Annotated in this window: 53 protein-coding genes (2 of these 53 cut by a window edge); 30 read left to right on the forward strand and 23 right to left on the reverse strand. The window is 40.6% G+C overall.

Annotated elements, in window-relative coordinates; all coding sequences use genetic code 11:
* Positions 1-500: the beginning of a PTS transporter subunit IIBC gene (locus IHV10_RS18520; protein ID WP_231619620.1), read on the reverse strand. 1,162 nt of this gene lie to the left of the window's left edge; only the first 500 of its 1,662 coding nucleotides appear in the window; its start codon is at positions 498-500; its stop codon lies off the left edge, out of view.
* A 301-nt stretch (positions 501-801) separates the two neighbouring features.
* Here IHV10_RS18520 and IHV10_RS18525 point away from each other — a divergent pair, with 301 nt between their 5' ends.
* The 6 genes from IHV10_RS18525 (at position 802) to IHV10_RS18550 (ending at position 8,979) form a co-directional block, all read left to right on the forward strand.
* A complete protein-coding gene (locus IHV10_RS18525; RefSeq protein WP_197132931.1) occupies positions 802-1,173 on the forward strand; it encodes a VOC family protein in 372 nt (123 codons plus the stop codon).
* A gap of 368 nt (positions 1,174-1,541) precedes the next feature.
* Complete coding sequence (locus IHV10_RS18530; RefSeq protein WP_197132934.1) at positions 1,542-3,914, forward strand: M14 family zinc carboxypeptidase; 2,373 nt, start codon at positions 1,542-1,544, stop codon at positions 3,912-3,914.
* 416 nt (positions 3,915-4,330) lie between these two features.
* On the forward strand, positions 4,331-4,828 hold the full coding sequence (locus tag IHV10_RS18535) for a PTS sugar transporter subunit IIA (protein ID WP_197132936.1): 498 nt from the start codon (positions 4,331-4,333) through the stop codon (positions 4,826-4,828).
* Positions 4,829-4,886: 58 nt separating this feature from the next.
* Positions 4,887-5,843: an aminoimidazole riboside kinase gene (locus IHV10_RS18540; RefSeq protein WP_197132938.1), complete on the forward strand. Its 957-nt coding sequence runs from the start codon at positions 4,887-4,889 to the stop codon at positions 5,841-5,843.
* A 338-nt stretch (positions 5,844-6,181) separates the two neighbouring features.
* Positions 6,182-7,564 carry a glycine--tRNA ligase gene (locus IHV10_RS18545; protein WP_197132940.1) on the forward strand — a complete coding sequence of 461 codons (1,383 nt, stop codon included), beginning with the start codon at positions 6,182-6,184 and terminating at the stop codon, positions 7,562-7,564.
* A 311-nt stretch (positions 7,565-7,875) separates the two neighbouring features.
* Positions 7,876-8,979, forward strand: coding sequence for a M24 family metallopeptidase (locus IHV10_RS18550; RefSeq protein ID WP_197132942.1), 1,104 nt, complete (start codon positions 7,876-7,878; stop codon positions 8,977-8,979).
* 232 nt (positions 8,980-9,211) lie between these two features.
* Here IHV10_RS18550 and IHV10_RS18555 read toward each other — a convergent pair whose 3' ends face one another.
* On the reverse strand, positions 9,212-9,655 hold the full coding sequence (locus IHV10_RS18555; RefSeq protein ID WP_197133109.1) for an 8-oxo-dGTP diphosphatase: 444 nt from the start codon (positions 9,653-9,655) through the stop codon (positions 9,212-9,214).
* Between the two features lie 128 nt (positions 9,656-9,783).
* Between IHV10_RS18555 and IHV10_RS18560 the strand changes: the two genes are divergently transcribed.
* A complete protein-coding gene (locus IHV10_RS18560; protein WP_197132943.1) occupies positions 9,784-10,386 on the forward strand; it encodes a TetR/AcrR family transcriptional regulator in 603 nt (200 codons plus the stop codon).
* 66 nt (positions 10,387-10,452) lie between these two features.
* On the forward strand, positions 10,453-11,715 hold the full coding sequence (locus IHV10_RS18565; protein ID WP_197132945.1) for an MFS transporter: 1,263 nt from the start codon (positions 10,453-10,455) through the stop codon (positions 11,713-11,715).
* Positions 11,716-11,759: 44 nt separating this feature from the next.
* Here the strand turns inward: IHV10_RS18565 and trhA are convergent, their stop codons facing one another.
* Complete coding sequence (trhA, locus tag IHV10_RS18570) at positions 11,760-12,398, reverse strand: PAQR family membrane homeostasis protein TrhA (RefSeq protein WP_066399265.1); 639 nt, start codon at positions 12,396-12,398, stop codon at positions 11,760-11,762.
* A 721-nt stretch (positions 12,399-13,119) separates the two neighbouring features.
* Here trhA and IHV10_RS18575 point away from each other — a divergent pair.
* On the forward strand, positions 13,120-13,992 hold the full coding sequence (locus tag IHV10_RS18575; RefSeq protein ID WP_197132947.1) for a GNAT family N-acetyltransferase: 873 nt from the start codon (positions 13,120-13,122) through the stop codon (positions 13,990-13,992).
* On the opposite strand, the gene IHV10_RS18580 is transcribed toward IHV10_RS18575, so the two are convergent.
* A complete protein-coding gene (locus tag IHV10_RS18580; RefSeq protein WP_197132950.1) occupies positions 13,993-14,460 on the reverse strand; it encodes an NUDIX hydrolase in 468 nt (155 codons plus the stop codon).
* A gap of 96 nt (positions 14,461-14,556) precedes the next feature.
* Between IHV10_RS18580 and IHV10_RS18585 the strand changes: the two genes are divergently transcribed.
* Positions 14,557-15,522, forward strand: a complete 966-nt coding sequence (locus tag IHV10_RS18585) for a YbgA family protein (protein ID WP_197132953.1) — start codon at positions 14,557-14,559, stop codon at positions 15,520-15,522.
* Here the strand turns inward: IHV10_RS18585 and IHV10_RS18590 are convergent.
* Complete coding sequence (locus tag IHV10_RS18590) at positions 15,499-16,440, reverse strand: AEC family transporter (protein WP_197132957.1); 942 nt, start codon at positions 16,438-16,440, stop codon at positions 15,499-15,501. The two genes, IHV10_RS18585 and IHV10_RS18590, sit on opposite strands and share 24 nt — an antisense overlap.
* 77 nt (positions 16,441-16,517) lie before the next feature.
* Here IHV10_RS18590 and IHV10_RS18595 point away from each other — a divergent pair, with 77 nt between their 5' ends.
* Together IHV10_RS18595 and IHV10_RS18600 are read left to right on the forward strand one after the other, a co-directional pair.
* A complete protein-coding gene (locus IHV10_RS18595; protein WP_197132960.1) occupies positions 16,518-17,012 on the forward strand; it encodes a Crp/Fnr family transcriptional regulator in 495 nt (164 codons plus the stop codon).
* Between the two features lie 93 nt (positions 17,013-17,105).
* On the forward strand, positions 17,106-17,606 hold the full coding sequence (locus IHV10_RS18600; RefSeq protein WP_197132962.1) for a hypothetical protein: 501 nt from the start codon (positions 17,106-17,108) through the stop codon (positions 17,604-17,606).
* Positions 17,607-17,667: 61 nt separating this feature from the next.
* Here IHV10_RS18600 and IHV10_RS18605 read toward each other — a convergent pair whose 3' ends face one another.
* Complete coding sequence (locus IHV10_RS18605; protein WP_197132964.1) at positions 17,668-18,498, reverse strand: glycerophosphodiester phosphodiesterase; 831 nt, start codon at positions 18,496-18,498, stop codon at positions 17,668-17,670.
* A 240-nt stretch (positions 18,499-18,738) separates the two neighbouring features.
* Between IHV10_RS18605 and IHV10_RS18610 the strand changes: the two genes are divergently transcribed.
* Positions 18,739-19,701, forward strand: a complete 963-nt coding sequence (locus tag IHV10_RS18610; protein ID WP_197132966.1) for an HD domain-containing protein — start codon at positions 18,739-18,741, stop codon at positions 19,699-19,701.
* 143 nt (positions 19,702-19,844) lie between these two features.
* On the opposite strand, the gene IHV10_RS18615 is transcribed toward IHV10_RS18610, so the two are convergent.
* Positions 19,845-20,543, reverse strand: a complete 699-nt coding sequence (locus IHV10_RS18615; protein ID WP_197132968.1) for a queuosine precursor transporter — start codon at positions 20,541-20,543, stop codon at positions 19,845-19,847.
* Between the two features lie 237 nt (positions 20,544-20,780).
* On the opposite strand from IHV10_RS18615, the gene IHV10_RS18620 reads away from it, so the two are divergent.
* Both IHV10_RS18620 and opuFB read left to right on the forward strand, forming a co-directional pair.
* The gene (locus tag IHV10_RS18620; RefSeq protein ID WP_197132970.1) at positions 20,781-21,752 is read left to right on the forward strand and encodes an ABC transporter ATP-binding protein; all 972 of its coding nucleotides are present in this window, start codon (positions 20,781-20,783) and stop codon (positions 21,750-21,752) included.
* The gene (gene opuFB, locus IHV10_RS18625) at positions 21,745-23,259 is read left to right on the forward strand and encodes an osmoprotectant update ABC transporter permease/substrate-binding subunit OpuFB (RefSeq protein WP_197132972.1); all 1,515 of its coding nucleotides are present in this window, start codon (positions 21,745-21,747) and stop codon (positions 23,257-23,259) included. The genes IHV10_RS18620 and opuFB overlap by 8 nt, the downstream gene beginning before the upstream one ends.
* Positions 23,260-23,348: 89 nt before the next feature.
* Here opuFB and IHV10_RS18630 read toward each other — a convergent pair whose 3' ends face one another.
* The 4 genes from IHV10_RS18630 to IHV10_RS18645 all read right to left on the reverse strand — a co-directional run bounded on the left by IHV10_RS18630 (position 23,349) and on the right by IHV10_RS18645 (position 28,343).
* Positions 23,349-24,023, reverse strand: coding sequence for a DUF4352 domain-containing protein (locus IHV10_RS18630; RefSeq protein ID WP_197132974.1), 675 nt, complete (start codon positions 24,021-24,023; stop codon positions 23,349-23,351).
* A 79-nt stretch (positions 24,024-24,102) separates the two neighbouring features.
* On the reverse strand, positions 24,103-25,434 hold the full coding sequence (locus IHV10_RS18635) for an alkaline phosphatase (RefSeq protein ID WP_197132976.1): 1,332 nt from the start codon (positions 25,432-25,434) through the stop codon (positions 24,103-24,105).
* Positions 25,435-25,839: 405 nt separating this feature from the next.
* Complete coding sequence (ald, locus tag IHV10_RS18640) at positions 25,840-26,970, reverse strand: alanine dehydrogenase (RefSeq protein WP_197132978.1); 1,131 nt, start codon at positions 26,968-26,970, stop codon at positions 25,840-25,842.
* Between the two features lie 125 nt (positions 26,971-27,095).
* Positions 27,096-28,343: a PucR family transcriptional regulator gene (locus IHV10_RS18645; RefSeq protein WP_197132981.1), complete on the reverse strand. Its 1,248-nt coding sequence runs from the start codon at positions 28,341-28,343 to the stop codon at positions 27,096-27,098.
* A 135-nt stretch (positions 28,344-28,478) separates the two neighbouring features.
* Here IHV10_RS18645 and IHV10_RS18650 point away from each other — a divergent pair, with 135 nt between their 5' ends.
* From IHV10_RS18650 to IHV10_RS18660, 3 genes are all read left to right on the forward strand, one after another.
* Positions 28,479-30,182 carry a M3 family oligoendopeptidase gene (locus tag IHV10_RS18650; RefSeq protein ID WP_197132984.1) on the forward strand — a complete coding sequence of 568 codons (1,704 nt, stop codon included), beginning with the start codon at positions 28,479-28,481 and terminating at the stop codon, positions 30,180-30,182.
* Positions 30,183-30,591: 409 nt separating this feature from the next.
* Positions 30,592-31,125 (forward strand): DUF420 domain-containing protein, encoded by a 534-nt coding sequence (locus IHV10_RS18655; protein WP_066399222.1) that lies wholly within the window; start codon positions 30,592-30,594, stop codon positions 31,123-31,125.
* 70 nt (positions 31,126-31,195) lie between these two features.
* On the forward strand, positions 31,196-31,498 hold the full coding sequence (locus IHV10_RS18660; RefSeq protein ID WP_197132987.1) for a hypothetical protein: 303 nt from the start codon (positions 31,196-31,198) through the stop codon (positions 31,496-31,498).
* On the opposite strand, the gene IHV10_RS18665 is transcribed toward IHV10_RS18660, so the two are convergent.
* Both IHV10_RS18665 and IHV10_RS18670 read right to left on the reverse strand, forming a co-directional pair.
* Positions 31,495-32,118 (reverse strand): NAD(P)-dependent oxidoreductase, encoded by a 624-nt coding sequence (locus IHV10_RS18665; protein WP_197132990.1) that lies wholly within the window; start codon positions 32,116-32,118, stop codon positions 31,495-31,497. The two genes, IHV10_RS18660 and IHV10_RS18665, sit on opposite strands and share 4 nt — an antisense overlap.
* 90 nt (positions 32,119-32,208) lie before the next feature.
* Positions 32,209-34,611: a S8 family serine peptidase gene (locus IHV10_RS18670; RefSeq protein WP_197132993.1), complete on the reverse strand. Its 2,403-nt coding sequence runs from the start codon at positions 34,609-34,611 to the stop codon at positions 32,209-32,211.
* Positions 34,612-35,184: 573 nt separating this feature from the next.
* Here IHV10_RS18670 and IHV10_RS18675 point away from each other — a divergent pair.
* Positions 35,185-36,534: an MFS transporter gene (locus tag IHV10_RS18675; RefSeq protein ID WP_197132996.1), complete on the forward strand. Its 1,350-nt coding sequence runs from the start codon at positions 35,185-35,187 to the stop codon at positions 36,532-36,534.
* 19 nt (positions 36,535-36,553) lie between these two features.
* Here the strand turns inward: IHV10_RS18675 and IHV10_RS18680 are convergent, their stop codons facing one another.
* Both IHV10_RS18680 and IHV10_RS18685 read right to left on the reverse strand, forming a co-directional pair.
* A complete protein-coding gene (locus tag IHV10_RS18680) occupies positions 36,554-37,756 on the reverse strand; it encodes a hypothetical protein (RefSeq protein WP_197132999.1) in 1,203 nt (400 codons plus the stop codon).
* A gap of 68 nt (positions 37,757-37,824) precedes the next feature.
* On the reverse strand, positions 37,825-38,559 hold the full coding sequence (locus IHV10_RS18685) for a hypothetical protein (RefSeq protein ID WP_197133002.1): 735 nt from the start codon (positions 38,557-38,559) through the stop codon (positions 37,825-37,827).
* A 435-nt stretch (positions 38,560-38,994) separates the two neighbouring features.
* On the opposite strand from IHV10_RS18685, the gene IHV10_RS18690 reads away from it, so the two are divergent.
* The 4 genes from IHV10_RS18690 (at position 38,995) to IHV10_RS18705 (ending at position 42,377) form a co-directional block, all read left to right on the forward strand.
* Complete coding sequence (locus tag IHV10_RS18690) at positions 38,995-39,309, forward strand: hypothetical protein (protein WP_197133005.1); 315 nt, start codon at positions 38,995-38,997, stop codon at positions 39,307-39,309.
* A 62-nt stretch (positions 39,310-39,371) separates the two neighbouring features.
* Positions 39,372-40,241 carry an NAD(P)-dependent oxidoreductase gene (locus tag IHV10_RS18695; RefSeq protein WP_197133008.1) on the forward strand — a complete coding sequence of 290 codons (870 nt, stop codon included), beginning with the start codon at positions 39,372-39,374 and terminating at the stop codon, positions 40,239-40,241.
* Positions 40,242-40,400: 159 nt separating this feature from the next.
* The gene (locus IHV10_RS18700; protein ID WP_197133011.1) at positions 40,401-41,411 is read left to right on the forward strand and encodes a permease; all 1,011 of its coding nucleotides are present in this window, start codon (positions 40,401-40,403) and stop codon (positions 41,409-41,411) included.
* A gap of 18 nt (positions 41,412-41,429) precedes the next feature.
* A complete protein-coding gene (locus tag IHV10_RS18705) occupies positions 41,430-42,377 on the forward strand; it encodes a TIGR03943 family putative permease subunit (protein WP_197133013.1) in 948 nt (315 codons plus the stop codon).
* 44 nt (positions 42,378-42,421) lie between these two features.
* On the opposite strand, the gene IHV10_RS18710 is transcribed toward IHV10_RS18705, so the two are convergent.
* Both IHV10_RS18710 and IHV10_RS18715 read right to left on the reverse strand, forming a co-directional pair.
* Entirely contained in the window at positions 42,422-42,967 is a 546-nt protein-coding gene (locus tag IHV10_RS18710) for a histidine phosphatase family protein (protein ID WP_197133015.1), read from the reverse strand.
* A 163-nt stretch (positions 42,968-43,130) separates the two neighbouring features.
* Positions 43,131-44,714, reverse strand: a complete 1,584-nt coding sequence (locus IHV10_RS18715; RefSeq protein ID WP_197133017.1) for a hypothetical protein — start codon at positions 44,712-44,714, stop codon at positions 43,131-43,133.
* A gap of 269 nt (positions 44,715-44,983) precedes the next feature.
* On the opposite strand from IHV10_RS18715, the gene IHV10_RS18720 reads away from it, so the two are divergent.
* From IHV10_RS18720 to IHV10_RS18740, 5 genes are all read left to right on the forward strand, one after another.
* The gene (locus IHV10_RS18720; RefSeq protein WP_197133019.1) at positions 44,984-46,576 is read left to right on the forward strand and encodes a bifunctional metallophosphatase/5'-nucleotidase; all 1,593 of its coding nucleotides are present in this window, start codon (positions 44,984-44,986) and stop codon (positions 46,574-46,576) included.
* A 5-nt stretch (positions 46,577-46,581) separates the two neighbouring features.
* The gene (locus IHV10_RS18725) at positions 46,582-47,127 is read left to right on the forward strand and encodes a hypothetical protein (RefSeq protein ID WP_197133021.1); all 546 of its coding nucleotides are present in this window, start codon (positions 46,582-46,584) and stop codon (positions 47,125-47,127) included.
* Positions 47,128-47,234: 107 nt separating this feature from the next.
* Complete coding sequence (locus IHV10_RS18730) at positions 47,235-47,609, forward strand: SLAP domain-containing protein (RefSeq protein WP_197133023.1); 375 nt, start codon at positions 47,235-47,237, stop codon at positions 47,607-47,609.
* 14 nt (positions 47,610-47,623) lie between these two features.
* On the forward strand, positions 47,624-48,343 hold the full coding sequence (locus IHV10_RS18735) for a lysophospholipid acyltransferase family protein (protein WP_370629677.1): 720 nt from the start codon (positions 47,624-47,626) through the stop codon (positions 48,341-48,343).
* A 120-nt stretch (positions 48,344-48,463) separates the two neighbouring features.
* On the forward strand, positions 48,464-48,688 hold the full coding sequence (locus IHV10_RS18740; RefSeq protein WP_066399175.1) for a hypothetical protein: 225 nt from the start codon (positions 48,464-48,466) through the stop codon (positions 48,686-48,688).
* Between the two features lie 58 nt (positions 48,689-48,746).
* Here the strand turns inward: IHV10_RS18740 and IHV10_RS18745 are convergent, their stop codons facing one another.
* A complete protein-coding gene (locus tag IHV10_RS18745; protein WP_197133028.1) occupies positions 48,747-49,244 on the reverse strand; it encodes a YajQ family cyclic di-GMP-binding protein in 498 nt (165 codons plus the stop codon).
* Between the two features lie 178 nt (positions 49,245-49,422).
* Here IHV10_RS18745 and IHV10_RS18750 point away from each other — a divergent pair, with 178 nt between their 5' ends.
* Positions 49,423-50,220 (forward strand): alpha/beta fold hydrolase, encoded by a 798-nt coding sequence (locus tag IHV10_RS18750; protein WP_197133031.1) that lies wholly within the window; start codon positions 49,423-49,425, stop codon positions 50,218-50,220.
* Positions 50,221-50,504: 284 nt separating this feature from the next.
* Here the strand turns inward: IHV10_RS18750 and IHV10_RS18755 are convergent, their stop codons facing one another.
* From IHV10_RS18755 to IHV10_RS18770, 4 genes are all read right to left on the reverse strand, one after another.
* Positions 50,505-52,634 (reverse strand): alpha-amylase family glycosyl hydrolase, encoded by a 2,130-nt coding sequence (locus tag IHV10_RS18755; protein WP_197133033.1) that lies wholly within the window; start codon positions 52,632-52,634, stop codon positions 50,505-50,507.
* A gap of 266 nt (positions 52,635-52,900) precedes the next feature.
* Positions 52,901-53,689: a helix-turn-helix domain-containing protein gene (locus tag IHV10_RS18760; RefSeq protein WP_197133035.1), complete on the reverse strand. Its 789-nt coding sequence runs from the start codon at positions 53,687-53,689 to the stop codon at positions 52,901-52,903.
* A gap of 261 nt (positions 53,690-53,950) precedes the next feature.
* Positions 53,951-55,165 (reverse strand): NAD(P)/FAD-dependent oxidoreductase, encoded by a 1,215-nt coding sequence (locus tag IHV10_RS18765; RefSeq protein ID WP_197133037.1) that lies wholly within the window; start codon positions 55,163-55,165, stop codon positions 53,951-53,953.
* Positions 55,166-55,381: 216 nt separating this feature from the next.
* Positions 55,382-55,732, reverse strand: a complete 351-nt coding sequence (locus IHV10_RS18770; protein ID WP_137791188.1) for a general stress protein — start codon at positions 55,730-55,732, stop codon at positions 55,382-55,384.
* A gap of 261 nt (positions 55,733-55,993) precedes the next feature.
* Between IHV10_RS18770 and IHV10_RS18775 the strand changes: the two genes are divergently transcribed.
* On the forward strand, positions 55,994-57,583 hold the full coding sequence (locus tag IHV10_RS18775) for a bifunctional metallophosphatase/5'-nucleotidase (RefSeq protein ID WP_197133039.1): 1,590 nt from the start codon (positions 55,994-55,996) through the stop codon (positions 57,581-57,583).
* Between the two features lie 47 nt (positions 57,584-57,630).
* On the opposite strand, the gene IHV10_RS18780 is transcribed toward IHV10_RS18775, so the two are convergent.
* On the reverse strand, positions 57,631-57,671 hold the end of the coding sequence (locus IHV10_RS18780) for a beta-class carbonic anhydrase (RefSeq protein ID WP_197133041.1). Its footprint extends 514 nt past the window's final position; 41 of the gene's 555 nt are visible here — the last part of the coding sequence; its start codon lies off the right edge, out of view — the gene reads right to left on this strand; its stop codon occupies positions 57,631-57,633.

Raw genomic sequence — 57,671 nt, forward strand, 5'->3', positions numbered from 1 at the left:
TAGTTGTAGTACTTGTTAAACAGAACAGCACCTAGGAAACCGGAAATGATTCCGACGAATACTCCCATGTTTAGTGCTGGAGCGCCAAGGATTGAAGTGAAATAATCACCAACAACGAGCTCGCTGCCAAAAAGTGATTTTACTTTCGCACCTTCTTCAAGCATCATCGCGCTGTTCACGCCGAAGATTGCTCCTGTAATACGGTTGATCAAGATGAACGCGATTACGGCTGCGAATGCACCGCCAGCACGTTCCTTAGCCCAAGATCCCCCGATAGCTACCGCAAATAAGATATGCAGATTTGTAATAATCGCCCATCCGATGTCTTCCATAACACGAGCAATCGTTTGCACTAATGTCATGTCGCCACCGAACATAGCAATAACTTTACCTAGTGATATCATCAAACCGGCAGCCGGCATAACCGCTACTACTACAAGAAGCGCTTTACCTAGCTTTTGCCAGAAATCAAATGAAATGAGTTTTCCACGTTGTTTCAAAACGATTTCCTCCTTAAAGTATATATCTTTCGTTGTCTTTTTGAAATCGCATTCAATAGATTGCGAAAAAAAGTTGAATCGCTTACATATTTGTATATGCATGTTGGTGCAATCGTTTGCATTAGTGATTGTAAAATAAAACGGTTTCATTTACAAGTAATATTTCTTAAAAAGTAAGTAAAAAAGTTTTTCCAAGTGGTTTGTAAGTATTTATTCTTTATAAAATTAAGCAAAGTGGCAGGTTAATTCGAAAATTGGAAGAATGAGGTATATAGAAAAAACGAAGCAAGGAGAGAAGGATATGAGTAATTCGTTTATTGAACAAGTACATTATATAAGAATTCCTGTAAAAGATTTAGAACGATCAGCACAATGGTATAGAGATGTATTAGGGCTCCAGTTATTAAATAGTTCAGAGGAACTGGCCATTATAAAAGTAAATGAAGGACCTTTCTTACTTATCTTAGTTCCTACCGAAGATGAAACATTTGCTCATTTTACAATTAATAATGAACAAGAATTTAGCATTGGCTTTACGAGTCCCGAATTATCAAAATTTCATCAACACTTAATTGATAATCAAGTTAAGGTTGAGGATATTAAAGAAGATAATGGTCATGCATTTTTTCACTTTTATGATCCAAATGGCAATAAGTTTCAAGTACACTGGTAGGATTACAATATATAAACGCCCGTTTTGCAATGTATTAAAGGGGCTTAATCACAGTCATTCCATGTTAGAATGGCTGTTTTTTTTATCCCTTTTTTAAGAAGTTGGGGAAAAGTTATTAGCCTGTTACCTCTTCCTGTCATCCGAATTTAACATTTTTTTATTGTTAACATTTCATGAATGCCTCTTTATAAGAATAAAGAACTATGAATATTTACTCATTTATCATCCTGTGTGTTTTTTATAGAGGTATCAACTATGGTCTATTGAATATTAAGTCTGGTGAAATAGTTCAATAAAAGTTATTGAATAAAAATTCATTAGTTAGTATAATTATTTTGTTTTTGGGATTGAGGAAGGGGAGAAACAACATGTTTAAAAAACATTGGGTAGCTGGTGTCATGAGTTTAAGTTTGCTGACATCGATGCCATTTGCTGTAACAGCAGAATCACCGCAAAAAAAGTGGACGAATGTTAATAGTTTTGAAGAGGCTGATGGAAGTCCGTTTAACTCTGAGCATTATGATTTTGTGAAGTATTCAAAGATTGGTTCGATCTTAAAGAAGATTGATAGAGAAAGTAAACGAGTAACCCTTGAACAAACAGGGGTTTCATCTAAAGGATATCCGATGTATGTGGTCACAATCTCCAATACAGGTGATAAAGGAAAGTATGGACATTATAAGAAACTGCGAAAGGAAATGTTCAAAAATCCTCAAAAAGCTCAAGATTGGATCGCCGAAAATCCTGATTTTAAAGTACCAGTGATGATCAATGGATCTATCCATGGTACTGAATACATAGGCTCTGATGCTGTCCTTCAGCTGATCGATCGTTTTGCCAAAGATAATGATGAAGAAACAAAAGAGATTCTAGACAGCAACATACTCATATTTAATGTGGTTGCAAACCCTGATGGTCGTGTTGACGGAACTCGCTTTAATGGAAACGGTATAGATCTGAACCGTGACTTTATCACTCTTTCGCAAGAGGAAACGAAACAAACCGTTGATCTGATCACAGAGTGGAATCCGATGGTCTTCTTAGATCTTCACGGCTATGTGAACAGTGACGACGGAAAACCAGGGTTGATTGAGCCATGTACGCCGCCTCATAATCCGAACTATGAATATGATCTGTTTTCTAAATGGGCTTTAGATCAAGCGAAAGCGATGGAAGCAGAGATTGTTGGAAATAAAGCAAACTATGAAACAGATCTCTATAAAAATATGACGGGTACATACATTCCGCAGCGTGACGATAGTTTTGGTTGGGACGATTATCCGCCAATCTTCACACCAATGTATGCGATGTATCATGGGGCATACGGTTACACGTTGGAAGCACCGACAAACAATTGGGATGGTGTGAGATGGGCCAACGATGCTGTGATGGGAGCATTGAAATTTGCTGTTCAAAATAAACAAGGAATGCTTACAGATCAAATTGAGATCTTTGAACGTGGCATCAATTTTGATCACCCTTACCATGAAGAAGGATTTTTCCCGAATGCCTATGTTCTACCTGTAAATGAAAAGGATCCGACGGTTACAGAAAAAGCGGTGAACCATCTTCTTGAAAATGGTATTTCTGTAGAAAAAGCAGTCAAGCCTTTTTCGGCTAACGGACAAGCTTATCCAGCGGGCACGTACATCGTTGATATGAGCCAAGCCAAAGCAGGTCTTGCAAACACGATGTTATGGGATGGCGAGGATATCACGAACGATACGCCAGCGATGTATGACATATCAGCCTGGAGTCTACCAGAATTGTGGGGCTTTGAAGCAATTGAAGTAGATGAAAAAGTGAATGCGAAAACAAAGCCTGTTAGAGAGGCCGAATATGACGGATCTATTCAAGGGAAAGGGCCATACGTAATTCCCAACAGTTCTGTCCAAGCGGTGAAACTAGTGAACGACCTTATGAAAAAAGGTGAGCGTGTATATAAAGACGATGCAGGTAATTTTTATATCGAAAACCTTTCATCAAGAAACAAGAAACTTGTGAAAGAGTCAGGAATCAAACTTCAAACTGCAAAAATGCCAGCTCAAAAAGAAATGCTTTCAACACTTAAAGTAGCTGTATTAAAAGATGGTGGCATGAATAAAGCACAAAGTCATGCAGGTACAAAGCTCGCATTAGAACGACTCGGTTTCTCGGTAAAAGAAGTGACACCAAAAGAAGTTGCAGAGAAGGGGCTATCTCAATACGATGCGTTCCTATATGCCGGCACTGACGCATTGCTGCAATACGAGAATGTGAGAGAAGCGAATAAGCCGTTCGTGATCGGCAGCAAGCAGGCGTATGACAGTTTCAAAGCCAACGTACAAACATTTATCGATAATGGCGGGAAATATATCTCCGTTGGCGCTGGTGGTGCTAGAGCTTCAAGTCAGCTCGGATTAACAACGATAAAAGTAAACACGGGCGGCTCTAACAGCAATGGAATCGTAAAAGTAGACTATGAAAAAGATGAAGTAACAGCCGGTTATAAAAAGGATGATCTCGGATTTGTTTATCGACCAGTCTGGTTTACAGAGTTAGGAAACTCAAAATCGGTCGCAACGTTAGGAGAGGACGACTTCTTTGTTGCAGGCCACTGGAAGAACAATCAACTAGCGGCTGGGCAGTCCGTCATTGTAGAAGAGGCGCAAAAAGATATAACGTTGATCGGACTCGAAGCAGGATTCCGTGATCATACTGATTATCTGTTCCGTTTATTGTCCAACTCACTATATCAATAAAAGAGCCTTTCTCGTTGACAACCAGATAAGCACTGCATTACTTTTATAGGGAAAGTTTACCCTGTTTAATAGGACCTGAAGAGCATTGAACTTGTTTCTTGCTCTTTGGTCTTTCTTTGTATTTAGTCAGAATGAATTTTTTGTTTTTGGGGCTATTTTAGACATCTTAGACAAGTTGATTGTAGTGTAAGATGCGAGACTCCTGTGGGACAGGCGGGCAGGTGAGACACTTAAAAGTAAAACGTACGAATGTGGCTCACCGCCTGCCCCACGGAAAGCGAGCGTCTGAAACGGAAATCAACAACTTACAAGAAACTACTCCAAAAAAAATGCCCAAATAAAACTGAAATGTTTTAAAGCATTGAGACAGGTGTAAATTATAAAAGTAAAGCAAACTGAAAGGTGAGTGAAAAATTATGTTCAATAAACTATTTGGAAAAAAAGAAGTTAAAAAAGAAGAAACACTAATCGCTCCATTAACAGGAAAAATCGTAAACATTGAAGAAGTGCCAGATCCGACGTTCGCTCAGAAGATGATGGGCGATGGGATTGCGATAGAACCAACAGAAGGTGTTGTTGTCTCTCCAGTAGATGGAGAAATCGTTCAGTTCTTCCACACGAAGCATGCGATCGGCATCCAATCAGAAGCTGGAGCAGAAATCCTTATCCACGTTGGTCTTGAGACGGTTAGCATGAACGGTGAAGGTTTCGAGGGACATGTGAATGTAGGAGATAAAGTAAAAGCGGGAGACAAGCTTTTAAGCTTTGACCTGGATTTGATTAAGGAAAAAGCGGCTAGCACGGTAACGCCGATCGTGATCACAAATGGTGATGCGGTTGAATCTTTAGATAAGCGTGCAGCATCTGAAGCAACAAAAGGCGAAACTTCATTATTGCAGGTTAAAATGAAATAAATCAGGAAATCAGGCTAACCATGCCTGGTTTTTTTCCAATAAAAAGGGGGAGGCTACGATGAAAAAAGGCGTAATTTCTTTAGGAGAAGCACTTGTTGATTTTATTCCAACGGATGAAACGAACACGACTTACCAAAAAAGTCCTGGTGGAGCACCTGCCAATGTAGCTGTTGGGGTTGCGCGATTAGGATCAGCATCTACTTTTTTAGGAAAAGTGGGAGATGATGTGCTAGGATCGTTCATGATTGATACATTAAAGAGTTATGGCGTGAACGCGTTTCATGTGTACAAGACGGAAGAAGTGCGAACAGGAGCCGTTTTTGTGACGCTCGATCCAAACGGTGAAAGATCGTTCGACTTTTATATTAATCCGAGCGCAGACCGATTCTTAGAAGAAAAAGATGTACAGCCTAGTCTCTTTAAAGAACATAAAATTCTTCATTTTGGTTCGATCTCGTTGATTGGCGAGCCTTCTAAGAGTGCTACTGAAAAAGCGGTAAGACTCGCAAAAGAGAACGGCATGTGGGTGTCGTACGATCCAAACTTGCGGTTATCGCTCTGGAAGACGCCTGCACAAGCTCGTGAGACGATTCTTTCCATGCTGCAGCACGCTGACATCGTCAAGATCTCAGAAGAAGAGCTCGAATTCATCACAGGATTAAAAAAGGTCGAAGAAGGCATTAAAGTGTTGCAAGAATATGATATTCCCTTACTCTTCATCACTCTTGGCGATGATGGAAGTTACGTGGTGACGAAAGAGGGCGGCGAGTACATTCCGGCAAAACGTGTATCTTCGGTAGATACAACCGGAGCAGGTGACGCTTATGTTGCGGGTGTTCTTCATCAACTAAATGAATACGATGGCTCACTCCAAGACCTAACACTCGATGAAGCAAGTGACATGGCACTATTCGGAAGCGTATCTGGAGCACTTGCTGTTTCTGTTAAAGGAGCGATGACCGCACTGCCTACTTTAGAGCAAATTGAGAATGAACTTGCACAAAATAAACAATAACTGCATATAATAGGAAAATATTTTGACTAATGTTTTTGTTTTTTGGTAATATTATTTTATTATAAAAGATGATATGCAGCTGTGAAGGATGAATAGTAGCTAAATGTACACTCTTTTTAGCGAGCTGGGGATGGTGAGAGCCCGGTAAGAGACATTAGTGAAACGGCAATCCGGAGTTGCTTTTTGAAAAGAGGATTCGTTTTTACATACGGATCAACTAGGGTGGAACCGCGGGAGATACAACTCTCGTCCCTGGGCATAGCGCCTTGGGACGGGAGTTTTTTATTTTTTAAAAAACGGCCGACCCATAAGGCAAAACCTAAATGGGAGGAATAAAAATGACAAAAAACATGGAAACCATCACAAATCATACGAAACACCGCGGTTTTGTATTTCCAGGATCTGAAATCTACGGAGGTCTTGCGAACACGTGGGATTATGGCCCGCTAGGTGTTGAGCTTAAAAACAACGTGAAAAAAGCATGGTGGAAAAAATTCGTTCAAGAATCACCTTACAACGTAGGTCTTGATGCAGCCATCCTCATGAACCCTCGTACGTGGGAAGCATCTGGTCACATCGGTAACTTTAACGACCCGATGATGGACTGTAAGAACTGTAAAGCGCGCCACCGTGCAGATAAACTAATCGAAGATGCTGCTGAGCAAGCTGGAAAAGAAATTATCGTTGACGGACTTCCGTTCGAAAAGATGGAAGAGTTAGTAAAAGAGTACAATATCGCTTGTCCTGAGTGTGGAAGCCATGACTTCACAAGCATCCGCCAGTTCAACTTGATGTTCAAAACACACCAAGGTGTAACGGAATCAAGTTCAAACGAAATTTACATGCGTCCGGAAACAGCGCAAGGAATCTTCGTTAACTTTAAAAATGTTCAACGCACGATGCGTAAAAAATTGCCGTTCGGTATCGCACAGGTCGGTAAGAGTTTCCGTAACGAGATTACACCAGGTAACTTCACGTTCCGTACACGTGAGTTCGAACAGATGGAGCTTGAGTTCTTCTGTAAGCCTGGAAGCGAGATCGAGTGGTTCAACTATTGGAAAGATACAGCTGAAAAATGGTTGAAATCATTAGGTATGACTTCAGAAAACCTTCGTCTCCGCGACCATAACGAAGATGAGCTTTCTCACTACTCTAATGCGACGACTGACTTTGAGTATAAATTCCCGTTCGGTTGGGGTGAGCTTTGGGGTGTTGCGTCTCGTACAGACTTCGATTTGAAGCGTCACATGGAATTCTCAGGTGAAGACTTTAACTATATTGACCAAGAAACAAACGAGCGTTATGTTCCTTATTGCATCGAACCTTCTCTAGGTGCCGACCGCGTAACGTTAGCGTTCTTGATTGATGCTTATGAAGATGAGCAGCTTGAAGATGGCACATCAAGAACAGTTATGCATTTACACCCTGCTCTAGCTCCTTATAAAGCAGCGATTCTACCATTATCTAAGAAGCTATCTGAAGAAGCAACAGAAGTGTTCAGCACACTTGCGAAAGACTTCAATGTGGACTATGACGAAACAGGATCAATCGGTAAACGTTACCGTCGTCAAGATGAAGTAGGTACGCCTTTCTGTATCACGTATGACTTTGATTCCAAAGAAGACGGAATGGTAACCGTACGTGACCGTGACACGATGGAACAAACGCGTGTGAAGATTGCAGATCTTAAGAGCTTTATTGAGTCTAAGGTTCAGTTTTAATTCTTTAAAAGAAGCTAGGGATATCCTTCAAAAGGCATCAATGAAAAGTTGATTGGAGTGTAAGGTGCGAGACTCCTGGGGGATCAGCGGGACAGGTGAGACACCTAAGGGCACAAAGTGCCGGGGTGGCTCACCGCACGCCCCCCGGAAAGCGAGTACCTGAAACGGAAATCAACCTCTTTCAAAATTTTTATATTTAGCACACATTTGCGACTTGCGATGTGTGCTTCTGTTTTTTCTGTGGCGTTTATTCTACAATAGAGTATGAGAGATTAATTTATAGCCCTCGGGCTTTTATTGGAGGTATATACATGAACGAAGGACGTATTCAAAAGGTACAAAACTGGCTAAAGCAAGAAGGGCATACTTTCGCGTTCATTCACACGACAGCAAACGTGTTCTATCTATCAGGATTGTATTCTGATCCGCATGAACGTGTGTTAGGTGTGGCTGTACTTGCAGAAGGAGAGCCGTTCATGATCTGTCCAGGCATGGAGCGTTCGCAAGCGAAAGACGCAGGCTGGACGTATGAGATTGTTGGCTACAGTGATTCAGAGGACCCTTGGACGAAGGTACAGGAAGCGTTGGCTAGCCGTGGAGTGAATACAGCATCATCGATTGCAGTTGAAAAAGAAACACTTCCATACGCGCGTGGCGAAAAGCTACTTGGTATGTTTGATGGTGCGAGCTTGGTCGGAGCTGAAGAGTTGATGAACGAGCTTCGTCTTATTAAAGAAGAAAGCGAGTTAAAGACGTTGCGTGAAGCAGCTAGACTTGCAGATTATGGAGTTGAAGTAGGAGTTGCGGCACTTCGTGAGGGTGTAACAGAGATGGAAGTACTCGCGAAGATCGAATACGAACTGAAGCAAAAAGGCATCAGCGCGATGTCGTTTTCTACAATGGTGTTATTTGGTGAAAAAGCGGGACAGCCTCACGGTAAACCAGGATTAAGAAAGCTTCAACACGGCGATTTTGTTTTATTCGATCTAGGTGTAGTCCTTGATGGATATTGTTCTGACATCACGCGTACAGTAGCGTTTGGTGATCTAGATGAAAAGCGCCGCGAAATCTATGATACTGTGCTGCAGGCACAATTGAAGGCGTTAGAAGCTTCTAAGCCTGGAACGCGCATTGGTGACCTTGATGTTATCGCGCGCAACCACATCACGGAAGCAGGATACGGCGACAACTTCCCGCATCGTATCGGACACGGACTTGGAATCGATGTTCATGAATTCCCATCTGTGAGTGACAACAATGATGGCGTGCTTCGCGAAGGAATGACGTATACGATCGAACCAGGCATCTATATTGATGATGTTGGCGGAGTTCGTATTGAGGATGACGTCTATGTAACGGCAGATGGACATGAAACATTGACGAAATATCCAAAAGAGCTGCAGATTATTAAATAAAAGTAGTTAAATCATGAAGGATGGCCCTTGTGGGAGCCATCCTTTACTAATTATTGGATAAAGAAGCAGCCAGAGGAGGTGTTCAGAGGTGCAATCCTAAAGTTTTGTCTTTGAATCCACAAAATTGGACGTTCAATCCACAAGTTTTGTTCTGCAATCCACATATTTGAGACATTTATCCACGAGTCTACAAACTTAGACAATTATCGACAAACGGATATCCGTATCACCTCTAAGTTTTTATAATGGTAAGTTCAATCTGCTTCTTTTTATGTTCATCCCAAACGCGTTGAATCTCAAATGTACCTTCTTCAAAAAACAACGGAAACCTCTCTTTAAACCATTCTTGCATCGGAAGATCTAACGCTTCACTAATGGGTACCCACAAGAGTTCTCCTTCTGGAGGATTTTCTAATAAGTCACCTGTAAACGTCTCCGTCCAATAGTTGAACACCATATATCTCACATTTTTTTGTGGATTTACATATTCATCGATTCCTTTGAACACTAAATTTGAGACACGTAATCCAGTTTCTTCTTCAACTTCTCTACAAGCCCCGTCTACTAGGCTTTCAGGAAAATCTATTTTACCTCCAGGAGCTAAAAAACCTGGAAAGCCACGGCTGTCTGGCCGCTTAATTAATAAAACATGATTTCCGTTTTGAACCATGCACATCGTATATAGTCGGTGTTCAATCGATATAGTCACTCTTAGTCCTCCAAAAATAATATTTTACTTATTTTAACATATACTCTATAATAATGATTGATTAACCAATCATCCATAAAAAGGAGATTATTCAATTGCCTTTATCACATAAACAAATGATAGCGATGGAACAAAAGCGTGAAAAAATTCTAGAGCAGGCGATCCTGTTGTTTGCAGAGCAAGGGTATGAAAGCACGACGATTGCGAAGGTAGCAAAAGCTGCAGGTGTTAGTTTTGGAAGTGTCTTTACATACTTTGAAAATAAGGATCAGCTTTTTTATCATGCGGTTACTGAGCCTTTAGAAAAACAATACAGAGATGCGATGTTAGATTTTAATCCGGATGCTGAAGATCTTTTAGCTGAGATTAAGAGCATGATAGACAAACATATTACTATATTTATCGAGATGCGTACCTATCTCCAGCTGGTCGTGCAAGTAATCGGCCAGCACACGAAATTTCCTGAACCGTTTAAAGTTCTGGACGAATTTAGTATCCAGTTTATTTTAAAACTTCAAGAGATCATACGAAATGGTCAAAAAAGCGGAATCTTAGAAGAATCTGATGAAGACTTAACAGCAACAGCATATCTCGGCTTTCTATTAGGAATTCGATTAACGTTTACAGACTATGCGGTATCACGGGTTAGAGAAAAGTTTAAGATTCCAGCATTTCAACTGTTATATCCGAAACGCTAAAATGTGTTTCGGTTACTTTTTATCTTAATAATGATTGATTAATCAATCGTAAAAGGAGAGATAAACATGAATTTCTTTACCTTTCATCGCAACATTCAGCTAAGGCTTGTGCTCCAATTTATTACAACATTTGCTTCTTCAACCGTAATCCCATTTCTAGCAATCTTTTTTTCTGATCAGGTAGGGGCGTTTTCAACGGGTTTGATGTATATCGGGGTTATTCTATCTGGAATAACAGGAGCGTTGATTGGTGGGAGGCGTTCGGATCAATTCGGTAGAAAGAGAATTATTTTACTAAGTGAGAGCATGATCGGCCTCGGTTACTTGATTGCTGGAGCTCTCAATCTGTTCTTTCCTCTTTCTCCATATGTGAACTTCGTCCTGTTCATCGTTATTCTTTTTTTTACAGGTATGGCTGGCCCTGCGTATGGTGCAATCATTATTGATTCAAGTACGAAGGAAAACAGAAAAGCCATTTATACGATTTCCTATTGGCTTGGGAATTTAGCGGTTGCTACAGGGGGAATAACAGGGGCTATACTTTTTAAAACGTATCCCTATGAACTGTTCTTAGGCATCGCGTTGGTTACCTTTTTCACGTGGGTGGTGACATGGTTATGGCTTGAAGATGTAAGGCTGCCGAGCGCTATGACTCAGGATACTAACGTAACAAAAAGCTTGAAGGGAAACTATAAAGAGATTTTTTTGAACCAAAAATTCATTCTTTTTACGGTAGCAGGGTTGTTTCTTATCTCGTTGGAAGAGAGCTTGACCACATATATCGGTATAAAACTTGTAAGCGATATGAAAGACCCGGTTGTCTTACTGCCTTTCACATCATTATTTGAAGTAGATGGATTTCAGTTGATCGGTTTACTAAAAGCAGAGAACACCATCTTAGTTGTTGTCTTGAGTTTAGTTATAGCTACTATGGTAAAGCGTTTTAAAGACCGCCACTTAATGCTCGGAGGGGGATTTGCTTACGCTTTAGGTTTTGTTGTGATCAGCTATAGCACGAGTCCTATTGTTTTAATCACAGCGATGTTTATTGCGTCTGTCGGTGAACTGATTCATATTCCAGCTAAACAAGCTTATGTCGCTTCGATCATACCGGATGATGCTCGCGGCTCTTACATGGCGATCTACGGCTTATCGTTTCATCTGTCTGGAATGATTGCCGCACTATTCGTTATGCTGAGCGGATTCCTTTCAGCCAATACGATCACCTTGCTGTTTAGTTTGATGGGTCTTACAAGTTTATGGATCTATCATGTTTTGTTTCGATCCGAAGCGCAAGAAGAAACGAAAGGTGTTAAAAGTACAGCATAAAAAAAGAAGCAGAAAATTCCCTGCTTCTTTTAAAGAGATTATTCTTAGTTAGGCAACACATAAAACATCATGAGAAAATGCATCACACTGCCAGCTAGAACAAACAGGTGCCAGACCGCGTGGTGAAACGGAAAGCTGCGCCATACATAAAAGATACTGCCTAGCGTATAGATGATTCCGCCTGCAACTAAGAGCTGTATGCCTGCTGGTGGCATGTTTGCTGAAATATCTTGAAAGGCAAAGGTGATCAGCCATCCCATCGCTACATAACCTAATGTTGATAACACAACGAATTTTTTCGTAAAAAAGACTTTGAACACGACACCAAAGATTGCGAGTCCCCAAACCACTCCAAATAATGTCCAGCCTAGTGCTCCTCCTACGACGATCAGCACGATTGGGGTATACGTTCCTGCAATAAAGAGATAGATGGCAGCGTGATCCATGATCTCAAATAAATCCTTAACCCGTCCTTTAGGAAAAGCGTGTACGAGGGTCGAAGCTGAATAGAGCGTCAGCATCGTTCCTCCGAATACGGCGAAGCTAACAATATGAACCGCTGTTCCTTTCCATACGGCAAACACGAGCAGAATGGAAGTAACCGCTACACTAAGAAGGACACCGAGTCCGTGTGTGATGGCATTTGCTATCTCTTCGCGTTTTGAAAATACATGTGTACTCATTTCGTTCACCTTCCTTTACGTTATGGTCAGTATATCAGAAAATGGCTTCCTTTAACCAATTAAAGAACATTAAAAATTGTAAATTCATTTAGGGATATGAAGGTAGTTGATTTCCGCTCCAGGTTGCTCGCTTTCCATGGGGCGAACGGTGAGCCTCCTGCCACTACGTGCCATTAGGAGTCTCCACCAGTCCACTCGTCCCATAGGAGTCGGCAACCTTCCGCTACGATCAACTTGCATTGATGGAGAGGAATTGGAAAAAAAACCTTCAAGCGAAAGTGGACTTTTGTAAAAAGATTGTTGCTTGTCTCCTCTGCCAGTTGATTTGAGTGGAAGATGCGAGACTCCTGCGGGACAGGTAGGCATTCGGAAGAGTGGAAATGGCTCGTTCAGCTCCGACCAGCAAAAGTTGAATGAGCAATGAAGGCGCACTTTGCCTTCTTGAACGTTTAACTTTTGACCTCGAGGGGCTAGCCATTGCAACTAGACAAGTGAGACACTTATACGGAAACGTACGAATGTGGCTCACCGCCTGCCCCGCGGAAAGCGAGCATCTGCAACGGAAATCAACTACTTTCAAAAGCAACAATGAATACACATTGATTACACAATGAATACGAAAACTACTCTAAGAATAAATCTCTAAAAAGAAGGAATCCTTCTCAAAAGTGATGAAATAGTTAGGATTACAGACTTATTAGATAAAGAGAGGGTCACGATCATGGAGATAACTCGTTATTCATCTATATCGGAGTTTTATAGGGAAGTGGAAGAATTCCTGCTGTGTCAGGAAGATCGGGCAGGAATTATGCTTGGCAACTGCCTGCGTTTTCAAGACAAAGTATGGGAGGGGGAGCAGCCTTTCCTTGCTACCGTTAAACAGAATGGAAAGATCATGCTATCAGCCATGCTGATTCCGCCTTACGCTTTATTACTTTTAGAAAAAGAGGAATCAGATGGTGTTGCGGCTGTCCCGCATTTGGTTCGTTATTTGCTCCAAGAAGACTATTATGTGCAAAAAGTAATGTCGCCGAAAGCTATTGGAAAGGCGTTTGCTCAAGAGTGGACGACGGCTCATCATCTAGAAGAAAAATTGTTGATGGATCTGCGTCTTTACACACTTCCTTCTGTTATCCAGCCTGCAGGCCGACCTGGACGTTTGAGGATGGCCACAAAAGCCGACTTAGCTTTCTTGCCGCGTTGGATCGTAGAGATGACAGAAGAAACGAAGCAGATTATGACGATGGCAGAAGCGGAAGAGTATGCAAAAGTGCGGGTGGAGAGCAAGTTTCTTTTTATATGGGAAGAGGATGGGAAGCCGGTTTCAATGGCTGCTAAGACAAGGCCGAATGTAAAAGGTGTCTCCATCAATTTGGTCTATACGCCAAAGAATCTTAGAGGTAAGGGATATGCGAGCGCTTGTGTTGCTGCACTAAGCGATTACCTGTTGAAAGAAGGATTTACGTTCTGCACCCTTTATACAGATCTCTCAAATCCTACTTCTAATAAAATTTATCAAAATATCGGTTATGAGCCGGTATGTGATTATATTGAACTGAAATTTAACGAAAAAAGAACAGAGCGACCGGCTTGATTACCGGTAAGCATTGTTCTGATTCTTCATTTCTATATAGTTTGTTATGTATTTTCGTGCACCGCCTAACGTGTCTTTCGGAAGCTGATCATGTTTAAAATATTGAAAATCATGTGATTCATTGAGATCGATTGTTAGTTCGCCACTTACAGAATGAGCCGTATATACAGCGGTTACGGCATACAGTTCATCACCGTTTGCATTTTTAATATAATGATCTTGGCCAGAATAGACATGAAGTTGGGTCAAGCCTTCAACGTCGAGTCCTGTTTCTTCTTTCACTTCACGAATCGCCGTTTCTTCAAAGCTTTCACCAAGTTCCATCAGACCACCGGGCAGTCCCCAACCGCCATCGGTACGATGTTGTAATAATATTTCATCCTTTTCATTCACAATAATAACAACAGAGCCAGGTAGGATGAGTGGTGCGGTTCCTACATATTTCCGAAGATCTTCATAGTAAGCCATCAAATCGCTCCTTCCTAACCAACATTTTACAGAAAACATGTTAATAATTCATCTAAAAGTGGAACACTGAATAAAAAGATCGAGGGGAGTTTTGGAATGGAAGACTTCGCTAGACCCCGTGTGGTGGTAAGTAAGTGTCTTGAATTTGATGCATGCCGATACAATGGTGATGTGATATATAACGATGTGATCAAAAAACTGATGGATTATGTAGACTTTGTTCCTGTATGTCCAGAAGTAGAAATCGGACTTGGTACGCCACGAGAAACGATTCGTATTGTGAAAAAGGGTGAAGATCATTTTCTTCTTCAGCCATCAACCCAGCGTGATGTAACGACTGAGATGCGTACGTTTTCAGATGGTTATCTGGCTGGAATCATTGATACAGACGGGTTTATCCTGAAGACGCGTTCTCCTTCTTGTGGTTTAAAAGAAGTGAAGGTGTATGCCTCTACTGAAAAAGGACCTGCCATCGGGCACTCGAGCGGGTTATTTGGAGGAAGGGTCGCAGAGCTTTATTCACACTTAGCGATTGAAGAAGAAGGACGGTTAAATAATTTTACGATTCGTGATCGTTTTTATACGAAGCTTTTTACACTTGCTGCCTTTCGAAACATTCTGCCGCAGGGACTCCAAGCGATTAAAAGCTTTCATCAGAAAAATCAGTTTCTGTTTATGGCCTATAGCAATCCAACGCTAAAAGTGATGAACCGTATCTTGAAAAAAGAGCAGGAAAATGGCGAAGAACGAACGATACAACTGTATGCTAAAGCCATGAACAAGCTTTTTAATCGTACGGCAAGGAGTGACTCTAACCGTAAAGTGGCCAATGAGATCTTCAAACGATTTCAGCCGCATCTATCTCCAAAAGAAATCGCCTTTTTTGAAGAGCTTCTTCAGAAGTATGCGAACAAAAAAGAACCGTTTTCAAGCGTAGCTACGATTTTAAAGTCGCATGCGATACGCTTTGAAGACAGTGAGATTCTCGGTCAGACGTTCTTTGCACCATACCCTGAAATTCTGCTTGAGATCTCAGACTCAGGCAAGGGACGAGATTATTAATACCAGTGCATATAACAGTGGAAGGGTAAGACAGGAAAGAACCGTGCTTAACATGACACCTGCTGCCGCAAAAGAGGCATCCTCTCCATAACGCTCTGCATACATGGAGATGGTTGGAGCGGAGGGCATCCCGGCAGTTAGAACGGCAACTGCTATTAATGGAAGAGGCAACGATAAGAAAACAAAAGGAAGTAATAGAAACGGAAAAAGCAGCAGCTTGTAAAAACTCGCTAGCCATAAGTGTGAACTTTTAAAAAAGCTCATTAAATGCTGTAACGGTAAAGCTCCCAAAAGAACGCCGATCAACAACATCGAAAGTGGAACAGTAGGTTTTCCTAGCATTTCTAAAGTGTTGGATAAAGCACTAGGAAGGGTTCCTGGCAGGAGCATGAAGATTAAGCCAGCGATTGTAGATATCACACCAGGATTTAAAAAGACGCTTCGCCATGGCAAAGTCTTGGAATGACGAGCAAATAAATAGATGCCGTATGTCCAAATCCACAACAGATAAACAAAATTAAAGAATGTAGCAAAAAGTACTCCTGTTTTTCCGAATAACAAAAAACAGACCGCAATGCCTAGAAAACCTTGATTTCCAAAAATCATGATCCCTTCTAAGGCATTTTTCTGTGTGTCTATGATCTTCAATCTCCTAATCGCCCACCAAGAAAAGAGGGAGGAAATAAGTAATACGAATATAGACATTACGGACAGCCAACCGAACTGTTTTAAATTTTCGATGGAAAAGGAAACATCCATTCCGAAGATGATCAATGCAGGTAACGTTACATTCAATAAAAGTGCTGAAATCGTGCGTTCACTGCCAGATGGCAAGATCTCTTTCTTTCGAAGGATATAACCGAGTAGAGCAATGCTGTACAATAGGGTTAATTCTTGCATAAAAGGAGCAAGTTTCATTTCTTTCAGCCTCCTTACTACAAGCATATGGAGGATGTGTAGATAAAGTGATACAAACGCAGTTAGGAGGATGATTCATGCTGATGGCAAAAGGCGAGATTCTTTTCAGGCAAGGAGAAGAAGGGCCATTGTTTCGGTTAGATAACGGTTTATTAAAAATTGTTCGTGTTCATGAGGATGGAAGCCAAGTCTTACTTAATTTGATTGTTTCAGGCGAAGTGATTCCGCATCATTCATTAACGAGTCCAAATGAGTATAACGGAACAGCGATCGCCCTATTACCTAGTGAGATCACGCGGATCGAACCCCAGCAATGGTATCGATCACTTGAAGAGGATCCTTACAAGTACAAAGAAGTGGCACTAATGCTAGAAACGAAACTAAGGATGATGCAGCAGCGCATCAATCAGATGTCTACTTTGACACCAGAAGGAAAGATCAGAAAGCTTCAAAACTGGTTTGCGAATTATTTTCCTGATATTCAGATTGAAAAAGTTCTGACTCAAGAAGAAATCGGACAGTTTGTTGGCTTAAGACGAGAGACAGTCAACCGGGCACTTAAGAAGATTTAATGAAATGTAAAAGATTTTACATACATATGAACGTAAGATTTTCGCTTCTTTAACAAATGATACCTGTATAAAAGTTAAAGGAGTGATTGTGTGATGAAAAAATTTATCCCTCTTGCACTTGCGTTTTCCGTACTAACGAGTGGTGCAGTTACCGTGTCGGCTGCAAATCAAGAAAAGGTTCAAGTGGAGGCTCATAAAAGAGGTCAGCACTTTAAGCAGATGAAAAATTTTGAGAAGCAGGTTCATAAGGCAAACGCGCTTAAAATTGAACGGTTAGAGATTCAAAAAGATATCGTAAAAAAGAAAGACCAGCTTTTCGACCTGCATGTAAAAGCTGGGGAGCAGAAAGTAAAAGAAACACGAAGCGCGAACAAAGCCCGTTGGCAGGAGATGAAACAGATTCATCAAGAGTTAAGGACTCTGCACAGTCAAGCACATGAAACAAAAAAAGCGATGCACGAAGCTTTACGAGCAAATAATGAGAAGCTTGCGCTAGAGAAGATGAATCAGTGGTTGAGCCTTAATGAGAAAATTAATAATAAGCTAAGTGAAAAATCCGCTAAGTTGGATGAGGTTTTGGCTAAGCATAAGTAAACTGCAATAACAAAAAATGTTGAGGCAACAAATTAGCTGCCTCAACACTTTTTATAATCATTTATTTTGATTTATGCTTAGGCGTATAGTCTGGATAATCGGTAATGATGCCATCAACACCTGCATTTAATAATGGTTGTACTTCTTGCTTGTTTCGAACCGTCCAAGCCATGATTCCCATATGACGCTCATGCACTTCATCTACAATTGAAGAATTAACTAGCGTTCTGCTAGGGTTTACAAATTCAGCATATGTAGCAAACTCATCGAGCTTCGCTTCACTTAAATCAGCTGCATTGGAAGTAAGTACGCCAACAGGCACTCTAGGAAGCAGCTTGTCCATCTGTTGCATAGAACCAAACTCAAATGATTGAATGATAATCTTATCATGAGCTGGTAGATGCATATTTCGTTCCTTTATGGCTGCAGCTACTTTTTCTTCAATCTCGGGATAGTAATAGGTTGCTTTTAATTCAATCAGAATGCCAGTTTTTCCTCGAAACTCATCGAGTACTTCTTCAAAAGTAGGAACTTTCTCTCCTATAAATTCTTCCCCAAAGTAGCTCCCAGCATCAAGTTGACGAATCTCTTCTAATGTATGATCTTTTACATAGCCCGTTCCGTTTGTTGTTCGATCTAACGTAACGTCATGAATAACAACGAGCTCACCGTCTTTAGTTTCTTGTACATCAATTTCAATATAATCGGACTTCATATCTACGCCCTTATGGAACGCGGCCATCGTATTCTCTGGCGCATACCCTGATGCTCCGCGGTGTGCGACAGTTTGAACGCGATCAGACGGGTCGTAAGCGAGTGTGGAAGTACTGTAGATCGAACCAATAATCCCCATTGAAAGTAATGATGCAACTGCTGTCTTCTTCATGCTCATGTTATTCATCCCCTTATCATTGTATGGTCCTTGAACCTGCTCGCCTCTTGCACAAGCAAGATCACATTCATTATGCTAACAAAGGAAAATGGGGAAAGAATGGTCAGAACCTCCTTAGTATTTTAAAGAAAATAAGGTCTATATGAGGGGATATCTTAACAAATGGTTGTTCTGTAAATGTGGGATGAAGGAGATGTCATGTATGTTAAAATGACAAAAACAAAAAAAGGGGGAAGAGGCATGATTGTTGATGATATCTATGGTTCTTTCGAAGTTGAACCTGTATTGCAGGATTTAATATTGTCTAAACCGGTACAACGTTTAAAAGGCATTCATCAGGGCGGTGCATCTTATCTTGTAAACAAGGAATGGAACGTTACGCGATATGAGCATTCGGTTGGTGTAATGCTACTGATCAGACAGTTAGGCGGGACACATCAGGAGCAGATTGCTGGGCTACTTCACGATGTTTCCCACACTGCATTTTCTCATGTGGTCGATTTTGTACTGGATAATGAATCAGAAGACTTTCATGAAGAAATCTTTGAGGAAACCATTATGGACTCAGAGATTCCAAGTATATTGAAACAACATGGATATTCCATTGAGGAGATTATGCAAGGTAATCATTCGTTATTAGAGCAACCATTACCGTTGTTGTGTGCGGATCGCATCGACTACACACTAAGAGATCTCTATAGATATGGTTACCTATCAAAGCTTGAGATTAATCGTTTTATGGAGAAATTGTGTGTATCAAGAGGATTAATTTGTATTGAAGGAACAGAACAGGCTGAATGGTTCGTTGAAGCGTATTACAAAGAAGTTTTAGATTTTTTCATGAATCCCCTGAATGTATACGGATATGATCGACTAACAAAATTGCTCAAAGAAGCTCTAGAGCTGAATGTTATTGCACTATCAGATTTTAAGCTTACGGATGAAGAAGTCCTTCAAAAAGTACGATCATCAAATAAGTCTTCCTTAGTCGCTCGATATGAAGAACTTATAAAGCCAGTGAAACTAGAAGAAAACGAGATTGAGTTTAATATTCATTTAAAAGGAAAGCCTCGGTTGATCGACCCAACAGTCATCATAGAAGGAAGACCAATACTTGGTTCAAATATATCCAATAAAATCAAAGAAATGAACGCAAAGGCAAAGAAGCGTGCTGAAAAGGGAAGTTACATAAAAGTTCTATAAAAGTGGTCGTTCTACGATATAACAAAAAGGATAAGACCTTCTCCTTATACGAGTTGGTCTTACCCTTTTTATAATAGCGCTAAGAGGCACACCCCGCGGAAAGCGAGCATCCTGGAAAAGAAATCAACCACTCTCAAGAGCATTTAAACCCCTGGTTTCTGAAGGTCTTCCGGATGGTTGAAGCTTCTAGCAATATAGATAAACGGCGTAGAAGCCGCTGACACAACAAACTTGATCACATACGTCGTAAAGAAAATCTGAATCCAAACATCCCATGAGAACACACCAGCAAACGCAATCGTACAAAAGATAAGCGTGTCGATCAGCTGGCTAACCATCGTACTTCCGTTATTACGAATCCAAAGTTGATCAGGGCGTGAAAATCTTTCCTTCAACTTTGCAAAAAGTTTAACATCTAGATACTGACTGATTAAGTAAGCAGCCAGACTACCGATCACAAGTCGAGGCATAAATCCAAAGATGGCTTCAAGATGTGGCTGGAAGATGTCACTTTCGTGCGGTTGGAACACGAGCACCATCTGCATGATGATCGTCGTCATAATGAGTGTGAAGAAACCGAACCAAACCGCTTTTTTCGCTTCTTTTTCCCCGTACTTCTCGTTGATTAGATCTGTTGCTAAATAGATGGTTCCATAGATTACATTACCGAGAGTCATAACAAGACCGAACATCTCGATCGTTTTTACAACCTGAAGGTTTGCAAGAATCGTAGCGGCAGCGATCCAAGCATACAGTCCTGTTCGACCGAACCACTTATAGCATGTTAAAAACAATATAAAATTAACCAGTGCAAATGCTACACCAAAATAAAAATTAAACATAAAAAATCCTCCTAGTTTTGATAACGCGGGAGTTTTCGAACCGCGAAATACGTTTAACACAACAGTTCCCCATTATAAGACAGTTTTTGTAATTAATCAATAAACCATATAAATATGTAGCGCATGAGTAGTTTATAATCTCTTTCTTTGTGCAATACATAGTGTAGATTGATTATTGTTTACAGAAAAAACGGAAATACTGCTTGTAATAGATAAAGCACACTAAGGAGCAGGTGTATGATAACTTTTGATAATGTTTCTAAAGAATACGGGGATGGAACGTCCGCGGTTCGCGATCTGAATTTAACGATACAGCCAGGAGAATTTTTCGTTGTGATCGGTCCGAGCGGATGTGGAAAAACAACGATGCTTAAGATGATCAACAGACTGATCAGTCTTACAAAAGGCACGATTTCCATCGATAACAAGAGAATCAGTGATTACAATATTGATGAACTACGTTGGAATATCGGGTATGTACTGCAGCAGATCGCTTTATTTCCTCACATGACAATTTTAGAGAATATTAGCATCGTTCCCGAGCTAAAAGGATGGGACAAAGAAAGAATTCGTAAAAGAGTGGATGAGCTTCTTGATATGGTCGGCTTAGATCCTGAAACGTATCGAGACCGCAAGCCTAATGAACTCTCTGGTGGACAACAACAGCGAGTGGGTGTCGTGCGAGCGTTAGCTGCAGATCCTAACATTATTTTAATGGATGAGCCTTTTAGCGCTCTAGATCCGATCAGCAGAGAAAAGCTGCAAGAAGATCTTTTTAATCTTCAAAGAAATATTAAGAAGACCATTGTTTTCGTGACTCATGATATGAAGGAAGCTTTGAAACTGGGAGACAGGATTTGTGTGATGAATGAAGGTTCTATCGTACAAGTGGGAACGCCGGATGAGCTGCTCGAAAACCCTGCCGATGATTTTGTAAGAAATTTTGTAGGAACAGAGAGTATGAGTTCTGTTGAAAATATGGATCTTCGAAAGCTTATCATTCCATTGAAAGCAGATGAAATAGGATTAGATTATCAATTACCTTCTATTTCAGTAAAAACGAGTATTACAGAGTCGCTCGATATCTTAACCCGTGAAAATGAAGTGACGGTTGAAGATCATGGTGCGATCATAGGAACACTTAACAGACAAGCTGTTATTCAATATCTTGCAGATCGCTTGCAGGAAAGAGGTAGCAGAGATGAATAGTTTCTTGCAAGTATTTCAAGATCGAAAAGGTGAACTCGCAAGTGCATTGATCGAGCATATTCAGATTTCGTTTATAGCACTTCTCTTTGCCGTGGTTATTTCAATCCCTCTAGGTATCTATCTAACGAAAAAACCAAGAGTGGCTGAACCGATTATCGGAGTGACTGCTGTGTTGCAGACGATTCCGTCACTTGCTTTACTAGGTCTGTTGATTCCGCTGTTTGGAATCGGTAAGGTGCCGGCCATTATTGCACTTGTTGTTTACGCACTGCTCCCGATTTTAAGAAACACATATACAGGAATTAAAGAAGTTGATTCTTCATTAATTGAAGCAGCGAGAGCGATGGGGATGAACACGAGAAAGCGGTTGATGAAGGTTGAACTTCCTTTAGCGATGCCTGTTATTATGGCCGGAATCCGTACGTCCATGGTCTTAATCATAGGAACGGCAACACTTGCAGCTTTAATCGGAGCGGGTGGACTCGGTGATATCATCTTGCTCGGTATTGACCGCAATAACACGATGTTGATCGTGCTTGGTGCCGTACCAGCTGCATTGCTCGCGATTTTATTTGATTTTCTGCTCAGAAGATTAGAGCTTCTTTCTTTTAAACGAGCGCTAACAACGGTCAGCGCATTTTTGATAGCCGCTCTTTTAGTTATACTTGTTCCTTTTGCGATTAAAGGCGGTCAAGAAGATATCGTCATAGGTGGTAAGCTAGGTTCTGAGCCTGAGATTTTAATCAACATGTACAAACTTTTAATCGAAGAAGAAACCGATTTAAATGTGGAGCTGAAGCCGGGACTTGGTAAAACATCCTTTGTGTTTAATGCGTTGAAATCTGGGAGTATTGATATCTATCCAGAATTTACAGGTACGGCAATCGCTGAGTTTTTAAAGGAGAACGCATCAAGTACAGATAGCGAAAAAGTATATGAACAAGCTCGAAACGGGATGGAAAGTAAGTTTGATATGCAATTGTTAAGCCCGATGGCATATAACAATACGTATGCGCTTGCTGTTCCGGAACAATTGGCGAAAGAGTACAACTTAAAGACGATTTCGGATTTAAAGAGTGTAAGCCAAAGCCTGAACGCTGGATTCACGCTTGAATTTTCGGATCGCGAAGATGGCTATAAAGGCATCCAAAAGCTATACGATATTCAGTTCGCAAATGTGAGAACGATGGAGCCGAAGTTAAGGTATAACGCAGTGAAAAAAGGGGAGATCGATGTGGTGGATGCCTATTCTACAGACAGCGAACTGCGTCAATATAAGCTTACCGTGTTAGAAGATGATAAAAAGCTGTTCCCTCCTTATCAAGGTGCACCGATGCTTCGTAAAGAAACTGTAGAGAAGCACCCGGAGTTAAAGGATGCTTTGGAAAAGCTTGCAGGAAAAATTACAGACGATGAAATGCGTGAGATGAACTATAAAGTGAATGTTGGAGGAGAGTCACCTAAAAAAGTGGCGGAGGATTTCTTGAAGAAGGAAGGTCTTCTATAAAGCTCTGCCATCATTCATTAAGATTCGACAAAAATTTCCCGGAAAATAAAACATCCATGCAGTCTTGTCTGCATGGATGTTTTTATCGTTTATAAATCAACAGTGAGAGTTAGAGGATCTGAGATAGTTTTTTCCTGATCATCTACCACTTCACTAGATGTGATGGTAATTGTTTTTAGGTTTTCAACATTGGTTTTGTTTAGTATAAATCCTAAGCTACCCATCTTTTCTTCTCCGGGTTTAATCTCTCCGTTTAGTTCCTCCAGATAAAAGTCTTCTTTCCACGTTACGGTTTCCCCTTGATTGGTTTCAATTTGAGCGATTGGATTGAAATGAACACTTTCCTTCCCTTTATTTTCAATTTTTACGTTTACTCGTACATAAGGGAACTCATCTTGTTTAGTGTAGCCATGGAAGAAATCTATCAGATCTACAGATGGTGCATAGTGTAATACTTTCACTTCATCGATCGTAAGCGCAATAGAATCAGACTTCAGTTGTTTATTAACTTTTGCATATTTCTTTAACGTTATGGACCCATCTTGGTCTTCCACTTTTTTATTAATTTCCGTTAAGTTTGTATCATCTGAAGCTTGAGAGCTATCGGTATAGGTTTGTTTTTCTGTCTGATTTTTCGTTTCAGATTTATTTGATTCATTCTGTTGATGGTTTGTGTGGGTTTCCTTTTTCTTGTCCGCCTCTGACGCGCAGCCCGTTACAAGCGAAGCTGAAAGAAACAGCATGATCCAACCTTTGAAAGGCATGGAAGCACCTCCTAAAAGATAAGCACCCCGTTGAATAACGGGATGCTTTTTTGGTTAGATTGACCTAATTGTACAAAATTTATTTTACGAAAGAAGATTTACTTTTTTCTAAGATCGAAAAAATCTCTTTAGCTGTGTCAGTATTGTCAATCTTGCCAGAGAATTTCTCCATTCCTGGTCCGTATGCATAGACGTTTACATCTTCACCGGTATGTCCGTCTGTTGTCCAACCAGTTCCTGTGCGTAAATCAAAGATTTTTTCGATGGCGTTATCGATTTCTAATACATCACCGCTTTTTTGTTGAGCGGCTTTAACGGACTCAATTTCTTCTGAAGTCAATTCAAGGTCGATGTACTTCTTTAAAGTCTCTTCTACAGGTGCTCCATTTGCGATTTGTTTTGCGATGAAGTCAGGCGTTTTCTTCGCTGCTTTAATAGCAGATGGATCCCATTTGTAATCTCCATCACGGCCCATTGTCATTCCACCTGTTGAGTGGTCAGCTGTTGTGATGACAAGAGTGTGCTTGTCCTTTTTAGCAAATTCAATGGCTGATTGGAAAGCTTGTTCAAAGTCTTCCATTTCGCTCATTCCGGCAACTACATCATTGTCGTGACCAGCCCAGTCGATCTGGCTTCCTTCTACCATTAAGAAGAAGCCTTTGTCATTCTTATTCAAGCGGTCTAATGCAGAATTCGTCATTTCTTTTAAAGAAGGTTGTTCTTGTGGACGATCGATTTTTTTATCAAGCTCTTTTGGAGCAAACAATCCAAGAACCTGTTCATTTTCATCTTTCAGCATCTGATCCTTGTTCGTTACATAAGAGTAGCCGTCTTTCTTAAATTCATCTGTGATGTTGCGGTCTTTACGCTCAAAATAGCTAGTACCACCACCAAGGATAACGTCTACTTTATGCTTCCCATTCACCATATCATCATAATAATCATCAGCAATTTGGTTGTAATTTTCACGTGACTCATCATGTGCACCGAAAGCTGCTGGTGTTGCATGGTTGATTTGAGAAGTTGCGACTAATCCGGTGGACTTTCCATTTTGTTTCGCTTGCTCTAGAACGGTTTTAACATCTTGTTTTTCCATATCAACAGCAATAGCACCGTTATACGTTTTGATTCCTGCAGACATTGAAGTGGCAGCAGCGGCTGAATCTGTTACGCTTTCTTTCTTGTCATGTGAATATGTGGATTGCATGCCCACTAAATAGTTATCGAATTTTGTTTCTTCCATCATCGGTGTTTTTGGACTATCTTTAAAAGCACGATATGCGGTCGTGTAAGTTGGTCCCATACCATCACCGATTAAAAAGATCACGTTTCTTATCTCATTCTTCTTATGCTTTTCATCAGCAGATGCTTGATTTATAACGAAACCACTAATGGCAAGTGTTCCTGCCACTGCAACAGATAGTACTTTTTTTTGAAATAGTCATAATTGCCTCCTGTTGTTTCGAGTTGTCTTACAGTGAGGAATTATACTCCGATAATATTTTGAAAAGATTATGAGAATGTTAAGATTGTGTAAACGTATGGGAAAAAGGTGCTATGTAGTCTGCAGAATGTGCGGGGGAAAAGTAGTGGGTCTGATACGATTTGTCGAAAATCGGATAAAAAATTTTATGTGCGGATATATTTCTACTTAGTACGGAATTATTGCTGTTTACCTCGTATAAAAATAAAATTACCTCGTTAAAAAAATGGAGTGTCTGCCTTGAACGGGCAGATGCCGAATATGTCCACTAGGAATATACAAAAAAGAAACTAGACTCAACATTCTGAGCCTAGCTTCTTTTCATTCGATCCATTATACAGTTTGAACTGTTTTTTCTAATGCTACTTCTGCTGAAACGTAGTCATAACCAAGGTCAGTTGCCACTGCTTCGTATGTTACGAATCCACCAGCTGTGTTAAGACCCGCTTTTAAAGATGGGTTTTGAGCGATTGCTGCTTGTGCACCTTTGTTAGCGATCTGTAGTGCATATGGAACCGTTACGTTCGTAAGTGCGATTGTAGACGTACGAGGCACAGCACCAGGCATGTTTGCTACTGCATAGTGAACAACTCCGTGCTTGTCGTATGTTGGGTTGTCATGAGTCGTGATGCGGTCAACCGTTTCAAAGATACCGCCTTGATCGATCGCTACGTCAACAACTACAGATCCTGGAGTCATGGACTTGATCATTTCTTCTGTTACTAATTTAGGTGCTTTTGCTCCTGGGATAAGTACAGCTCCGATCACTAGATCAGATTCAGCTACGGCTTGTGCAATGTTTAATGGGTTAGACATTAATGTTTGGATGCTGTTTCCGAAGATGTCATCAAGTTGACGAAGACGATCTGGGCTAAGGTCGATGATTGTAACGTCAGCGCCAAGTCCGATTGCAACTTTTGCTGCGTTCGTACCTACAACACCGCCACCGATGATTGTTACTTTACCGCGACGTACTCCTGGAACACCTGCAAGAAGGATACCTTTTCCGCCTTTTGGCTTCTCAAGGAACTGAGCACCGATCTGTGCAGACATACGTCCTGCTACTTCACTCATTGGCGTTAATAGTGGAAGTGTACGGTTGAACTCTACAGTTTCGTAAGCGATCGCTGTAACGCCGCTATCTGTTAATGCTTTTGCCAATGCTGGCTCAGCAGCTAAGTGTAAGTAAGTGAAAAGAATAAGGTCTGAACGGAAATATTTGTACTCAGAAGCTAAAGGTTCTTTAACCTTCATTACCATTTCAGCTGCCCATGCGTCTTGCGCTTCTGCTACGATTTCAGCTCCTGCTGCTGCATAATCTTCGTTCGTAAATCCGCTGCCAACACCTGCGTTATTTTCTACAAGTACTTTGTGGCCTGCTGCTGTTAGTGTAATAACACCTGATGGCGTAATCGCTACGCGGTTTTCATTATTTTTAATTTCTGCTGGAACTCCAATAATCATTTGTGAATCCTCCTATATAAGTAAACTCTTTGAGTGCGTTTTCAATTGTGATTTCAGTATAGTTCGAGGGATTGAGCTTTTCATTGTGTTGAAACTAGAAAATGAAAAAAAGCATTTGTGATAATTCACAAACGCTCTTGTTTAAATAACCGATTCATCTTGAAATCAAGATAGATCATAATCTTTTGATGAGGGCTCTTCATATCAATATTCGTAAGCTCGCTGATCCGTTTTAAGCGATACAGTAATGTGTTCATATGGATATGAAGCACTTCTGATGCTTTATTCAGGTTCTCATCTAACGTTAGATACGTTTCTAATGTGTGATAAAGCTCAGTCTTGTGCTGCGCATCATATTCTTGTAGAGTCCTGATCATTTCATTGTGGTAGCTCTGTCTTTGTTGTTTTTCATAAATGGCATCTAAAAATTGGTAGATGCCTAATTCGTGATAACCGTTTAAGGTTAACGTTTCTCCGCCGAGCTTTTCCTGAACAGCTAATACACTTGAAGCTTCTTTATAGCTTTTTTCCACGTTTGAAAAAGAGGATACGAGACTGCCATAAGCTGCTTTTATATCAGATACTGAAAAACGTTCTTTCATATGTGTAAAAAAGGACTCTACAAAGGACTTGGCGAGCTCTAAAGGCGGTTCTTTGCCAACAGGTGAGGCGAGAAGGAGCATTTGATTCGCGTCAGCCGCAGATAGGAGAACATTAATTTTCTGGTTGACCGCCGCGAGATACAGGATATCTTTTTCGATCGCTGGTGTGATCTCATCTTCAAGCTGCAGAATAAAAACGGCTGCAGGGAGAACCGGCAATATGTTGAGTTCGTGCAGCTTTTCTAAAATATGCTCTTCATGCGGGAGGTTGCCCGTGAGCATCTTCCAAAATAGCTCTTGTCGGTTTTCTTCTTTCTTTTTTGTACCGATTTGCATCTGAAGAAGCTGACTTTTGGCTGAAGCTGCAGCAAGCTTTAACAATTGCATATCATCTGATGTTAATTGTTTTTCCACTTCAAGGACCCAAATATATCCGAGAACTTCGTTGTTCTTTCGAATTGATACTGCTACTCGATCACCAAGCCCGACGTTTTGTATCGTGCCGACACGAACAGGGTCATCGCTCTCTTGTAATCTAGGAATCACGCCGTCTTTCCATAGACTGTTCACTACTTTTTCAGGCACACGCCGTCCGATGATGGTCGCGATACGTGCAGGATCTGTCCCGTCTTCATGTGTACTGTAAGCAAGGAGTCGATGATTCTGATCTTCTATCGTTACAGGGCACGACAAAACGTCGCTGATCTTGTCTGCTAAATTTTCAAGACTGCCGAAAGTTCCTTTAAAAGGATCAGATTGATAGTTCTTCATTACTTTTGTCTCCCGCCGTTAGTTTCTCTCTGCTTACATTCTACCGAAAAAGGGAATTGGATTACAGGAGAAAAGAGATAGATTGTAGAATTGGTAATACAGGAATGGAATGTAAATGAATGGGAGGCCTTTCTAATGAAGTTTAGTGAATTTACATATGAACGTCCTGATGTTACAAGTCTGAAAACAGAATTTGAAGAAGCGGTAAAGGTTTTTAAAGAAGCGAGATCAGCGGATGAGCAGAATGAAGCGATGAAGAAAGTCGTTGCTCTTCGTAATCGTTTTGAATCAAAAGCTAGACTGGCCAAGATCCGCCACACGATTAATACGGAAGATGTTTTTTATAAAGAAGAGCAAGCGTTCATGGATGATAATCTGCCAGTCTATCAAGGGATGGTTACGGCGTTTCATGAAGCGCTCGTTCAATCCCCTTTTAAAGATGAGCTCGAGCGTAAATGGGGCAGTCAGCTGTTTCGCTTGGCTGAATTAAAAGTGAAGACGTACTCTGAAGATGTACTAGAGGACCTCAAGCAAGAAAATAAATTGAGCTCAGAGTATGTGAAAGTGATGGCATCTGCAAAGATTGAGTTTGACGGAAAAGAATTGAACCTTGCACAACTCTCTCCATACGTTCAATCTGCAGATCGCGAAACGAGAAAAGCGGCGAGCATTGCCGCGAACGCTTTCTTGAGTTCAAACCAAGAAAAGTTTGATTCGATCTATGATGAGCTCGTAAAGCTACGAACTGGAATCGCGAAAAAGTTAGGGTACTCGACCTTCACAGAGTTGGCGTATGATCGTATGGGAAGAACGGATTACAACGCGGCAGATGTAAAAGTGTTTCGTGAGCAAGTAAAAGATATCATCGTTCCGCTTTGTACAAAGTTAAAGAAACGTCAGCAAAAGCGCATCGGACTCCATGAGTTTAAGTTTTACGATGAGCCATTCTGCTTTACGACAGGCAATCCTAAGCCTCAAGGAGATGCAGAGTGGATCGTAAATCAATCGAAGCAGGTTTTTAGTGGTCTATCGCAAGAAACAGGAGCGTTCTTCAATTATATGGCTGAAGATGAGCTCATGGATCTTGAAAGTAAGAGCGGTAAAGCGCCAGGTGGGTATTGCACATATCTACAGGATTATACAGCGCCGTTCATTTTCACAAATTTTAACGGATCAGATAACGACGTTCGCGTGCTGCTGCATGAAATCGGTCATGCGTTTCAGATGTACACGAGCAGAGTGTTTGAAGTTCCTGAATATCAGTTCCCAACACTTGAAGCTTGTGAGATTCATTCGATGAGTATGGAGTTCTTAACGTACCCTTGGATGGATAAGCTGTTTGGTAAGGACACAGAAAAATATTTATACTCTCACTTAACAGGTGCAGTAGAGTTCATCCCGTACGGAGTTGCAGTTGATGAGTTTCAGCACTTTGTATACGACAATCCAGATGCATCAGCATCTGAACGCCGTTCGAAGTGGAGAGACCTTGAGAAAACCTATTTACCACACCGTGACTATGATGGGCTTGAGTACTTAGAAAACGGTGGTTTTTGGCATAGACAAGGCCACATTTTCCGCTCGCCTTTTTATTATATTGATTACACGCTCGCGCAAATCTGTGCTCTTCAGTTCTGGAAACGTGCTGGCGAGGATTCTGAGCGTGCATGGGAAGACTATTTCGCACTTTGTCAAAAGGGAGGAAGTCTGCCTTTTACAAAGTTAGTTGAAGAAGCTGGCTTGATCTCTCCTTTTGAAAAAGGATGTGTAGCGTCTGTGGTCGGTGAAGTGGAGAAGTTTATTGCTACAGTCGATGAGGAGCAGTTTGCGAGAGCTTAATTGAATTAAGGTGGTAGGATGAGGAGAACCGGCCGTGTGCCGGTTTTTTCTTTTGTGTAGGCGATGGGATGGGGCACGGCCAGGGGGTATAACTGCCGCAGAAAATGTCGACAAATGACATCTCGTGGATAAATCGGCAAAACTTTTGGATTCAAGTACGAAACTCGTGGATTCAACGCAAAAACTTCTGGATTGAAGCCGCAAACCTCTGGATTGAACTTCATCCATATCCAGAAATACCCCAGGGTGTATTCTCGCTAAGTTTCTCATTTTTTGAAGAATTATTGACACTTGTATGGGGAATGCTGTTTTCAGCTGCCTATATGTTTGTGAATAGGGTCTTGAGTGGTAAAATAATAAGGAATCTTAGAAATTTTAAAGACTTTTAGTGGAAAAGGAGTAATACAAAATGGCTGAAACGAAACAGCGTAACTATACACCGCTAATTATCGGGCTATCTATTGCGATTAACGTACTTGTGGCCGTGTTGTTCTTCCTGCCAGAGTATGAGGGAGAAATTGCTTTTGATGTAACGTTGCTGCCACGATTAAACGCGATTTTTAACAGCTTCACATTCGTATTTTTGCTCGCTGCTCTTTATTTTGTTAAACAAAAAAACATCACGCTGCATAAGCGATTTATCTTGGCGGCATTTACAAGTACAACATTCTTCTTGTTGTCGTATGTAACGTACCACTATCTTACAGAATCTACGTCTTATGGCGGAGAAGGTCCGCTTAAGTACGTTTATTTCTTTATTTTGATCACTCACATCTTGCTTGCGATCGTTATCGTACCTCTAGCGTTAATCACTGTTACGAGAGGCTTTAACATGCAAGTAGAGAAACACCGTAAAATCGCTCGTTGGACGATGCCACTATGGCTGTATGTTAGTTTGACAGGTGTTATTGTGTATTTGATGATCGCGCCTTATTATTCATAAAAAAAACAGAGGACTTTTGCTGAAGACGTGGAACAGCAAAAGTCTTTTCTGTAGCGAGAGGAAATGAGAGATGAGCTGGTTTTGGATCATACCTGTCGTTCTCTGCGGATTCGGAATCGCTGTTATTGTTTATGGAATCCGTTATCAAAAAGAAGAAATTGAGCATAAAAAGCAGTATGACGCGAATTACAAAGGTGGCCGAGTCTCGGAAACGTTTTTCGGTGCTATTGTAGAATTTATCTTTGTAACGGTTATTGATAAGCTGGTCGGCTTTTTTCCGAAATGGTTCATTAAAACCTTCATCTTTATTATCGGAGCAGGTTTCTTAAGTCTTGGCGTCTATTTTTTTCAAGACATGCCTCGAAGATTTTAATAAGCGATTCCTACACGAGTCTCTAAAAAGTTACTGTTCTTTAAAAGTGAGAACGCAAAATGAGCGGTGTCTCCAGTACTGATCCGAGAGCCGTCGATAGGTAGCACGTCTTTCTCCGTTCTGTACGTGCCGGTAGGTTCCCCGTCTGGCAAATAAGTAGGACAAACAATCGTCCAGTTCAATCCGCTTTCTTGCAGTTGAGTATACGCCTTATGATGATCTTCAGCTGCTCTTGTTAATTTGCGCTTAGATTCAGATGATTGGTAACGAAGCAGATGAGGTTCTGCCCTGCTTTGTAAGATGCCTGCTGTACCGATCGTAATGATACGCGAGATGCCTTCCTTTTTCATCGCTTCAATAATAATAGGCATACCCTCGGAGAGGACACTACCTCCGTCTGTTGAAAGAGCGCTAAAAACGACATCACAGTCTACCATCACTTCAGCTACGGATTCTTTACTAAGAACATCTCCTTTTGTAAAAGAGATCTGATTCAATATAGAGTGCGAAAACTTTTCAGGGTTACGCAAAAGTGCAGAAACGTTAATTTCATCCTGAAGCGCCATTTTAGTAAAATATTGTCCGACTCTTCCTGTCGAACCTAGTACGCATAGTCTCATAACATACCTCCTGATCGTTCTTTTCTTATCATATCATTTAATGTTAACCATAAAAAAATCCCTTACCGAACGCTCGGCAAGGGAATTTTTTTATTGAAGGGTGATAACATCCGTGTATCGACTGTCGAGCTTATCGCCTCTTTCAGCGAATGCGACAACACGATATTTACCAGGTGCTACAGCTTGTCCGGAGATTTTTCCGTCCCATTGAAAATCGTTATACTGTTTCGGAACATCTTCGTAGCTGCCGATCAGACCGATTTCTTTCGTCAGGTTGCTATCGTATAAGAAAAGATTAACTTTGTCGGCTTCAGCAGGAAAGTAAGCTGAAAACGTGAATGCATTATTTCCTAGTTCTGTAGCACTGATGCTAGTGATCGAAGGGAAGTCAGGCTCTTGTACAAAGAGAATCGTCGGCACTACAACTTCGTTTCTTCCGTCTTTGATGGTAATCGTTCCTTCGTGATAGCCAGGTGCCATCTTAGAAGCATCCACTTGTACTTTAAATTTAACATCCTTCGAGCTTTTACCATTAATTTTCACTTTTTTGTTTGTTGTTACTTTTACACCTTCAAGATCTACATCAAATTTGTATTCTTTTGATTTACGGCTTAAGTTCTTAATTGTAAAACGTTCTCCTCGTACTTCCTTGCCTTTCTTTTTGGAGAATACACCAAACGAATGGCTGCCAGGAGATACGAGTGTTTGTGTTTCAATTGCTTCAACTACACGGATGCTTCCTGCTCCTTGCGTATTATGCGGGTATAGCTTTCCTGTAGCATCGAAAAGATCTTCCGCTGTATTCATAAGAGCTGCTTTAATATCTTCAACATCCCAATTAGGGTGTGCTTCTAGTAAAAGAGCGGCAGCACCTGCAACATGTGGAGATGCCATACTTGTACCTTGCTTCGCACCGTAGCCATGCGGATTTGCAGGGTCATGAGTTGGTACAGTACTTACGATGTTGACGCCAGGTGCTGAAACATCTGGTTTGATCATCCACGTATCCATGACAGGACCACGAGAAGAGAAGTCAGCCATTAATTCACCGACTTGTTTATCAAACTTGGTGCCAAGTGTTACTGTTGTGTTTGGATTAGCGCTTAACAAGCTTTTAAGTTGAACACCCTCAGCGTTCGTAAGCTTGATTGTTGGAACTGCCATTCCAGGCACATCCACGATCTCACCCGCAACGTTGTTATAGATGACCATCCCGATGGCGCCAGCGTTCTTTGCATTCGTTGCTTTATCTACAAACGCATACGTGCCTCGTTCTGCTAATACGAGCTTTCCTGCTACGTCTTTCCCTGCAAAATCAGCTGTTCCTGCTAAGCCAACATCAACGATTGGCAACTTTTTTCCGTTAAGTGCTAGAACAGATTCCTCAGACGGAAAGCCCATTACTTTTGCGGAAGAAAAACTAGCATTTCCTGCTTTTAAAGTAGCAGCATACACATTGTACGGAAGCTGTGTAGCTCCGACAGAAATGGCTTCTCTTGAAGTACCGGGAGAGCCGACCGTCCAGTTGTTTGGTCCGCTGTTACCGTTAGACGTTACGGCCACAACACCGTCAGACATCGCTTGATCAAGCGCGATACTCGTTGCCCAGTCCGGGTTGTTTAACGAATTTCCAAGAGATAGATTCATAACATCAGCGCCGTCTTCTACTGCTTTTTCAATTCCGGCAATTACATTTTCAGTCGAACCGCTGCCTCCAGGGCCTAATACGCGGTACGCTAATAATGTTGCATCAGGTGCTACACCTTTAATGCCGCCATCTGCCGCAACTGTACCCGCCACGTGCGTGCCGTGCGTAGTTTCAGCTCCTCTTGGATCGCCTTTAGGCGTCTCTTGTGGATCGTTGTCATTATCAACAAAGTCATATCCTTTGTAGTTACCGAATGCTTGATCGAGATCAGGATGTGTATAATCAACGCCTGTATCAATAACAGCAACCGTCACACCATCTCCTGTGTAACCGGATTCCCATGCTTGGTTAGCACCAATAAAAGGCGCTGAATTCATCATCTGAGGCGTAACATCATCGAATGAATGGTCACCCATGTCATCCCCTGTTGTGTGGTATTCAACATCAGGATAAACCGCTTTTACACCAGGCGTTGATAAAAGGTTCGGAATTTCGTTTGCTGCAATCTCTAGTGAAAATCCAGAGAAAACATGATCGTACTCTTCTTTAACTTTATATGATTTGGAGCGTGTGGAGATTTCTTTTACCACAGCTTCACGTTTTGATTTTAGATTTGCTTTCGTTTGTTTTTTGCCTTTCTTTTTTGCCTCTAGTACAGAAGGTTCTTTTAATTCAACCATTACTTTTGTAACATGAGAAGAGTTTAAATTGTACTTCCCGTAAAGCGGCGCTAGGTCTGGCTGTGAATCATTTGTAGATGGAGCAGCAGATACACCAGAAAAAGCAGAAAAAACAAACGTACATGCTAATGTGAAACTAGATGTCTTGCGTAAAAAACTTTTCATTCAAGCGTACACCCCTTATTTTTAATATCACGGTAATATTCTACTGCTGTGTTTAAATCCCTTGAGCACATGGTAAAAACAGATAATAGGTCCTTATACTGGAAATTAAAGAGCTGGTCTTTTGGCCTGAAAAGTTCATGAGCAAAACGTAACGCTAATTCTATAGACCCATGATAAGATGGGAATATTGTTTTTTGAGAAAGCTATTTTAGCGTAAGTGGAGGTTCTTGAAAGTAGTTGATTTCCGTTGCAGATGCTCCCTTTCCACGGGGCGAACGGTGAGCCTCCTGCCGCTACGCGCCATTAGGAGTCTCCACCTGTCTAGTTGCAGTGGCTAGCCCCTCGAGGTCAAAAGTTGAACGGTCAATAAGGCAAAGTGCGCCTTCATAGCCCATTCATCTTTTGCTAGTCGGGGCTGAACGAGCCACTTCCACTTTTCAGACTGACCGCTCGTCCCGTAGGAGTCTCGCATCTTCCACTTCAATCAACCTTCAATGAAGTGAATAATAAAAAAGCTTAATAGCAACCTTTCTATTAGAAAAGAGAATTAGAGAAGAGAAAGAAGGTGAACGAATGGCTAAAGAGGAAGGCTATGGAACGATTCAGGAGAACCGGATCATTCCATTATGGAGTCTAACAGTATGGCTTGTTGTCATGAACACGACGATGTTTAATGTAGCGTTACCGAGTGTGATCTCGGAATTTGATCTGAGTCCAACTGCAGGATCATGGATTGTTTCAGGCTATTCGATCGTGTTTGCCTTATCGACGATCACATTCAGTAGATTGTCAGATTTTATACCGATTGGAAGATTATTATTTACAGGTGTCATCATCTTAGGAATCGCCTCCATCATCGGATATTTTTCAAATAGTTTTGAGTTTGTATTGATAAGCCGTATGGTTCAAGCAATGGGAGCCGGTGCGGTTCCAGGGCTAGGCATGGTGCTTGCCACAAGATACATTCCAATTTCAAGAAGAGGACGTGCCATGTCATTAATCTCTTCAGCCGCATCTCTTGGCTTCGGATTAGGACCCGTAATCGGAGGCGGTATTACACAATTGTTAGGGTGGAATTTCCTTTTTATCGTAACAGGCCTTGTATTGCTGTTGCTCCCTGTATTTAAAGTCTATCTGCCTGTTGAACAAAAAAGAGAAGGCTCGTTCGACTTTGTCGGTGCACTGTTAACGGGTGGTGGTGTAACCTCGTTATTACTCTATCTTTCTTCGTTTTCTTGGTACTTGTTGGGCCTGAGTGTACTATTCTTTGGCACACTCGTGTTTTATTCAAAGAAAAAGGAAGATCCGTTTATTCGTGTGAGTTTGTTTAAGAACACGCTGTATGTGTCGCTCTTAATCATCGGACTGATTGCGTTCATGACCCATTTTGCGTTGTTGTTCGTGATGCCAGTCATGTTGTCGAACTTATTCGGAAAAGAACCAGCTACGATTGGATTTGTTATCTTTCCAGGTGCCATGCTTTCCGCGTTCGCAGCAATTTACGTGGGACGCTGGATCGACCGGTTTGGGAATCTGCCTGTCATGCGAACGGGGCTTGTGGCACTGTTAGTGTCCGTCGTACTGTTTTCACTTTTTGCAACAAAAGCATTCTATCTGACAGCGATCTTTTACATGTTTACGAGCATCGGATTTTCTAGCTTAACGTCAAGCTTAGCCAATGAAAACTCTAGAATATTAAGCGAGGATGAAGTAGGTTCTGGAATGGGCATGCTTCAGCTTGTGCAATTTTTCGGTGGCGCACTCGGTGTAGCCGTTGCAGGACTCTTAATTGAGGGCCAGCAAGGAATGGCTTTAGATGCTATCTATCGAAATGTGTTTATTGTGTATACGATTCTTGTCATTATCGCGATTGTTATTTATCGAGTGAAAATAAAAAGAAATGTGAGCCTGGAACTTGAATAAGTTCTAGACTCACATTTTTTCATTTCAGCATCTTAAAGTCATAGGAATAGATAGACTTGCCTTTAATCGATTGTAGGATGTCGTTTAATCCATTAATTTTAATATTCTCTATCTTCTTTCCTTGAGTTAAGGAATAGTGTTCAATGTAGTATTTTTCTTTTAGTTTCTCGTCATGTCTTACGACGTAAAGATTGTCGTCTTTATAGAAAAGTTCTTCGTTATGTCTTACTCCGTCTTTTCGAACGTTTCTCATAGAGAATTTTTTGCTTACTTTCTCCGTTTTTGTGTCAAAAGCAAATACCTCACCTAGGCCATTTGCGTAGTAAAGAACGTTGTTATATAAGTGAGCGGAGTTTTTTATATTGAATGGGTAGTGTGCTGTGATATTCCTTTCATTTCTATAAGAAGAAATGATGAACTCATCTTGTGCTTTGGTTTTTTTATTGAACCGATACAGCACAATATCTGAATCCATTGTTTCTGTGACTTCTCCCAGCGTTTTCTGTCCCACAAAATAATAAAACAAATCGTCGCTTAGGATTGGAGACATGCTGCTAAAATCACTTTCTTTCGAATGATTAACTTTTAAAATATCTTGAGTATTCATCTCGTTCTTTGCCAACTTCACTTTTCTGATATGAAACTCTTCCTTTTGATTATCTTGAGTTAACACAACGATCTCACCTTGATCTAATCCTGAAGTGGCAATGTAATGGGGAATGTTTTCTTTATGAAAGCCCTCCTTATTACCATAAAGAATATTCGAATCATACCCGCCGTCAGCACCTACACCTGTATTGAAAACAGTAAAGTACAATTTTTCTTTCTCCAAGTATCCTGTTCTTTCACCCGTATACTGGGATTTATCCATACCAAACTCTTTATACGTGGCTCCGACTAGACGGATTTTATTTTTATCGACTAACAAAACTTCATTTTGACTCGCAGCTACACTGCCGAGTTCTAAGCCTTTCATCTTAAATGCATCCGCTTCACCTTTGTCATTAATAAATACGGCAAGGCTTACTCCTTTTCCATCCATGTCTTGGTCAGCTGTTGTTGAAAAATAGAGTACAGCTTTCTTATCAGTTAAAAATTTTCCTTGTTTGATTGCTTCATTCTCAATAGAAAGAGAAGCACTGAGATTCTGACTTCCGTACATTTTATATAAAAATCCACCGATTAAGAGAATCAATAATAAAAAGAAGATTATTTTTTTCACTGTAATCACCTTCTTATAAAAACAAGGCAATAAGTTCGTAGTTCTACGTCCTTATCGCCTTATTATTTTTATATATTCCGGACAAGCTGCGTGCCTGGTGCATCCCGGACATCCCGAGGATATACTCCTAACCCGCCATCTACGTCTAAATCTAAGTTTCCATTTAACTTAAAGGCCGACCATACCAGTTTGGAACAGTTCTTATCACCAACATGTGAAGTCGAACGGTTGGTCACGAAGTTATAAGAATATGCGTCAATGCCTACACGGCTAAATGCCCAGTTTGCAGCATTATTACGGTTCGTCGAGCTTGTTGTAACAGATTTTACTTGTGCATCACCTTGATCCACTTTTCGTAAAGTGGTTGAGATCGTCCTCACACCTGTTTCAGGGACAGATTCAACAATGACGTCGCTCGAATAATACATGCCCACGTGTCCATGGTTCATGTAGGCCGTTTGAGATGCGGTGTAATAGAAGTTTCCTTTTGAACTAGGTCCAACAGAAACGGTTCCACCGCTGCTGCCCATTGTGCCAACCTTACCGCTTTGTTGCTTTTCTTCCTTGCTCTTTGTTTGATCATGTTTCAATTCTCCGTAGATTTTTTTAAGAAGTGCATCCTCTGTATCTCCTGTGTTCTTTACGATAGCCTGAACACTAGAAAGCAACTCAGCTGATGTTAAATCTGGCTGCATACTTAGGATTTCATCTTTATACGAAGTCTGATTTTGAGCAAAAGCACTTGGTACCGAAAAAGCTGTGAGACAGAATGCTAAAACACTAGTAACTAGATGTTTTTTCATATTCCAAACCTCCTGCCGTAATACGGGACCCCTTTGTCGACATGTTCAATTTACCATTTATATACAGATGCGTAAATACGAAAACGAATAAACAGTAGGGTGGACTTATGAGGGAAATGAAAGATACACCTAAAGGACTGTGCGTGCTGCACATAAAAAGAAGAGAAACAGGTCAAAAGGTATTGAGAAAGACTAGTAAGATTGGATGCATAGGAGGTTTGTGTGGATAACGAGATTTTGAAAAGATAAGAATGAATGATCATAAATGGAGTATTCTCTTATGAGCTGTGGAGTAAATCCGTGTGGGAAATAAATTGTGTGGGGTCAGACCCCTCTAAACTTTCTATGAAACAGCCGATACTTACTATGAATTGCCTAAACAGGCGAAATTTTAACAAAGTAACACAATTTCGGAGAAAGATGAGGGACGAATTCGTGGAAAGAAACAAAGAACTGATTGATTCATTATTGAAGCTTCAGGAGCTATTAGACACACTACCAGACACTGTAGAATCCATACCTGCTTTCACACAATACATCCGCTCTTTTTTACGTATTAAACCAACCGGCAGAACGTTGCCTACTATTGAGATGATGACCATGTTCAAAAAACGAAAGCCAAACTTGTATCAACTGTTTAAGCGGCATTCAAACGATGACATGCTATCGATGTTAACAAATCTAGATATGGATTATGAGCTAGCTCAACTAAAGATCGAACGTATTCTTCAAGGAGAGGTCATCGCCTAATAAGCGGTGTCTTTTTTATTTTCGTTATTCTTCGTTATAATGAGTGAAAGGAGTGAGGACATTTGCAAAGTGTTGGATTTATCGGAACAGGTGTAATGGGAAAAAGCATGGCCGGCCACTTGATGAATGCAGGTTATCCAGTCCATGTTTATACGAGAACGAGAGCAAAAGCAGAAGATCTTCTTGAAAAAGGAGCTAAATGGGCAGACACACCAAAAGAAATCGCTCAAAACTGTGATGTGATCATCACGATGGTCGGCTATCCGAAAGATGTAGAAGAAGTTTACTTAGGTGCAGAGGGATTAGTCGCTCACGCCAAAGAAGGTTCTTATTTAATCGATATGACAACTTCTAGTCCGCAATTGGCGCAAAAAATTGAGCGTACGGCTGCTGAACAGAATATCGCAACGCTTGATGCGCCGGTTTCAGGCGGGGATATCGGTGCGAGAGATGCCAAGCTTTCCATTATGGTAGGTGGTTCTGATTCCGCATTCCACGATATGGAGCCCATCTTCTCAAAAATGGGTACGAACGTTGTTTATCAAGGAAAAGCTGGATCTGGTCAGCATACGAAAATGTGCAATCAGATTGCAATCGCCTCAGGTATGATGGGAGTTTGCGAAGCGATTCTTTACGCGGAAAAAGCGGGATTAGATCCAGAGAACGTACTGAAAAGTATTGAATCTGGTGCTGCAGGAAGCTGGAACCTTAGCAATCTTGGACCAAGAATTCTAAAAGGAGATTTTGCTCCTGGCTTTTACGTGAAACATTTTATTAAAGATATGAACATCGCATTAAAATCTGCTGAAGAGATGGGCTTATTGACACCAGGATTACAACTCGCGAAAAAGCTATACGATGAGCTTGCTGAGATGGGTGAAGAAGATAGCGGAACACATGCATTATATAAACGTTTAGCAAACCAAGGGTAATTCACCTTGGTTTCTTTTTTTTGCTCTTTACAAAACGTAATAATTACGATTAAATATAGGGTGCATTGCTATAAAATTTGAGCGAGAATACTAGATTTCATTCATAAAGAAACTAGTATATAAATAAATTAAACTGTTGGAGTAGAGGAGCGTTAGACGATGAAGGACCTCGCAACAAGAGATATTATAAGAAAAGAAATGATAGGGCTCTTATTGCTAGCTATCTTTATTATTTCTTTTCTATTTATGGAAGAAATTAAAAATGATTCTGTATTTGATAACTTGCCAAGTTCCATCATGCATGTGAACACGGTGTTTCTAAGTATTTTAATAGAAGCGGTTCCTTTTATCTTACTCGGCGTTTTTGTTTCTGCATTAATTCAAACTTTCGTAACAGAACAGCATATTCAACGGTTGATTCCAAAGAATCCATTTTTAGGAATCGGTGTTGTACTCTTTATGGGAGTGATTTTCCCAGTCTGCGAGTGTGCGATCATACCTGTCGTAAGACGCTTGATCAAAAAAGGACTTCCGCTACACCTTGGAACGGTTTTTCTATTAACTGTCCCTATCGTGAACCCAGTTGTTATCCTATCCACTTTTTATGCATTTCGTAACAATATGGCAGTCGTATATGGCAGAATTGGACTGGCACTTCTTGTGGCGATCATTATTGGATTGATCGTATATTGGGCTTTCCGTAATAAAGATCAACTCAGATTACACATTGAGCATGGAGCTCATGATCATTCACATGGTATTACGATGAGTCGCTGGAAACAAACGGTGTATCATGCATCTGATGAATTCTTTGATACTGGGAAGTTTCTTATTTTTGGCGCGTTTTTAGCGAGTATGTTCCAAGTATTCATCAATCGTAATGACCTTTTGGCGCTTGGTGGCAATGAGTGGTCATCAACAGGTCTGATGATGGGGCTTGCTTTCTTGCTATCCATTTGTTCAGAGGCGGATGCCTTTATCGCCGCTTCATTCGGAAGTACATTTACGGTGGGTTCGATCATCGCGTTCTTAGTATACGGTCCGATGCTTGATGTGAAGAACATGCTTATGATGTTCGCTTATTTTAAGACGCGCTTTGTATTTGTGTTAATGGGATTAATAACATTAACCGTATTTGCTGTAACCATGATTTATCAGTTTGTGGCTTAGAAAGGGAGGTAGGATACGATGAACAAAGAGAGTCGAGATTTTCATACGTACTTAAGAGGTATCATCTTAATCGGCTTTATGCTCCTGCTGATCGGTTTAATCACAACAGGAAAGCTGAATTATTATGTAGCACCGAAAATGCATATCTTTGTTTATTTTGCGATCGGTATATTAGGGATACTAGGTGTGATGCAGTTCTTTAGAAGATCCGATGAACAGCATGATGATGCATGCGGATGTGGTGTAGATCATACGCCTAAGGGCAGACCGCTTAAGCATTTCTTCATCTATATGATCTTTGTGATTCCTCTTCTTACAGGTTTCATGATTCCAGAAAAAGCGATGGATAGTTCCGTTGCTGAAAATCGCGGCATTCGTTATGGAACAGGATTGTACGCGAAACCAGCTCAAAAAACGGATGAAGGTAAGGTGACTACAACACAGAATATTGATGTTGAAGCTTATTTAGATGATCCTGAAGGATATATTCAGGAGATGGAAAAGAACGTAAAGGAAGAAAATCCGGTCGAAACTTACGATGTTACGGCGTATTATAAAAAGTTCGGAAAAGAACAGTTGGCGAAGGAAAAAGTGAAAGTAACATCTGATCACTATCTGGACACGATGACTGTTTTGGATATCTACCTTGATAAGTTTAAAGGAAAAGAAATAGAGACTACTGGATTCGTGTATCGTGAAGACGGAATGAGTGAGAATCAAGCCGTTATTGCACGCTTTTCGATGAACTGCTGCAGCGCGGATGCCGTGGTATATGGAACCATTATTGAAGGCGATGAAGTTTCAAAACTTAAAGAAGATGAATGGTACACCGTAACAGGAACCATTGACGAAACAGAATTGAACAAAGTCCGTCTGCCGTTAGTGCAGGTTGAGTCTTTAGAAAAAATCAAGCCACTCAAAGATCCTTATGTGTACCCGAGTCCAGAGAGTTTGGGAGCTTATTAACATACAAGGACAACGTTAAAAGGACCCTTCAACAGGGTCCTTTTTTACTGTGCATGATGTGTAGATTTCTTAAATGTATATGTCTTATACTGTCCATTATCAGATGAATATTTTAAAAGATTTCTATTTTGTGGAATCCCCTGAAAATAAGCTCCAATGCATCCTGTTGTACATCTGTGTCCAGAAAGGAGAATATTCATATCTGGTTGATAACTAACTTCTATTTCGCGTAAGAAGCTAAAAACGCGTTCTACATAACTATTGATATTTTCTACTCCTTTGTATCGATTAGAATCAGGAATAAATCCATCAAATATGACTTCGCTTTTCTTCAAGTGATCGGCTTCTCCTAGGTCAAAAACGTCAAGTCTGCTGTCGATACTAACCTTTATCCCAGTTGCTATCTCAGCTGTCTGAATGGCCCGTTCTTGTGGAGAAGAAAAGACATGATCAAATCTTATATCTTTAAGCTGTTCTCTCAAACGTTCTGCTTGTGTAATTCCAACTTGATTTAGAGGAAGTCCCATTCTACCTTGCAGCCTTTTTTCTTTATTTAAATCCGTTTCTCCGTGCCGAATAACATATATCATACATTCAGCTCCCTATTTCCTTAGTAAGCTTGGCGAACCACTGCAATATAAATTGGACAGATTATTTCGTAAATTGGACAGATTATTACATGAAATAGACAGATTTACATTTAGATTGGACAGATTCTCCTGTCAATCCGCTAAATTACTAAGGGGCAAGCCCTTAGTACACATACGTTCCAACAACAAAGAGTTCGAACAATACGGTAAGTCCGATAAAATAAGAGACTTGTGCAAATAATCCCCAATCCTTATCTCTAGCAACCTGCATCACCCACAGTGCTATAGCGGAAATGATCACAGGAATGATGAACGAGCTGCCGGTAAAGGTGAGGTACTTCGGCGCTAGCGTATAGAATGTGTTGTTAAACAAAGACTGGATGACATAAAGCTGTGTAATCACAAAAAGTGCGATCGCAGTCCACTTTGCCCAAGGTTTTTCGTCCTCAATGATATCAATTCGTACAAAATATAGAATACCTAAGAACAATACAGACGGTACTACCCAAATAAATGCGTTAGTCATGGCGATGAACGAAACTACAAAAGCCGTGAACGCGTCAAACGTAGCGTTGTAGACATCTTGCTTTCCTACTTTTGTACTGTCATTCTTTATCTCCGAATCTTGGCTTGCTAAATAAAGTCTATAATCACTGACAGATTCAGCTTTTAGCCAAGCGATTGTCTTTTCATCGACCTGTAACGGATATACTGAGAAATCAGTCGTTGTACTGATTCGTGCTGCTTCCCATTTGTCGCCATTTAATGTTGCTTTGTAAATGTTGCCCGCTTCCTTTTTAGTAGAAATCGGTCCTTTCGCTGCAAAGAGAATGATAGGCTTGTCATTTTCTACGTTCAATTGTTGATAGGAAGGATTCTCGATTTCATACCCAAGCTCTGAGCTATATAACTTTACATTGCTAAAATCGACTGTCGTAAGCTGATCCTTTGGTGCTGCACCGTAAAACGTTTTAAACGTCTTCGTTCCTTGTTTAGAAGAATAAAAGGTATACATAAAATGAACTTGATCAGCTGCTTCAGCAAAGCGGAAGTTATAGATTTTATCTGTCGGCGTTTTGTTGTATCGCGTAATAGATTGAGCGCTATATTTTCCGTCAGCTTCTTTTAAATAAAAAGCTTCCATTTCTACTTTTTCACCAACAGTCAGGATAAATGATTGAGATGCAGGGTGACCTGATAATTCTGATAGCTTTTCTTTAGCTGTAAAGATAGATTGACTTTTTCCATCTTCAGGATTGTATACAAAAACTTCATTACCTTTTGAATAAGCAAAGCGATCTTTAGCATCAGCCAGAAGATCTACATCTTTATCTACAACGGTTTGTTTTCCGTCTTCATACAGAATAAGCTCACCACGAGAAATAAAGGCGATCTGTTTTCCGTTTGTCCAATAGTTCGCTCTTTCATCAAGTGGGAGTTTCTCTGTCTTTTCAGAGACTAGATTTAGATTTGCATCTAAAGTCGTCACTTGTAACCCATCTTTTTGATGTGTGTAAGCATAGTATTGGTCATCTTTTTTTATAACAGTTGGTTCAGCACTAATGGATTGTGCAGATGTCTCCACTGAACGGCTCCAATCAGGGTTGGGAAGCTTTCTTTCTTGACTGACATTATTCCAGATCACTGCTCCGATCAGTATCAAAACGACTGCGAAAGGAAGCAGTAATGCTCTGTAATTGGATTGATTTCTTTTCTTGTTCTTTTTGGTTTTTACATTCGAATTCATGTTGATAGATCCCCCTATTTTGTATAAAACGACAAATTAATACTATTCGTTAAATTAGACGTATTTCCCTGTAAAATATTTTCAATTTTTTTATAAAAAGAATGTGTGGGATGAGTTGATCCCATGTTGTCTCTGTGTAAGTTTTTGTAGAATAACAATCATTCCCCCGGAAATATTGTCGAATATCATCAACGGATTTTTAAAGTGGTAGAACAGAACTGGTGGTATAATGTGGTTTATATACTATTTATAGAAAGTAGGGAGAAGGCGTGGAGCAATTCGTTCATATTTATGTGACTAGTGATATTCATGGCTATGTTCTCCCGTTAACGTACGGAAATAATGAAAAAGCGGAAATAGGATTGGCTAAAACCACAGGATTATTAAAGGAACATATGTTTAACCGCCCCAACACTTTCCTTATTGATAACGGAGACCTGATTCAGGGAACGCCACTTACTTATTATCACGCTAAAACAGATCAAGCTGATGTGAATCCGATGGTTCTTCTATTAAATGAACTGAATTACGATGCTGCGATAATAGGAAATCATGAGTTTAATTATGGTCTTCCTTATCTATATAAAACAATTGATGACTCAAAATTCCCTTGGCTTTCGGCTAATATTGTTCACCAAGGAACAGAGAAACCTGTATTTGGACAACCTTTCGTAATAAAAACTTTTGATTGTGGGTTAAAAGTAGCACTCTTAGGATTAACAACACAATATGTACCGAACTGGGAGAATCCAGAACATATTAAGGGTCTTGACTTTCTAGATGCGGTGGAGACGGCAAAGAAATGGATTCCTTATCTACGATCGAAGTCGGATGTCATGATTGTTTCCTATCATGGTGGGTTTGAGAGAGATCTCAGAACAGGGGAACCGACGGAATCGCTAACGAAAGAGAACCAAGCGTATCAGCTTTGTATGGAGGTTGAAGGGATCGATGTGCTTGTAACCGGTCATCAGCATCGCTTGCTTACAGGTGAGGTGAACGGAGTGACGATCATTCAACCGGGGACACAAGGAACTGAGCTAGGGTATGTAGAAGTTAAGGTCAATGGTGAAGGTGATTCATGGGAAGTGAAGGATAAACGAGCGAGACTACTTTCTGTGAACGACCACGAACCTGATCAGCAGGTGTTGAATCTGATTCAGCCGTACGAAATGAAAACTCAGAAATGGCTAGATCAGCCTTTAGGACAAGTAGACGGGGATATGACGATTACTGATCCTATGTTAACGAGGCTAGTTGATCATCCGTTTATTGAATTTATTAATAAGGTTCAGATGGATGCTGCAGGTGTTGATATTTCGAGTACAGCTCTTTTTGATGACCATTCCAAAGGGTTCTCGAAACATGTTACGATGCGCGATATCGTTTCAAACTATGTGTACCCAAACACGTTAAAAGTCATTGAGCTTACAGGGCGAGATATGAAGGATGCATTAGAACGGTCAGCTTCTTATTTTTCTGTGAATGAAGAGGGTGATCCGATAATCAACCCAGCGTTTTCAATTCCAAAGCCTCAGCATTACAACTACGACATGTGGGAAGGTATTGATTACACGATTGACCTGTCAAAGCCGCTCGGACACCGAATTGTAAACTTAATGCATAAGGGAAAACCAATTGAAAGCAACTCCTTATACGAAGTAGTTATGAACAATTATCGTGCAGGTGGAGGCGGTGATTATCCCATGCTGAAGGGGAAGCGTGTTGTGAAGGATATTCCGATCGATATGTCTGAACTAATGGCAAACTATATCTTGAATAGAGGTACGATACAAGCGACATGTGATCACAACTGGCGTGTAATGGTTTCATCTTCCTTAAAAAATAAGAGAAGCAGGTGAAGCGGGTGAAAAAGTGGGGTTGGTTTGTATTTGTAGTCATAGTAGTTTTGCTTGCTGGATGTTCGAGTGAGGAAAAAAGGACGTTAAACGATAAAAACTTAACACTGCAAGATCATCCAAAAGGTGCTTATCCACGCTATTACGATCAAGTTTCTAAGAAAGAAACACTAAAAGCGGTTCCGTTCTCACTGGAGCTGCCTGATCAATTGCCGTTTAAAGTCGCTCTTTCAACTTATCAGATTTCCGATTGGGGTGAAAAACGAAATATTTTGGTAGACTCCGTTTTTTATCCGGAACAACAAGGGCAGAATGTTTATTTAGCTTATCGAGTATCTAACTTTCTCCCGAAAACCGAGAAATTAGAAACGAAAGACGAAGTTGAGCTTAGTGATGGCACGGATGCTTATTTTTCAGGAAGTAATGATCTTCCTATCCTTGCTTGGAAAAAGGATGGTTTATTTTATAAAATGGAGTACTTAATAAAGGAAGATACAGACAGAAAAACGGAGAAAAAGAAGCTGATTGAAGCGGCAAGTTCTGTTTTTGAATAATTTTATAAAATTTATGGCCGTGGGGGATTGTTCTCTTGCGGCTTATTGTTTGAAATTCAGTAGTTTACAGTAAAATATGATAATATGGTTCAAAGGAGGGGATATTCTTGCAAAAATTGGAGTTTGAATTTGCATGGGACAAGACTATAGCCCGCCAAGACAGAGAAGAGATAGAACGAGTCTTTTCTGAATTGCATTCAGAAGAACATGTGAGACAGCAGGCTGTGATTTTGAAAACAGCTTATAACCATAAAAAAGAATTTTTAGTGACTGTGCTTGTAAATAATTATTCGACAGGGCCTTTCTCTTTAATTGGGAAAAAAGTGCTGTATGAAGAAGAGGAGCATACGATTGGTGAAATGGATTCCCGTTATACGTTGGAAGTTCCACCTGAAACAAGTATGCCATGGACGTTTATTTTTCCAGAAGCAGCACTAGGAAGAAAGCCATCTCGAGAGTATGGAAAATTAATCATCATGTAAAGCGAGGGAAACGTGTGAGAACGATTATTTGGTTTATTTATTTTTGGGGAATTTTATTAAAGTTGATCCCCTCATTAAACCGTGTAAAAAAGTTTTATCAAGCTGGAAAGATAGAAGAGCGGGACTGGTTGGTTGATCAGAAAGTAAAAGAGTGGTCAACTTCGCTCGTTAAGCTTAGTGGGACACGTGTCACAGTAAGCGGTGAGGAAAACATCCCGAACGATACAGCTGTGCTTTTTGTCAGCAATCATCAAGGTAACTTCGATATTCCGATTCTTTTAGGCTATATCCAGAAACCGAAGGCATTCATTTCGAAGATCGAGGTTAAGAAGATGCCTTTTATCGGGACATGGATGGAGCAGTTGAACTGTTTGTTCATGGATCGTAAGAATGTAAGACAGTCTGTTCAAGCGATCAATGAGGGAGCCAAACTGCTGAAAAACGGAACATCTCTTGTTATTTTTCCTGAAGGAACGAGAAGTAAAGGTGACGCTATGTCAGAGTTTAAAGCGGGAAGCTTCAAACTAGCGACTAAATCTGGTGTTCCGATCATTCCTGTTACGATTAACGGCTCGTATAAAATAATGGAACAACAAGGATTTTGGATCAAGCCAGCGGAAGTTCACCTTACCGTTCATCCGCCGATCTATCCAGAACAACATCAAGATGCTAAAGAATTGGCAAGGGTGTCAGAGGAAATTATTAAAAACGGTGTAAAAAAAGCCGTTTCTTAAGTGGATCTGATCTAAGAAAGTGCGAATGTTGGCGAAAACAGCTTAACGAATAACCTGTACGAACAGCATGGATATTTGTTATTATTGGGATAGAAGGTAATAATTTCTAGGAGGAATACCATGACAGGAACAATTACAGTCATTATGATATTCTCAATTCCCATTATTGCAATCGTACTAGGTCATTTTCAACAACAGACGAAACTTAAACATAAGATGCTACAAGATGAGATAGAACTGGAACGTTTAAAGCATGACAACTATGTGATCGAAACCCAAAAGATGAGGATTGAACTCGAACAGATGAAACTGCTCGATTCGCCGGATCAGAAGAAATCGGTATAAAAAGAGGATGCCTCAAAAGCTAATTGCTTTTGAGGCATCCTTTTTGTTAGAACCTTTTTTATCTGTAATTGATAAACTGTACGTCGATTGGCAGGTTTGCTTCTTTAACAAGCGCAATAATCTGCTGAAGATCGTCACGGCTCTTTGCCGTTACACGAACTTGATCATCTTGAACTTGGCTTTTCACTTTAAGTCCAGAATTCTTGATCAGCATATTGATTTTCTTTGCGTTGTCTTTATCGATTCCAGTTACAAGCTTTGCACGTTGGCGAACAGTTCCACCTGAAGCTTGCTCAATCTTGCTGTAATCTAAGTTTTTTGTTGGCACGCCACGTTTGATCAGCTTTGTGATCAAAACATCTTTTAGCTGCTCTAGCTTGTACTCGTCGTCAGAAACTAAAACGAGCTCTTCACTGGATTTGTCGAGTGTGATCTCACTTTTACTACCCTTAAAATCATAACGAGTTGTGATTTCTTTTGTCGCGATATTGATCGCATTGTCTACTTCTGATAGATCTACCTGTGAAACGATATCAAATGAACTTTCTTTAGCCATTTTGTGAAACCTCCTGACGATTACTTCGTTTATATAGTTACAGTATAAATACATTGTGGTTATGTTTCCAGTTTGTACACATTCTTTTCCGTGGAAACGGGTACAAAGTATAAGTTTTTATGTTAAAATGAAGGCTGGAAAATTTACAGAATGTTTGAACCACTAGGAGGAGTACTTGTTGCTTCATTACAAAACGTACACACACGAAAAAAATCATCAATGGGTGATTTTTGTCCATGGAGCTGGGGGCAGTTCATCCATATGGTATAAACAGCTAAGAGAATTCAAACAACATTTTAATATTTTGCTTGTCGATCTAAGAGGTCACGGCAAATCACAATCCGATACATTTTTATTAAAAAAATATTCGTTCAAAGAGGTCAGCCTCGATGTGCTTGAGGTAATGGATCATCTAAAGATTCAAAAAGCTCATTTCGTAGGAATTTCTTTGGGGACAATTTTAATTCAAACAATTGCTGAACTCTATCCAGACCGAGTGGCTTCTATGACGCTTGGCGGCGCGGTTACAAAAATGAATTTCCGCTCGCGGTTCTTGATTGCGATGGGGAACCTATGTAAATCGTTCATCCCGTACATGTGGCTTTACAGCTTGTTTGCTTGGGTGATCATGCCGAAAAAGAGACATGAAGCTTCGCGTTCTTTGTTTATTGGAGAAGCAAAAAAGCTTTGTCAAAAAGAGTTCAAGAGATGGTTTAAGCTCACCCTGAAGATTAATCCATTTCTGCAAAGTTTGCGTAAAAAAGAGATTCCAATCCCTACGCTTTACATCATGGGTGAGGAAGATTATATGTTCTTACCGCCGATTCAGGCGTTCATTGATAAGAAGAAGCATTCGAAGCTTTTAACTATTAAAGATTGCGGACATGTATGTAATGTAGACCAGCCGGAGCTTTTTAACAAGAGTTCGATTGAGTTTATTCGCAAGCAGATTGCTGCTGCACCGAATGCTTCATAAAAACAGGTGTTTGCGTAAACTTTGTTGTTCTTGAAAGTGGTTGATTTTCGTTTCAGGTGTTCGCTTTCCGGGGGGCGTGCGGTGAGCCACCTCGGCGCTATGCGCCCATAGGTGTCTCACCTGTCCCGCTGATCCCCCAGGAGTCTCACACCTTACACTACAATCAACTTGTCACGGATGCCTTTTAAAGATGACGGTAGTAGCTACTAACTTTAACAGCTAAGATTAAAGACAAGATAAACAAAAGAAACGACCCTTCCAGCAGGGTCGTTTCTTTTGTTTATTTAGTTTTGCCAATTATTAATCGTAGTCCCGGGTCCGGAAGATGGGGTGGTGAACGTATGATTTGTTCCACTTTCCCAGATTACATTTCCTGCGGAATCTTTTTTGATGAACTTGAATTCTAGTGCTCTACCCGCTGGTACACTGATGTCGTAGTACCATGTTGGATACGCTGCGATGATTTGATTGTAAAATGGTCCTACAGCTTTTGCGGCATTCCAATTTCCTAGTTCTTCGGTGTTTCCTACAACATAAACGTTCTGTCCGGTGCTTGTGTAGGCATTGTTGATCAAGAATCGCACGGAGCTTTGGGATCCAGATAATATATCAATCGGTCCGTAGCCAGTACTTACCGTTCCAGAAGAATTTGTTACGGTTACTTGGTAGCTTCCCGCTGATACTGCAGGAACCGTAACTTTGATCTCGTCGTTGCTCCATGATTGAACGTTTGCATTCACGGTGCCTATCTTTACGGTACCCGTCGAGGTTCCGAAAGCATCACCACTGATCGTGAGTGAATTGCTTGGTTTCGCCATAGCTGGACCAACTCCACCGATAACCGGAGTAGAACTGCTGCTATTATGTGCATATATGGCTGTTTCGCCTGGCGATAGATCAAACGCAGAAATCGTTCCACCTGATACTGTAATATTACTCCCTGTTAAGAGACCCGTTAATTGATCAGTATAAGTTCCAGCTGGTAACGCTGTAGCAGCTCCACTCACGTTATAACTCGTTGAAGTACTTTTGTTTACTGCGACTAAGACAACATCGTTTCCAAACTGTCTTTCGTATACGTAAACATCATTGTTGATCCAGCGCTGTTTTGTTTTTCCGAAGCCAAGGGCTTGATTCGTTTTTCGAAGGGTAGAGAGCTTTTTAATGATCTGATATGCCTTGGTTGTTTGACTAAAAGAAGTCATCTTTCCTCGGTTGTTTGGGTCTCCGTTACCAGACATATATTGTTCTGTTCCATAATAGATGTTAGGAACACCGCGTGATGTGAGCATAACGGCAAGTGCTAGATCTGTCTTTTTCGTATCCGCTCCGTTCGTATGAAAACGATCCATATCATGATTATCAAGGAATGTTACTTGATCGATCGGCTGTTCATATTTGGTTTGGGTTTCTGTGATCATACTGTCAAAACCATACCAGCTATCCGAATTGTTGCGAAGCACTTGGCGGAGTTCTTGACCATAACGGAAATCCAGCAGTGACATTCCGTATTTGTTCGCAAAATCATAATAGTTTTGGTCGACTTCATTTTCTCCTAAGAACCATTCTCCAAATGTAAACACAGGCTGATGAGAATTTATCGTTTCCATAAATGTTTTTTGCCAGCCGAACGGCATATGTTTGACCGCATCTACACGAATACCATCGATTCCCATGTTTAGCCATTGTTTGATCGCATTCTTGAAGTACGTATCTACGGTTGGATTTTGGTGGTTAAAATCAGCGAGGTCATATAGATTACGATAGATTCCATCTTCTATCGAGGAGAAATTCGTTCCTTTGTTGTGATGAAACAGACCTTTCGTATCGTTTGTATACCCACCGACAAGTGTTCCGTTGTCATAAAGTTTACCGTTCTCCATATAGCTTGGCGTGTCCTCAGATGCTGGAGATGTGTGGTTCGGTGCAAAATCAATTATGACTTTGATGCCTTTGGCGTGAGCGGTATTGATTAAGTTTTGAAAGTCAGTCATGCTTCCGAAATAAGGGTTGGCTTTCTTAAAATCCCTGCCCCAATAGCCATGATAAGCCGTGGTGCCAGCCGCATCATTCAATACGCTGTACACATTCTCAACTGGCTGTGAGATCCAAAGTGCTGTAACACCCATATTCGTTAAATATCCATCATTGATCTTGTTGATGATTCCTTGCCAGTCGCCGCCGCAATATTTTCGAAGATTGGAACAGTCACTGCTGAACAGGCTTCCTGTAGGATTATTTGATGCGTTTCCGTCTGAGAAACGATCGGTCATAATCTGATAGATTACATCTTGACCATAGTTAACCTTGTTGAAACTAGAAGCTTCTACGGTTGGTTGGCTGTCTTGAAAGGGAAGGTTTGAGAACGTTAAAGACAAACTAAGTGCAGCTGAAACGAATAAGCTTTTTTTCATGCGGTTATTCACTCCTTTTTTAGAAAATAAAAAACCCCGTTATTCGCAAGGAATAACGGGGTTGTCTTGAAATAAACATTGCCCTCAAGTTTTTACATGTAATAGCGCGCTCTATTACTCTCATTATTCAAATTAATGTAAACGCTGTCAATTAAGTTATTCATGGCCTGAAGGACAAACATTGATACTTAAAGGAAAGACAGAATGAAAATGATTCAAAAGTAATTTTTGCTTGTGAGAAGAAGGTATTTAGACTTAGGTTTTCTTTAGAGATCATTGATTTTCTTCTTCACTTTTTTCATCAAACTATTATTTAGAGTGTTCACATGCTCCTCATTTTTGACCAAAATTCGATAAGCATCAATGATGGATAGAGTACGAGCCAAAATGTAGACCCCGATGCCTATCAATGCAATAAAAATCGGGTTGTACGGAGTTAATAAGTCTACGTCCACCCATTCTTTTTTTATGATTAAAAAGAAGATAGCTCCTCCAACAATAGAGCAGATTCCAATCATCATTACCGCAGTATATTTACTTTTTATCTCTTCGTATCTAATTTTTAAATCTTTTAAAGTGTTTTGGTCAAAAATCAGCATCTCTTTCTTAAGTAGGCTGTATCGATCCTCTTTTATGTGTCCTGCTGTAATCGTTCCAATTCCAAGAACGGCTATTAAAATCGTTAGTAGAGTAAAGGTGATTGGATCTTCCTTAAATAAGAAGTAAGGAATCGTTGAAAAGATTAACAGACTAAATCCAAGGGCAAGGTATTTCGAGATTTTATTTTGAGATAAAAGGTATCCTTCCGCCAACTCTTTGCTAACATAATAACCATTTTCATTCTCACGACTTTCTTCAACCGTATCTTTCAGTAAGTAATCAATAGATACTTCAAAAATGTTACCGAGCATCAATAGTTTTTCCGTTTCAGGAAAGCCCTGACCATTTTCCCATTTGCTGATCGCTTGTCTGGTTGTATTTAATTGCTCGGCGAGCGCTTCTTGTGAGAGGCCTTTTTGTTTTCTAAGCTTAAAAAGTTTTTCACTGAATGTCATAGGTGAGCTCCTTTCATTTACTCCTTTAATTGTAGTTAAACAATGTATGGTTTTCTATATTTTAGCAGATGCACTATGTCAACTTGAGGTTGCACCTATGTAATATCTACTAAAATAGGTTTGAAGGCATTAGAAAAACGACCAAGTAAATTGGTCGTATAAAGGGTGTTGGTTGCTTCTTATTCAGGTTGGTTGAAACAAGTATCCTTAAATGGAAATAAAACATTTTCAAGAACAACGAAGCTTATAAAAATAGTGTTTTTATAAACTTACAGCGCGTGCGATCGTGAACAAACGTGAAGCGGGGTGGAACCCTTTTGTGATCAAGTCTTTGATGATCGTTGCACCTAACATGCTGTAGACGGTTCCGTTACCGCCAAACCCTAAACAATAGTACTCGCCAAGACGGTTAGGGTGTTCACCGATATATGGCAGTCCGTCATGCGATTCTCCAAACGTCGCACACCAAGAATGAGAGATTTTTGGGGATAGATCTGGAAAATGTTCTTTGATCTTTTGAAGAATTCGCTCACCACGTTCTTCGATAAGTCCTTCATTTAACGGTGCTTCAGCTTTGTCTTCATCTAGACCGCCGGCAACGATTCTTCCATCTTTAGTCGTCCTCATATAAAGGTATGGACGCTTCGTTTCCCAGATCATCCATTCGTCGTACCATGTTTTCAGTGAAGGTAGAGGTTCTGTTACGATCGCATATGAACGATTCAGGTCCGCTCCTAATTGCTGAGCTAAAAAGTCGTTCTCATAACCAGTCGCAAAGATAACATATCTCGCTGAAATGGTTCCTTTTTCGGATTCGCAGGTAAAGCCGTGAACCGTTTTGGTTTTACGAATAAGAGGTGTTTGTTCAAAGATCCTAACTCCGGAAGCGGCCGCATCCTTTAACAAGATTTGTACACACTTATACGGGTTCACATCTGCATCACCACTCGTAACGAGAGCAGCTGGTTTGGAAAAAGGAAAACGTGAAGAAATCTCTTGTGGTTCTAGGTATTCTACTGGAAAATCGTACTTCTTTAATGCCTCATATTCACGTTCGAGTTTTAACGTATCTTCTGGAGTGCTGGCATAGTACAAGCTTTTTTGTTCACGGAATTCAGGGTCTTCGGATAGTCCAGACGTCATCTTCTTCAAATCTTCTAACGCCTGTAAACAAAGCTGATAGAAATAAACAGCATCCTGTTCACCTTGCTGTTCAATGAGTTCGTGCAGCATCTTATCGCTTGAGAATTGCAGAAGTCCTGTGTTTGCTGAGGAGCTTCCTGCACCGGGGTGTCTTCGATCGATCAATACTACATCTAATTCTTTTTCTTGACCGAGCACATGGGCACATAGGGCGCCTGCCATGCCTCCACCAACAATTAGTACATCACACGATATATCTTCTTCAAGAACCGGGTACTGACCCGTGTTTGTATAGGTTTCAGGCCAATAGAGCTGACCATTGTGTAAATTCATAGTGACTCCTCCTCGTCTTCTCTTCATTCCCCCTATCTTGTGTAAAGAAACGCATGAGAAGAAACTTTTTCAAGAATATGGATTTTGTGTGAATGCTCCTGCTACAAGGTTCAATTTTTAAGGAGAAACTTTAAATTATGATGAGTGAGGAAGAATTTAAATTACACAAAAAAAAGAGCTGCATGCCCGATTGGACAAGCACCTCTCTTCTTCAACTTATGGCAATGTATTAACTTTATCTTCTTCTTTTACAAACAATAAAATTTTGCCCATATCGAGCTTCTTCTCATACTGATCTGCTTCTACATCAGATAACCCTAATTCTGTCATCTTGTTGCGAAGCTCATCGCCTCTGGACTCAAATACATTGCTAATCGCCGTGCCGAGTCCTTCTTCTTTTAAACCGATTGTATTTACATCTGCGTCATGTGCGAGATCTTTTGTGTCATCCTTTTCGTGGGATAATACATATAAGTTGTCTTCGTGAATACCTCGAGCTTTCAAATCACTTGCAGCTGCAATCAATTCTTGTTGAGAGTTAAATTCATGTACGATAGGTTTCACCATTTACAATCCTCTCCTTTAAACGAAGTTATAGTGTGTATTCACGAATTTTTAAAGGACTAAACATACTTTTTTGAATGCGTACCGGGATAAAAGTACTAAAAGAGCCGCTTGAACTCAGGTGTGTAGGCATAAACTCCTTTTTTATTGGAATATAACGTTTTTACATCATTTTTACGAAAATCCTCTATCATTTTACATTTCAAAATATATACTTTTAATTGTTGAGTTTTTTACAAAATGAGTGATAGGGGAGTTTGTTTAATGAAAAAGACATTATCAGCTTTAGCACTTGCTTTAGGATTAACACCAATCGGCGCAGGCGTACATGCAGAGGATCACGCCACCCAAAAACACAAGGGCCGTTACTTAGATGTTCAACTGCTCGGAGTAAATGATTTTCACGGACAGATCGATATTACACGTAATGTGGCAGGAGAACCTGTTGGACGTGCAGACTATCTAGCAAGCTATTTAAAGATGAGAGAACGAGAGAACCCTAACACTCTTTTGGTGCATGCAGGCGATATGGTAGGAGCGAGCTCTCCGACATCTGCATTGCTGCAAGACGAGCCAACAGTAGAAATCATGAATAAGATGGGCTTTGATGTAGGAACATTAGGAAACCATGAGTTTGATGAAGGCGTAGATGAGATGATGCGTTTGATAAAAGGTGGAACTCATGAAAAAACAGGCTATTTTAGAGGTGCAGACTTTCCATATGTGGTTGCTAATGTCATAGATAAGAAGACGAAGAAAAATATTCTTCCACCTTATGTAATTAAAAAGGTCAAAGGTGTAAACATCGGATTCATCGGAGTAGTTTTCTCAGACACGCCGGATATCGTCATTCCGAGTGGAACAGCTGGCGTTGAATTTATAGATGAAGCAGAAGCGATCAATAAGGCAACGAAATCTCTTAAGAAAAAAGGCGTAAAGTCTATCGTTGTTTTAGCACATAACCCTGTTGAGCAATCGGCGATCGGAGAAGTATCTGGTGAACTCGTTGATATGGCAAACAGAGTGGATGATGAAGTTGACGTAATGTTTGGCGCACACAATCATAGAAACGTGAACGCTGTAGTAGATAACAAGCTGCTTGTACAAGCATTCTCATACGGAACAGCTTTTGCTGATGTGGATCTTAAAATTGATCGCCGTACAAAGGATATCGTAAAAAGTAAAGCAGAAGTAGTTTCGGTTTTGCAAAAAGGTGTAAAACCTGATTCGAGAGTTACAAATATTATTAAGCAAGCCGAAGACCAAGTAGCACCGATCATCAATGAAGTAGTAGGGAACACGAATCAATTGCTATCAGGGGCAGAAGCCTATAATGGTGAGTCTGAATTAGGAAATGTGATCGCAGATTCCATGACAGAACAGACGGGCACTGATTTTGCGTTTATGAACCCAGGAGGAATACGTGATGTGATCAATCCGGGTGAAGTGACATGGGGAGAACTTTTTAACGTTCAGCCGTTTGGCAACGACCTTGTTACGATGACACTTACAGGAGCGCAGATCAAAGAACTTTTTGAATCTCAATGGGCAACGGAAAAAGAGAAGATGCTTCAGATTTCTGGTCTGAAAGCTACGTTCGACCTTTCCAAACCTGTGGGTGACCGAACTGTTTCTATGGTTAAGAGTGATGGAACACCGATTGCAGCAGAACAAGAATATACAGTTACCGTAAATAATTTTATGGCCGGTGGCGGTGATGGTTATACCGTTTTACTAGAAGGGAAGAATCCGACGGTAAGCGTTACGGATCTCAAAGCACTAGTGAACTATTTTAAAAATCGCGATACCGTATCTGCGCAGATTGAAGGAAGAATAACGAAGATCAACCCATAATTAAAAAAGGCAAAGCGTGTAAAATGCGCTTTGCCTTTTTCTATTTATTATCCACGTTCCACAAGGTCAAGTCTTCCTGTAGCAGGGT

The organism is Fictibacillus sp. 5RED26, from assembly GCF_015903895.1.
In the GTDB taxonomy this organism is placed as follows: Bacteria; Bacillota; Bacilli; order Bacillales; family Fictibacillaceae; genus Fictibacillus; species Fictibacillus phosphorivorans.

Excerpts from the sequence above, each read along its gene's own strand:
- IHV10_RS18655 (WP_066399222.1), top strand. The coding sequence starts at position 30,592 with ATGGCTGAAACGAAACAGCGTAACTATACACCGCTAATTATCGGGCTA.
- IHV10_RS18760 (WP_197133035.1), bottom strand. The coding sequence starts at position 53,689 with ATGACATTCAGTGAAAAACTTTTTAAGCTTAGAAAACAAAAAGGCCTC.
- opuFB (WP_197132972.1), top strand. The coding sequence starts at position 21,745 with ATGAATAGTTTCTTGCAAGTATTTCAAGATCGAAAAGGTGAACTCGCA.
- IHV10_RS18555 (WP_197133109.1), bottom strand. The coding sequence starts at position 9,655 with ATGTGCATGGTTCAAAACGGAAATCATGTTTTATTAATTAAGCGGCCA.
- IHV10_RS18705 (WP_197133013.1), top strand. The coding sequence starts at position 41,430 with ATGAACAAAGAGAGTCGAGATTTTCATACGTACTTAAGAGGTATCATC.
- IHV10_RS18740 (WP_066399175.1), top strand. The coding sequence starts at position 48,464 with ATGACAGGAACAATTACAGTCATTATGATATTCTCAATTCCCATTATT.
- IHV10_RS18545 (WP_197132940.1), top strand. The coding sequence starts at position 6,182 with ATGACAAAAAACATGGAAACCATCACAAATCATACGAAACACCGCGGT.
- IHV10_RS18525 (WP_197132931.1), top strand. The coding sequence starts at position 802 with ATGAGTAATTCGTTTATTGAACAAGTACATTATATAAGAATTCCTGTA.
- IHV10_RS18590 (WP_197132957.1), bottom strand. The coding sequence starts at position 16,440 with ATGAAACTTGCTCCTTTTATGCAAGAATTAACCCTATTGTACAGCATT.
- IHV10_RS18685 (WP_197133002.1), bottom strand. The coding sequence starts at position 38,559 with ATGAAAAAACATCTAGTTACTAGTGTTTTAGCATTCTGTCTCACAGCT.
- IHV10_RS18630 (WP_197132974.1), bottom strand. The coding sequence starts at position 24,023 with ATGCCTTTCAAAGGTTGGATCATGCTGTTTCTTTCAGCTTCGCTTGTA.
- IHV10_RS18565 (WP_197132945.1), top strand. The coding sequence starts at position 10,453 with ATGAATTTCTTTACCTTTCATCGCAACATTCAGCTAAGGCTTGTGCTC.
- IHV10_RS18770 (WP_137791188.1), bottom strand. The coding sequence starts at position 55,732 with ATGGTGAAACCTATCGTACATGAATTTAACTCTCAACAAGAATTGATT.
- IHV10_RS18675 (WP_197132996.1), top strand. The coding sequence starts at position 35,185 with ATGGCTAAAGAGGAAGGCTATGGAACGATTCAGGAGAACCGGATCATT.
- trhA (WP_066399265.1), bottom strand. The coding sequence starts at position 12,398 with ATGAGTACACATGTATTTTCAAAACGCGAAGAGATAGCAAATGCCATC.
- IHV10_RS18765 (WP_197133037.1), bottom strand. The coding sequence starts at position 55,165 with ATGAATTTACACAATGGTCAGCTCTATTGGCCTGAAACCTATACAAAC.
- IHV10_RS18535 (WP_197132936.1), top strand. The coding sequence starts at position 4,331 with ATGTTCAATAAACTATTTGGAAAAAAAGAAGTTAAAAAAGAAGAAACA.
- IHV10_RS18755 (WP_197133033.1), bottom strand. The coding sequence starts at position 52,634 with ATGAAAAAAAGCTTATTCGTTTCAGCTGCACTTAGTTTGTCTTTAACG.
- IHV10_RS18660 (WP_197132987.1), top strand. The coding sequence starts at position 31,196 with ATGAGCTGGTTTTGGATCATACCTGTCGTTCTCTGCGGATTCGGAATC.
- ald (WP_197132978.1), bottom strand. The coding sequence starts at position 26,970 with ATGATTATTGGAGTTCCAGCAGAAATTAAAAATAATGAAAACCGCGTA.
- IHV10_RS18530 (WP_197132934.1), top strand. The coding sequence starts at position 1,542 with ATGTTTAAAAAACATTGGGTAGCTGGTGTCATGAGTTTAAGTTTGCTG.
- IHV10_RS18600 (WP_197132962.1), top strand. The coding sequence starts at position 17,106 with ATGAAAAAATTTATCCCTCTTGCACTTGCGTTTTCCGTACTAACGAGT.
- IHV10_RS18540 (WP_197132938.1), top strand. The coding sequence starts at position 4,887 with ATGAAAAAAGGCGTAATTTCTTTAGGAGAAGCACTTGTTGATTTTATT.
- IHV10_RS18620 (WP_197132970.1), top strand. The coding sequence starts at position 20,781 with ATGATAACTTTTGATAATGTTTCTAAAGAATACGGGGATGGAACGTCC.
- IHV10_RS18745 (WP_197133028.1), bottom strand. The coding sequence starts at position 49,244 with ATGGCTAAAGAAAGTTCATTTGATATCGTTTCACAGGTAGATCTATCA.
- IHV10_RS18580 (WP_197132950.1), bottom strand. The coding sequence starts at position 14,460 with ATGGCTTACTATGAAGATCTTCGGAAATATGTAGGAACCGCACCACTC.
- IHV10_RS18645 (WP_197132981.1), bottom strand. The coding sequence starts at position 28,343 with ATGAAGAACTATCAATCTGATCCTTTTAAAGGAACTTTCGGCAGTCTT.
- IHV10_RS18605 (WP_197132964.1), bottom strand. The coding sequence starts at position 18,498 with ATGAGCATGAAGAAGACAGCAGTTGCATCATTACTTTCAATGGGGATT.
- IHV10_RS18610 (WP_197132966.1), top strand. The coding sequence starts at position 18,739 with ATGATTGTTGATGATATCTATGGTTCTTTCGAAGTTGAACCTGTATTG.
- IHV10_RS18665 (WP_197132990.1), bottom strand. The coding sequence starts at position 32,118 with ATGAGACTATGCGTACTAGGTTCGACAGGAAGAGTCGGACAATATTTT.
- IHV10_RS18615 (WP_197132968.1), bottom strand. The coding sequence starts at position 20,543 with ATGTTTAATTTTTATTTTGGTGTAGCATTTGCACTGGTTAATTTTATA.
- IHV10_RS18775 (WP_197133039.1), top strand. The coding sequence starts at position 55,994 with ATGAAAAAGACATTATCAGCTTTAGCACTTGCTTTAGGATTAACACCA.
- IHV10_RS18585 (WP_197132953.1), top strand. The coding sequence starts at position 14,557 with ATGGAAGACTTCGCTAGACCCCGTGTGGTGGTAAGTAAGTGTCTTGAA.
- IHV10_RS18595 (WP_197132960.1), top strand. The coding sequence starts at position 16,518 with ATGCTGATGGCAAAAGGCGAGATTCTTTTCAGGCAAGGAGAAGAAGGG.
- IHV10_RS18575 (WP_197132947.1), top strand. The coding sequence starts at position 13,120 with ATGGAGATAACTCGTTATTCATCTATATCGGAGTTTTATAGGGAAGTG.
- IHV10_RS18670 (WP_197132993.1), bottom strand. The coding sequence starts at position 34,611 with ATGAAAAGTTTTTTACGCAAGACATCTAGTTTCACATTAGCATGTACG.
- IHV10_RS18550 (WP_197132942.1), top strand. The coding sequence starts at position 7,876 with ATGAACGAAGGACGTATTCAAAAGGTACAAAACTGGCTAAAGCAAGAA.
- IHV10_RS18700 (WP_197133011.1), top strand. The coding sequence starts at position 40,401 with ATGAAGGACCTCGCAACAAGAGATATTATAAGAAAAGAAATGATAGGG.
- IHV10_RS18710 (WP_197133015.1), bottom strand. The coding sequence starts at position 42,967 with ATGATATATGTTATTCGGCACGGAGAAACGGATTTAAATAAAGAAAAA.
- IHV10_RS18650 (WP_197132984.1), top strand. The coding sequence starts at position 28,479 with ATGAAGTTTAGTGAATTTACATATGAACGTCCTGATGTTACAAGTCTG.
- IHV10_RS18715 (WP_197133017.1), bottom strand. The coding sequence starts at position 44,714 with ATGAATTCGAATGTAAAAACCAAAAAGAACAAGAAAAGAAATCAATCC.